Below are 42,413 nucleotides of genomic sequence, written 5' to 3'. Positions count from 1 at the left end.
GGGGGGGGCGGGGGGGGGGGGGGGCCGGCGGGGGGGGGGGCCCGGGGGGGGGGGGGGCGCGGGGGGGCGGGGGGGGGGCGGGCCCCCGGGGGGGGGGGGGGGGCGCCCCCCCCCCCCCCCCCCGCCGCTGTCGCCCACGGCCCCGGCCGGGCCCCACTCAGGGTTCCCCGGCCGGGCCCCCGCTCAGGCGTCCCCGGCCGGAGCGGCCTTCTTCGGCGGTACCGCGGGCACCGGCAGCACCGGCAGCCGCAGTGCGCCGAAGGCCGCTTCCGGCACGACGGGGGACTTCGGCTCGACGGGCGCCAGCCGCACGTACGCCTCGCCCGGCGCCGGACGGGTGTCCTCCTCGCCCTTGTTGGGCCACAGCGACATCGCGCGCTCGGCCTGGGCGGTGATGGTGAGCGACGGGTTCACGCCCAGGTTCGCGGAGACCGCCGCACCGTCCACCACATGGATGCCCGGGTGTCCGTACAGCCGGTGGTACGGGTCGATGACCCCGCGCTCCGCGTCCTCGCCGATCGGGCAGCCGCCCAGGAAGTGGGCGGTGAGCGGGGTGCCCATGAGCTCGCCGATGTTGCTGCCCGCGAAGCCGTTGATCTCGTCGGCGAGCAGCCGGGCCGCCTCCGCGCCCTCGGGAATGTGCGACGGGTTGGGGGCGCCGTGGCCCTGCCGGGCCGTCAGCAGTCCCTTGCCCAGGCCCTTCTCCTTGCGGTACGTGGTCAGCGAGTTGTCCAGGGACTGCATGACCAGCCCGATGATGGTCCGCTCCGACCAGCGGCGGTTGGACAGCGAGCGCACGGTGAGCAGCGGGTGGCGCACGCACTTCCCGGCGTACGCCAGGGCGCGCGGCACCCGGCCCCCGTGCGGGACCTGGAGCACCGTGAGCGCGCCCATCGAGTTGGAGCCCTTGCCGTACCGGACGGGCTCGATGTGGGTGTTCTCGTCGGGGTGGATCGACGAGGTGATCGCGACGCCCCGGGTGAAGTCGGTCCTGGGCTCGCCGGTCTTCCGGCGGTACCGGCGGTCGTCGGTCATCGCGCCGACCACGGCCTCGGAGTTGGTCCGCGTGAGATGGCCGAGCCGCTTCGAGATCCGCGGCAGCAGGCCCTTGTCCTGCATGGTGTGCAGCAGGGTCTGGGTGCCGTAGGTGCCGGCGGCGATCACGACCTGGCCGGCCCGCAGGGTGCGGACCCGGGTGCCGCGCTTCCGCTTGCGGTCGGTGGGCACGGTGGACACCAGGTAGCCGCCGTCGCCGTCCTCACGGACCGCGAGCACGGTGGTCATCGGGTGGACGACCGCCCCGGCCTTCTCCGCGAGGTACAGGTAGTTCTCGTTGAGGGTGTTCTTCGCCCCGTGCCGGCAGCCGGTCATGCACTCGCCGCACTCGGTACAGGCCCGGCGGGACGGCCCGGCGCCGCCGAAGTACGGGTCCGGGACCTCGGCGCCGGGCTTCCCCGTCGCGGTGCCGGGCTCCTCGCCGCTGACGGCGTCCTTCCCGTCCCCGAAGAAGACCCCGACGGGCGCCATGTGGAAGGTGTCCCCCACGCCCATCCGGTGGGCGGCGGCCTGCAGATGGACGTCGGAGGGGGTGACCGTGGGGTTGAGCCGCACGCCCAGCATGCGCTGCGCCTGGTCGTAGTACGGCTTCAACTCCTCCTGCCAGTCGGTGATGTGGCCCCACTGCGGGTCGTCGAAGAAGGGCTTCGGCGGGACGTAGAGGGTGTTGGCGTAGTTCAGCGACCCGCCGCCGACCCCGGCGCCTGCCAGGATCATGACATTGTTGAGCAGGTGGATCCGCTGGATGCCGTAGAGGCCCAGCGCCGGGGCCCAGAGGAAGTTCCGGAGGTCCCAGGAGTTCTTGGGAAGTGCCTCGCGGGTGTAGCGGCGGCCGGCCTCCAGGACGCCGACGCGGTATCCCTTCTCGGTGAGCCGGAGGGCCGTGACCGACCCGCCGAAGCCGGAGCCCACGACGATCACGTCGTAGTCGTGGGCGGAGTTCTCCTGTGACACTGGTACCTCCGTTGGAACGTGCAGGTCGGCGCGGGCCCCTCGGAGGGCCTTGCACTGTGCCCGCCGGGGAAGCGCGCCACAGTGCAAGGACCCTCAGCGGAGACGGAGAGCCTTCATCACGCGCAGGCTCCGGCTCATGAACGCCGCGTACTGGGCGTCGTCCAGGCCGAAGGACGGCCCCAGCGGAATGAGCCGCTGCTGGGCGACGGTCTGGGCCTCGGTGTACTTGAGAATGCCCTCGGAGCCGTGCCGGCGTCCGAGGCCGGAGTCGCCCATGCCGCCCATCGGGGCCTGGACGCTGCCGTAGGCGGCGGCGTACAGCTCGTTGACGTTGACCGTGCCGGTGCGCAGCCGCGCGGCAATGGCCCGCCCGCGCCGGCCGTCCCGGGTCCAGACGCTGGCGTTGAGGCCGTACGGCGTGGCGTTGGCGCGCTCGACGGCGTCGTCCTCGTCGCTGAACCGGTAGACCGACACGACCGGGCCGAACGTCTCCTCGGCGCAGACCGCCATGGGCGCCTCCACCCCGTCGAGGATGGTCGGCTCGTGGAAGAGCGGGCCGACGTCGGGGCGCGGCCGGCCGCCGGCGACGACGGTGGCGCCCTTGGCCACGGCCTCCTCGACGTGCCGGACGACGTTCTCCAGCTGGCGTTCGGAGACCATCGAGCCCATGTCGGCGCCGTAGGCGAGGGCCGTGCCGAGCCGCATCGCCTTCGTCCGGGCGGCGAACCGCTCCAGGAAGGCGTCGGCGACCGACTCGTGGACGTACAGCCGCTCGATGGAGATGCACAGCTGACCCGCGGAGGAGAAGCAGCCGCGCACCGCGCCGGCGGCGGCCTTGTCGAGGTCGGCGTCGTGCAGCACCAGCATGGCGTTCTTGCCGCCGAGTTCGAGGGAGCAGCCGACGAGCCGGGCCGCCGCGGCCTGGGCGACCTCGCGCCCGGTGCGGGTGGAGCCGGTGAAGGAGACGTAGTCGGCGTGCCGGACGACGGCGGGGCCGACCACCGGGCCCTCCCCGAGGACGACCTGCCAGACGCCGGCCGGCAGGCCCGCCTCGATCAGCAGCTCCCGGGCCCAGAGGGCGGTGAGCGCGGTCTCGGTGTCGGGCTTCATGACGACGGCGTTGCCCGCGACGAAGGCGGGGAGCGCGTCACCGACGGACAGCTCCAGCGGGTAGTTCCAGGGGGCGATCTGGCCGACGACACCGCGCGGCTGGCGGAGTTCGGTGACCTTGGTGAGGGTGGGCACCACGCCGGTGTGCCCCTTGGGACGCAGGTAGGCGGGGGCCCTGCGGCCGTAGTGGCGGGCGGCGAGGGCGACTGCCTGCACCTCCTCGTGGGCGTGCAGCCGGGCCTTGCCGGTCTCCAGCTGGATCAGGTCCAGGACCTCGGCCTGGCGCCGGAGCACCAGGTCGTGGAAGCGGAGCAGGACCGCGGCGCGCTGCCGCACCGGCGTCGCCGCCCACGCCTGCTGGGCGGCGCGGGCCGCCTCGTACGCCTCGGCGACCTCCTCGGGCGTGGACTCGGGCAGATCGGCCAGCTTCTCCCCGGTGAACGGGGTGTGGTTGGCCGTCCGGCCGGAGCCGGTGACACCGCGGGTGAGGCGGGCGACCAGGTCCGGGGTGACCACGTCGGCCGCGGTCCGGGTGCCCGCCGGAGTGGCGAAGACCGGGTTGCCGGGAGGGGTGGGTGCGGTGTCCTGCGTGCTGCCCTGCGAGTCCGTCATGCGGGTGAGCGTATTCCGGGGGGAGGGCTTTGGGTACCCGTCAGTAACTCGTTTTTCGGAGCCGCGGAGCGGCCGGTGGACGGCCCGGGACCGCATGGAACCGTACGCGCCAGCGAATACTGGCACGATGCTGCTGGTCAGGGCGTTCCAGGCCGGCGCACCCCGGCACGCGGAGGCGGACTCGTTCCTGCCGGGCGCGGGCACGCGTGGTGACCGTCACGGGACGGGCGCGGGCACGCGTGGTGACCGTCACGGGCCGGGCGCCGCCGGACGGGCCGTCCGCCGCCGCGGAACGGCCGCCCCATGGCGGACCGGCGGCGCCGGGCACCGCCGGAATGCCCACCGCGCCGGACCAGCAAGATCAAGTATCTTGACCGGAACGGGGCGAGGGGGAAAACGTGGGACGCACACGTGAACTGGGCCGTACGCAGGAGCGGGGCGGCCCCAAGGGCGAGTTGGCGATAGCCAAGGCCGTGGCCGTCATCGTGGCCGCGTTCGTGACCTGGCACCTGGCCGTGTGGGCCACGGCGGACGGTCTGGAACTGCCGGATGTGGCGGCCACGCTCACCGCCCTGGTGATCCACGAGCCCCTGGCCGGGCTGGGGTCCGGCGTCCGCCCCGCCTCCACCCCGGTGACCGTCACCGTCTGGGCCGTCCTCCTGCTGGGGCCCGCGCTGCTGCTGTCCCTGGCCGTGCGGAGCCGCAGGACCCGTTCCGGCGCCCGGGCCGGTGAGGGACTCGCCTCGGCCGCGGAGGCCCGGAACGCCCTGGGCGAGCGGCGGGCGCGGGCCGCCGCAGCGCAGACCCGGGCGACGACCTTCGCCCGGTCCGACGGGCGGTACGACGCGCGCGCCGCGGCCCGCGCCGAACTGCGCGAGGTCGGCTGGCAGCTGGGCCGTCAGCTCGGCACGGGCCAGGCGCTGATCGCCACGCCCGAGGACTCGGTCGCCGTCATCGCGCCCTCCGGCGCGGGCAAGTCGCGCACCGTCGTCATCCCCGCCTGCCTGGACACACCCGGCCCCCTGGTCGTCACCTCGACCCGCGCCGATGTCCTCGACGTCATCGCGGAACCCCGGTCCCGGCACGGGAAGGTCTGGGTCTTCGACCCGCTCGACACCGTCGGCTGGCCGGAACGCATGGTGTGGGACCCGGTCGCCGGCTGCGAGGACGGCGAGACCGCCACCTCCCGCGCCCTGTCGTTCTCCGTCGGCATGGGTGCGGACGACGGCTCGTCCACCAACGCCGGCTTCTTCCGGCAGACCGCGTCGTCCGCGCTGACCCGGCTGCTGCACGCCGCCGCCCTCGAGGGCCGGACCATCGAGCACGTGCTGCGGTGGGCCACCAACCTGGAGAACGCGAACGAGCCGCGCGCCGTCCTGACCGACCACCCGGACGCGGAGCCCGGCTGGGACGTCCTGCTGCGCTCCGTCTCCACGGGCGCCGACGAGACGGTCGCCTCCACCCGGCAGACGCTGGCCGCGCAGATCGAACCCCTCGCGCTGCGCAAGGTGCTCCGCTGCGTCACCCCGCAGGAGGGCGTCCCGGCCTTCCGGCCGGACGACTTCGTGGCCTCCTGCGACACCCTCGTCCTGATCAGCGACTCCAACGCCTCCACCAACGTCTCGCCGCTGACCACCATGCTGCTCGGCGAGGTCGTCGACGCGGCGAAGCGGCGGGCGCCCCGGCTGCCGTCCGGCCGGCTCGACCCCTTCCTCCGGCTGGTCCTGGACGAGGTCGCCAACGTCGCGCCGCTGCCCAAGCTCCCCTCACTCGCCTCCGACGCCCGCGGCTACGGCATCCACCTCGTCTACGCGCTCCAGTCGCTCGCCCAGGCGGTGCTCCGGTGGGGACAGCAGGAGGCGGACACCCTGCTGGACAACGCGGCCGCGACGCTGGTGATGGGCGGGCTCAAGGACGTCGAGGCGCTGCGCCGCTTCTCCGAACTGGTCGGCGAGACCGACATCACCGAGATCTCGACCTCGCGCGAGTCCAACCGGCTCTTCTCCTACAGCACCTCGGAATCCGAACGGGAGCGCCGTATCCTCCGCCCCGAGGAGATCCGCCAGTTGCCCAACGGCCAGGCCCTGCTGCTTTTCCGCGGCGCGCCCGGGGTCATCGCGGAACTCGAACCCTGGGACCGCCGCCGGGACGGTCAGCAGCTGCGGGCCGCCGAACAGGCCACCCGGGCCCGCCGGATCGGCCCGGCCGGTCCCGTCGAGAAGGTGTGAGATGACGGACTTCCCCTCACCCGTGGCGGGCCCGTCCCGCGTGGATGCGGAGCACCCGTCCTCCCGTGTCGACCGGCTGGAGCGGGACGCCGCGGCCCAGCGGGCCCACCGGGAGCAACTGGAGCAGCTGGTCCGGAAGTTCGCCCTCCGGGTGAAGAGCGACCAGGGCGAACTGGAACAGATCCTCGCCGGGGTGCTGCGTCGGCTCGACGCCCTGGAGACGGGCGGGGGTTCCGCAGCCGGTGGAGGCCCTGTGGCGGGCGGATCCTCTGCGGCCGGCGGTGTCCGGCAGGGCTCCGGCCCGGACCCCGCCGCCGCGCTCCCGTGGTCCGCCCGCGCGGCCGAGCAGGACTGGCGGGACCTCGCGGCCTGGGTCGACTGGCTCAGCGCCCACTACGCGCCGCAGCTCAACCTGCGGATCTGGCCGTGCTGGCCGCTCCACGGCGGCGTCGCCGAGGAACTGGCCGCACTGCGGTCCGCCTGGTGCGCGGCGGCACAGGCGGACGCGCAGTCGGGGGGCACCGGGCCCGACCTGGCGTACTGGCACCAGATGTGGCTGTGGCCGACGCTCGAACGGATCCGGCAGCACTACATGTTCAAGAGCTGCGAGAGCGACCACACCCCGGACCGGCCGGGCAGACTCACCGACCCGGCCGCGCTCGGCACGAGAATCGACGCCGCGGGCAGGACGAACGCCGCGAGCAGGAGGAGCAGCGAGACATGACCGTTCCGTACGAGTACTTCGTGACCATGACGGTGGGCTACCAGCAGGAACGGCCCGCCAACCTCTGGCGCAAGCAGGGAGAGGAATGGGAATTCCTCTCCCTCATCGACTGGCAGTGGCGCAACGTCAAGGACACCAACGCCAAGTACCCGCCCATGCCGGAAAAGCTCCGTGCGGTGAGCGCCGAGCGGGCCCGGGAGATGGAAGCCGACCGTAAGAGCTGGGTCATCCACTGGGCCCACTACGCGGATGAGGCCGACTGGCGCGACGGGGAGAAGCCCACCACGGTGGTACGCCGGCGTCACAGCCCGGAGAACCGCTACGACGAGGTGTTCCGGCGGGCCAACACGTGGGGTCCGACCACCGCCGTCTACGAGTTCACGCATTCCCGCGCGTCCAACCCTCCGCATCTCGTGGAGATCAGCGCCAATGAGGCGGAGCGCATTCTCCAGGAGCTCCGCGGCATCTCGGGAGCCACCGACCTGTGACCGAGACACCAACGGGGGGCTGGCAGGGCGAAGGGCCGGAGGCACACCTCCAGCTCACTCCGGAAGAGAACAGGACCGCCATCGCGCGCTGGCAGCGGGCACAGGCGGCACGCGGACGGCTCGACTCCATGATGAAGACCATCCAGCAGGGCACCGCCGAGACACATGGCAGCCGGCTGGAAGGTCTCGAGCATTCATTGAAGGGTCTGGATTCGTTCCGCCGCAAGGCAGCCACCGCTGCCGACCGGGGTGTCAGCGTCGAAGCGACGGGCCGGAAGGTCGAGGACCTCAACCGGTACACGATGAGCTTTCCGCCCGAAACGTACACCGAGGGCACGAAGCGCGCCTACGAACAGCTCCGGGAACACGGCTACGAGCCCATCCCGGGGAAAGAGCAGAACCTCTGGGAAGACCCGGTCTACAAGGGGGTCAACACCTCCTGGCAGAACGCGGAGACCCAGGAGAAGTTCGAGCTCCAGTTCCACACCCCCGACAGTTTCCGCATCAAGTCGGAAACCCATGAGCTCTACGAACTGGCCCGGTCCGGGGTCTTCGAGGAGATCACCGAGGGGAACCAGGAACAGGCCGATGAGTACAAGGCCGCCTCCGACATCCTGCAGAACGAGTACTACCAGGACATCGACATCCCGCCGGGCGTGGAGCAGCTCGCCGAGCGCAAGGTGCGCGCGACCCTCGACCCCGGTGTCCGTCCGCACATCATCGAAGAAGTCCGCACCATGGAGGCGGAACTCAAGGCGGAGAACGCCGCCAAGGCCGAATCCGCCCGCCAGGAGCCCGGCGCGGAGATCAGCCCCGAGGTCAGCGAGGATCTGTCCGAGCTACTACGGGACGACGGGCCCAGTCCCCTCGACCGCCTGAAGCCGTCCGCACAGCAGGAGCCCGCACCGTCCGCCCTGCCCGCCGTGGAACTGCCCCAGCAGAACCTGGGACAGGCACCCAAGGGGCCCCGACTCTGAGAATTCCGGATAGGTGCAGCTCCCTCACCTTCCGTCACCCCACCGTCGGACGGCGCGGCGAGCCACGGACGGCACGGGAAGCAGAGCCCGGCAGAACTCCGGCCCGGACCCGGCTTCCCGCTGCTGTGGGCCGCCCGCGGCACCGAGCAGAATGCCGGGGTCCGTGGGCCACTGACTCAGCGCCCTCCAGGGAGAGACTCACCGACCCGTACCGCTCTGGCACGAGAATCAACGCAGCGGCAGCAGGACGAACGCCATGAGCAGGAGGAGCAGCGAGACATGACCGTTCCGTACGAGTACTTCGTGACCATGACGGTGGGCTATGAGCGGGAGCGGCCCGCCGACCTGTGGCGCAGCCGGGGAGACGAGTGGGAGTACCTCTCGCTGCTCGACTGGCAGTGGCACAACATCAGGGACACCAACGTCAAGTACCCGCCCCTGCCCGAAAAGCTCCATCCGGTGAGCCCCGAGCGCGCCCAGGAGTTGGAGGCCGACCGGCAGGGCTGGGTCATCTACTGGGCCCACTACGCGGATGAGGCCGACTGGCGGGACGGGGAAAAGCCCACCACGGTCGTACGCCGACGTGAGAGCCCGGAGCGCCGCTACGACGAATCGTTCCAGATCGACGATACCTGGGGGCCGACAACAGTGGTCTTCGAGTACTTCCACTCACGTGCCTCCGACCTCCCGCATCTGGTGGAGATCACCCCCTCCGAAGCCGAACGGCTGGTCCAGGAGATGAGCGGAGTCGCGAGGACCACTGAGCTGTGAGCGACCATTCAGCGGGGGGCTGGCGGGGCGAGGGCGCGGAATCGCATCTCACGCTCACCCCAGAACAGAATCAGGTCGTCGTCGACCGTTGGGAGCAAGCACGGTCGGCTCGCAACCGTCTCGACGGCCTGATGAAGAACATCCAACAGAGTGCGGCCGAGTCCCACGGCAGCCGACTGGAGGGTCTTGAGCACTCACTCAAGACGCTCGGTTCCTTCCAGCGGAAGGCAGCTGCCGGGGTCCGGAATCGCAAGAGTGTCGAATCGACCGCCCGGAAGGTCGAGGACCTCAACCGCTACACGCTGAGCTTCCCGCCCGAGACGTACACGGAGGGAACGAAGCAGACCTACGAGCAACTCCGGGAACAGGGCTACGAACCCATCCCGGGCAAGGAGCAGAACCTCTGGGAAGACCCGGTCTACAAGGGCATCAACACCTCGTGGCAGAACGCGGAGACCCAGGAGAAGTTCGAGCTCCAGTTCCACACCCCCGACAGCTTCCGCATCAAGTCGGAAACGCACGAGCTCTACGAACTGGCCCGTTCGGGTCACTTCGAGGAGATCAGTGATGGCAACCGGGACCTTGCCAAGGAGTACGAGGCCGCCTCCGACATCCTGCAGAACGAGTACTACCAGGACATCGACATTCCGCCGGGTGTGGAGCAGCTCGCCGAGCGCAAGGTCCGCGCGACCCTCGATCCCGGGGTCCGCCCGCACATCGTCGAAGAAGTCCGCACGATGGAGGCGGAGCTCAAGACGGAGAACGCGGCCAAGGCCGACCCCACCCGCCAGGAGCCCGGCCCGGAGCTCAGCCCCGAGGTCAGCGAGGATCTGTCCGAGCTCCTGAGGGACGACGGGCCCAGTCCCCTCGACCGACTCAAGCCGGGCGCCCCGGAGCCCGCGCCGTCCCCGTCACCGGTGGAACTGCCCCAGCAGAGCCTGGGACAGGCGCCCAAGGGCCCGCGCCTCTGAGGCGCTTCGCACGGGTGAGGCTTCCTCGCGGAGCCTCACCCACCGCTACCCCACCGGCGGCCGCCCGGTGAGGTCCGCCAGGCGCTGTTCGGTGCGCCGGACCATGCGCTGGTCCTTCTCGGTGCGCGCGACCGCCTTCCACATGGCCAGCACCTCGCGCCCGATGTGCACCGCGGTCGCGGGGTCGGCCACTTCCTTCCACGCCGCATACGCGTTCCGGGCCACCTGAATCGTCGCGTCGTGCGGCGCTGCCGCGGCGACGCGGCGGACGGCGACCTGGACGTGCAGCCAGCTCGCCTGCGGGTGGTCCCGCGCGACGAGCGCCAGGTAGGCCTGCGTGTGCAGGGCGTTGACGGTCTGCGGGTGCTCGGGGCCGTACCGCCGGCCGAGTTCCGCCACCAGTTCGGCGGCCTCCCCGACGGCACCGGGCAGGTCGCCGCGGCTCTCGGCCGCGCGGATCCGGTCCCAGTACCGCGCGTACTCCGGTGACGGGGCAGCGGTCCACTCCTGGGCAGGGCGGGGCACCGGGTGCGGGCCCTCCACCGCTGCCACCGCGCCGTCGGGACCGACGACCAACGGCCAGAGCGAGCCGTCCGGTTCCTTGGCGTTGACCCGGACCGGACGCCCCAGGAACGCGGCCTTCACCGTCGCCTCGCGCAGCCCGGCAGCGCGCGGATCGCCGCCCGGCGGCACCGGTTCGCCGTCCACGGTGACGGACCCGTCGGTCATCAGCACGATGGTGAGCACGGGGGACGGGGGAACCGTCGAGAGGTCGACAGCAGCAGGCATCCGATTCTCAACTCCTTGCCGGCCCGGGCCGGATCGCACCCACCCGGCCTCACCCGGCGTGCGGATAGTAGGGCGGCGACCAACCGAGATACGTGGCCCCCCACACCGACTCGATGTCCGTGGCATCGACGATGTCGATGTGTCCCGGTCGTTTGATGTCGTTGCTGGCGATCCTGCCGTCACCAATATAGATCGCGACGTGGCCGGCCCGGCTTCCGGTGTCCCAGAACATCAGCGCCCCGGGCGGCGGTTTGCGGTCGCGGTCGTGCCGCATGTCCTTGGGCATTTCCTTGCGGTACAGGTCCACCGCGTACCCGGTGCCCGAGAAGTTCCATCCGTAGGCGCGGGCGGTGAAGGCCAGGCACAGCCGCTGCCACTCGGCGTGACCGCCGACCTCCTTCTTGGCCCAGGCGATGGCGTCCTTGGTGGACCGCCGGTTGCGCACCTTGTCGGGCCAGGACGCGTCGCCGTCGTGGAACGGCTCCCCCGGCTTTCCGGGCTTCTCGCCGCCGCCGTCCTCGCAGCCGGAGGAGGTGCCCTCGTCCTCGGCGGCGTCCCCGCCGCCGGCGTCCCCGCCACCGGTGCTGCCGGCCCGCGCCAGATCGATGCCCGCCTTCTCCGCGATGCGGCGGGCCTCCTTCTCGTGCGGCGCGTAGAGATCGGGGTAGGCCGAGACCTGGACCTTCTGGGCCGCGACACCGAGCGGCAGACGCTGCCAGTTCTTGATGTCCACCAGGCCGCGCGGGCGTCCCTGGCCACGCCCGCCGTAGAAGGCGTTCGCCGCGTACTCGGGCTTGACGAGGTCCTCCCGCTTGCCCCAGTTCGCCGACGGGCGCTGCTGGAAGAGGCCCACCGAGTCACGGTCGCCATAGTTGATGTTCCGCATCCCGGACTCCTGGAGCGTCGTCATCAGCGCGATGAGCGTCGCCCTGCCCGGGAGTTTGCGCCGTGCGGCGACCTTGTCGATGATCTTCGCGTTCTCCACCTGCTCCTTCGAGCCGGCGGGGCCGGTCGGCACCTCTACGTCGTCGGTCTGCCCGGCGCAGTCGCCGTCGGACGCCTCGGCGTCCCCCGGTCCGGCGAAGCTTCCGAGCATCAGCAGCATCGCCAGAAAGATCACGGCGCCCACGACACCGAACTTCAGCCCCGCCGCACGCCCCGCGAGACCGCCGGCGAGCTGGACCGCGTTACGTCCCTTCACCGGGCCGCACCAGGTCGAGGATGCGGGAGACGACCCAGCCGTGATCCCGGTAGAGCATCTCCAGGTGCAGTTCGCGGGTCTGGATCGTGGTCTTCTCGGCCTTCACCGCGATCCGGCTGGTGGCCGCCCGGTAGACCCGGGCCTTGGGGATATCGCCCGGCAGGTCGGTACCGGCCTTCTCCACCGTCACATGCTTGACGGTGGCCACGCCCCCGAGGATGACCAGCTTCGTGTAGTCGGGGTCCGGGTGCTCGATCAGGTTGTCCTTGAGCGCGGTCGTCATCCAGGGGGCGGCACGGCGCACGGAGGCCTCGTGCCCCTGGTCCTCGACGGGATCCCGGGTGAGGAACGCCTTGATGTACGCCTCGGCGACGAGGTCGGGGTCCTGCCGGTCCACCTCCCCGGCCGGGGAGTCCGAGGCGCTCGGAGAGGGCGCGTTCGACGGGTCCCCGGGGCCGCTGTCCTCGGTGACCGACGGCGCAGGCCCGGAGCCCGTGCTCACCGTCGTCCGGTCGTCGGAGCCGACTCCGGGGAAGACCTGCGAGGCGAGTCCGCCGACCACCAGCAGTGCGACGACGATGACGATGATGCCGCCGGGCGTCGCGGGCTCCCGCTCGCGGAGTTCGCGGACGTACTGCCGCCGCGCCTCGCGGTCGGCGGCGCGCCACCCCTTGCGGGCGGCCTTGCGCGCCTTGCGGCCGCTGTCGGCCTCGACCAGGTCCTCGGGGTAGTCGTACTGCGCCTTCAGCAGCTCACGCCAGTCCTCCGGAGTGGAGGGCCTCTCCGGAGTGGACGGTTTCGGTTTCGAGTGGTCGGGTTCCCGGCGATCCGCGGACATGGCTTCTCAATCGTCGAACCGTCAATGACGGGCATGGGGTGGGAGGGGACGGCGCCGGCGGCAGCGGGTGCGCGCTGCCGCCGGCGGTGGGCCGTGCGGCTCGGTCAGCCGTCGTCCCGCTGCGGACCTCCGGAGCGCGGGCCGCGCCGGCCACCGGAGTCCGGGCGGGGTCGCTGGACCGGCCGGCTCGGCGGGGGCGCCTGCCGGCTCTGCGGCGGCCGGTGCGGCACGACGGGCCGGAACGCGGCGTCGTACGGCCTGCGCCGGGCCGTGGTGCTCCGCGCGGTGTCCCCGGCCTTCCCGGCGGCCTTCGCGGGGCTGCCGGGGCCGGCGGCTCCCGGCTTGTTCTTCGTCCGCTCCGCGGACCGGTGCAGCCGGGCGTTCGGCTGGATGACGCTGACCGGCACCGACTTGCGGCTCGGCGGACGCACCGGGGAGGCTCCCCGCTCGCCCTGCCGGTACGACCGGCCGCGGCCGTCCCCCTTCGCGGGGCCGCCCGGGCGCTCCGCGGCCACCTGGCCGCGGTTCCGCCCGAGCTGTGCCTGCCGCTGGTTCCCGGCGGCGAGCGGCGGCGGGGCGCTGCCCGGAGGCGGCAGGGGTTTGTTCGGGCCGCCGGGCAGTCCGCCGCCCCTCCCCGGGCCGGACGACCCGCCGGACGCCCCTCCGGCCGTCGTCCCGCCGCGTTCCCGGGCCAGCGTGTCCCACCGGTCGTTGGCCATCCGGCCCACGTTGCGCTTGACGTTGCCGCCGATGGTCCGGGCGCGCTGGGCCACTCCGCCGACGGCCTTGGCGGCCAGCAGCCCGCCGATCGCCGCCTCCGGCCCGGCGGCGCTCATCGAGCCGACGATGGTCTCGACCATCCGGCGGAACTTGAACGCGACCAGACCGGCGGTGATCGAGAGCCCGGAGGCGACGAACCAGCCGAGGTCACCGGCCGCCTGGGTGCACACCGTGGTGATGATCAGGAGGCAGGCGAGGACCAGGGTGACGACGAAGGACTGGAGCACCATGCCGAGCAGGGCGTCGAACCACTTGACGCCCCACTGCCGGGGCTTGCCGGGGATCACCCAGAGACAGGCGAAGATCACCCCGGCGATGAGCAGCATGAGTGCCCCGAGGAGCGAGGCGATGGAGGCGAAGGCGAGGGTGAGGACGAGGACCGCGTAGATGAGGATCGAGATCATCGACAGCAGCAGGACGCCGAAACGCCCCTCGGGGATGTGGCCCTGCCGCCAGTCGACGGACTTGCTGCCGGCGAACTCATCGGTGTCGTCATCGTCATTCATGTGTTTCGAAAGATATTTCCCCCGCTCTTCGCCGGACTTCTTGAGTGTTTCCTCCCCCACGTACTGGCACCATTCGACGCTGCCGAAGTCGGCGAGACACCAGGGGTAGACCACATAGGTCCGCCAGACGGCGTCCCCGGCCTTGCGCATCATGGCGACCCGTTTGGGCTGCTGCTCGCTGAGCTTGTCGCAGCGCGCCTGGGTGGCCTCGCGCGCGGCCTTGTCCTTGGCGTGCTTCACCTCCTTCTGACACTTCACGAGCGCGGTGCAGAAGTCGCTCTTGTCGTCGTCCTTGCACCGGGGCACGGTGTCGAAGTTCGGCGGGCGGTCCATCTTGATGGGGGTGTTCCCGGGATCGCCTATACCCGCGCTGGCGACGCTGAAGGTGACGTCATTGCCTATGTTGCGGGCCGAGTTGATGCCGTCCACCCAGGCGCCCGGGCTGGTCAGCAGCGAAATCGCCAGAACGCCCGAGGCGAAGAGCCAGCCGATCTGCGACAGGGCGGAGCCGTTGGCCCGTTTGTTGTTGCCGTAGGCGACCAGGGCGCCGACGACCAGTGCCGCGGGCAGCAGCGTGGGCACCAGAGCCCCGGCCGCCCCGCCCACGGCCTTGGTGATCGGCGCGTTGAGCTCCGGAACGGACGCGCCCAGCAGGGCCCACTGGGTGATGACCACACAGGCCCGGCCGATGAGCACGATCGCCGCCATCAGCAGCGAGTTGATCCCGCCGAGGAACTTGTCGATCAGGTCCCAGTCGCCGAACTCGTTGTCCAGCTTCCATGCGCTGGCGTCGGGATACGCCTCGTAGAGGGTCTTGCCGGAGCCCGGGGGCGGAACGGCCTCGGGAATCAGCCCGCCCAGACCGGTCGGATCCATCTCCCCCGGAGGACCGGCGGCATAGGCGGCGTTGCTCAGCACCACGAGCGTCACGAGCGCGCCGACGACCGGAATGGCCAGCGTGCGCTTCCTCATCAATTGCCGCCCTGGAGGAGACGGGTGACCGAGGCATCATCGGTGGAGGTCCTGTCGTAGAGACGCTCCTGCTGGTCGACCTTGTACGACTCGTCCTTCTGCTTCACCAGCCGCAGAACCAGGCCAGTGGTACGTGTTTCCCCGGAGGACTCGTCATACCGCTGCCTCGAGATCCATATGCCCACGCCTGCGTCGTGCTCCGGGGACTCCGGTACATCCACCGGCTTGCCGGTCCGGTACTCGTGATCGGGCGCCTTGCGCTTGCCGCCCCCGATCGAACCACGAGCCTTCACGCAATTACGGGCAGAGGTTCGCGGAAGGGTGTCGTCGGAGTCCGTGTAGGACTGGATCTCGCTCCGCTGCGCGGTCGCCGTCATCAGCCCGCAGTACGTCTTCCAGTCCCGGGCTGCGTACGCCTTGTAGAACGTTCGCGCGATCTCCCCCGGCTCGGCCTTCGCCTTCCCCTCCTCGGAGGAGGAGCATCCGGTGAGGGTCGCGGCCGCCGCTGCCACGACGAGCGAGCCCGCCAGCATGGTCCGTACACGCATCACGCCATCGCCTCCTGTGCGAGTCCTTCGCGAGGGTTGTCCGGCTCGGCTGCGAACCGGCCGATCGTCGGGGTGGTGCTGAGCAGTTCCAGCAGTTCGATGCTGGGAATGTCGAACTGCGTGGTGGCGCAGGCGAAGCGGCGGTCCCGGGTGATGCAGTGACCGTGCCGGATCTCCCCGTCGGCCTGCACACCGATCGCCTGGATGAGCCGGCGCGTGTGCTCGCCGTCCGGCAGACCGAGCAGGGCGGCCAGCGCGTCCTGCTGCTGCGGCGTGGTGAGCTGGAAGCCGAAGACCGTGGTCAGCTGCTCCACGAGACCGGTCAGTCCGGCCAGGCTCTCCGGGTCCTGGGTGTCGACGACCAGCGCCGTCGACAGGGCACGGCCCACCCGCGCGATGTACTGGAGGAACGCGCTGCCCTCGCGGGTGGCCGTGAGGACGTGCACCTCCGGCACCGCCACGACCTTGCGCATCCCTCGGAGGTCCTTCCGGCCCGCCGTCGTGACCGCGTAGGCGATCATCGAGTGCATCAGGGCGACCGAGAGCCGCTGGGTGACGTTCCAGTCCTCGCGGTCGCTGTCGGAGTCCGGCAGCGAGAGCCCCGGCATCTGGACGACCCACAGTCCGGGCTTCGGCGAGAGCATGGCCTCGCCGGACGGCCGGCCCATGAACGGGGCGCCGACACCGGTCAGGGACAGCTCGTAGAGCGCCTCGCCGGCCTCCCGGGCCAGCGGGTCGTCGCTGTTCCGCAGCCGCTCGACGACCTTCCAGGTGGCCGGCCGCCCGTCCGCGATGACCTGGTTGACCGCCTTCTGGATCGGCGTCTCCGCGCCCCGCACCCGCAGATGCGACGGCAGCGCGATACCGAGCTGCGCCGGGACCTCGATCTGGGCCCGCTCGTCCTCCTCCAGCATCCGGAAGAGGTCGGCGACACCCGCGTAGTGGGTGCCCGTCTGCACCAGCTGCGCGTCGAGGCCGTACGCCTGCGCCGCGTTGACCAGCCCGCCCAGGTCGCCCTTGAAGTCCAGGGCCAGGACGAACGCCTCGCGGAACCCGGCGTCCAGCAGGCTCAGCATCATGCCCGTGGTCTTGCCGCGCCCGGACCGGCCGATGAACGCCGAGGTCGTCGCGTCGCCGCGTTCACTGCCCGCGGTCACGTCGTTGCGCATGACACCGGGCGTGGAGCCGGTGAGGTAGCCGACGATCGGGCCGGTGTCGTCGCCGACCTGGGCGCCGCCCCAGAACCACGAACCCGCGAAGGCGTCGACGGTCCGGGTGTGCCCCAGGTCCGCGACGCGCAGCTGGTCGCCCGGCTGGGTCTCCAGCCACAGTTCGCGCTGCTCGTCGGAGCCCACCACGACCTCGATGCCGATGCCGCCGTAGTGGCTGATGACGGCATCGACCTTGGCACGCAGGTCGTCGAGGCCGGCCTCGCTGGTGACCACGATCCGCGGGTGGTCCTCGATCAGCGTCACGTCGTCCCGCTTCATGTCGCGGGACAGGTCGGCCATGACCTGCTCGGTCTCCTCGATCTCCCGCCCCGCCTCACCGGCGGAGTGCTTGGCGGCGGACTGCCGCTGCTCCTTCGCCAGCCGGCGGGCCTCGTCGATCGCCTTCAGCGCGTCCCGCTTGTGCATCACCTCGAAGCGGACGGACACCTCCGGGTTCACCGGCACGACGGGGATCTGCCCACCGTCGTCCAGGTCGTCCTGCTCGGGGATGTAGGTGATCTCCGAGACCGCGCGCAGCCACTCGCCGCTGCCGGGCGTCTCCATCTCCTCCGGGAAGCCCGTCATGGCGAGCACCGACACCCAGGCGGTGACCCGCCCGCGCGGGTCCACGATCCGGAGGTGGTCCGGGTACGGCAGCACTCGTCCCTGGGTGAGCTGCGCGAGCTTGGCGCCGGTGACGGCGCCGTCGGAGTTGGCCACCGGCAGCACGGCGCTGCGGTGCTGCTCCCGGGCGATCATCCAGGCCAGCATCTCCACGGTGGCGGGCTGGGCACGCCACGGCGTGCTCTCCAGCTGACGCCCCAGCCGCCGGGTGAGCGCGTCGAACCGGGCGAGTTCCTTGTACGACACCTGGCGGGTGCCGAGCCCCAGGGCCTCCTGGAAGCCGGCCCGGCTCTTGGCCTTGGTCTGGTTGTTGCGCTCCGCCATGCGCACACCCAGCAGCAGGTGCCGGCTGGGCAGATCCAGCATGTCGAGCCGGTCGACCCGCAGCTGGGCCCAGGAGCGGTACTGCCCGGCGGAGAACAGCTGCTCGGTCTCCTGGAGGTACTCCTCGGCGTTGAGCGGGGACCACAGCACCTTCAGATGGCAGTCGAAGCCCGCCAGGGTGCGTGCGAGCACCGAGGCGATGACGTCCTGTTCGGCGTCGCGCGCGCCCTCCGCCATGAGGTCCGTGTTCGAGCCGGAGAGGACGAACCACGCCTCGGCGGCCGTGTCGGTGATGATCAGGCCGTCCGCCACGGCCTCGTACCGCGGGGGCGGAAGGGCCCGTTCGGTGCCGAGGCCCAGAAACCGTCCGATGCTCTTGCCGATCTTCACCGACGTCCCTTCCTCGTTGACGCAGCAGCCGACGACTGCTTCTTGTCCAGACCGGCGCGGCGCCGGGCCCGCCACACCCGCTCGGGCCCGTGGAGGCGGGCGCGGGCGGCCAGACGGACGGGCGAACCGGCGGACACGGCCCGGTCCGTGCCGCTCGTCAGAAAGCGTTCCAGCCCGCCGAATCCGGGCAGGTCGAGGAGTTGGTCCACCCGCTCCCCCCAGCGGTCCCGCACCGGGATCCACTCGTCGCGGCCCGCGGCCCGGCGGCCGCCGTTGATGACCGGCCGGTGGCCCACGGCGACATAGCGGATGGCGAGCGCCCAGCCCGTCAGATTGCGGCGCCGGTCGACCCGCCGGCTGCGCTGTGCGCCGAGCACGGCGGTCACCAGCGGCGGCAGCATGTAGAGCGAGAACGTGTACTGGGAGGGCGCTCCGAAGAGCATCAGGAGTCCGCCGCACCAGCCCACGAGCAGGAGCACGCCCAGGACGAGGGTGCGCCGCGGCACTCCCTCGCCGAGGTCGAGGCCCATCAGTTCGTGCTGACGGGTCTCCAGATCGAAGTGCCGCGTAAAGGTGTACCCCTTACGCATCAGGTGCCTGCGACCTTGCTCCAGATTCCCTTGAACAGGTCGACGGCCACATTGGGCGCGTAGACGATTCCCGCGATGACCACGGCGGCCATCAGGTGACCTATGAGTTCGCCCCATTCGCGCTTGGCGTAGTAGCCGATTCCACGGACCGCGAGAATGACGATGAAGACGTTTCCGGCGATCAGCAGGATCCACTTCTTGAGATCCGAACCGTCGGTGAGCTCTGCCGCAAGGTGCAGCGTATGCATGTTGTCCTGCCTTTTTCGAGAATGTTCCGGAGAATCAGTTGCCGCCGCCGTGCAGGCCGGAGACCTGCCAGCGTTCGGCCTGCGCCGAGGCAACACGGGTGATGACGACCCGGTACGTCTGTTCCATCGCGCCGCCGGAGGTGTTCCAGCGGACGACGGCGGTGCCGGTGCGGTCGCTGCCCTTTCCGGCGTCGACGCTCCAGTCGTCCAGCCCGCCCAGGTCGATGCCGGCCGGGAGGGCCGGGATCTTCGCCCCGGGAGCGGCGACCGTGGAGGTGTCGCCCGCCGCGTACTCCTTGAAGAACTGAGTGAGGACGCCCTTGGTCCGCTGCGACATGGCCGCGTCGACCGGGGGCGGATCGCTCTCCGGGACGTTCGCCGGCGGGGCCGTCGGACCGACCAGGCCGGGCTCGCCGCTGACGACGACGCGTTCACCGACCCGGACGACGGGGACGTCCAGCCCCAGCCAGCCGCCCTTCCCGCCCTTCTTCCCCGTGCCGGGCAGGACGCGGGCCTCGACGTGGACCCGGGCACGGCCCTTTCCGGTCACGGCCACCCGGCCCGAGTAGACCTCGCCGACCTCCTGCTTTCCCTTGCCGTCCCATCCCATCGCCGGGTCGCCCGCCGAGGCGACGTCGAGGGCGAGGGCCTTCTCCCGGTCGCCCGGGTTCTCCTCGTCCCAGGTCAGATAGGCGCGGGTGAAGCGCGCGGCCACCGCCTGGGCGGTATCGACGGGATAGGCGGGCCCGGCCTTCACGATGGGCGGCGGGCCCTGGACCGGCTTCGACGGGAAGAACCAGGAGCGCACGCCCGTCACCGCGGCGAGGGCGACGACCGTCCAGAGAAGCCCTCGGCCGAAGCGGCGGGCGAAGAGCGTCCCGCTCTTCTCGTCCTGCACATTCCACGGCGTGCCGGTCGCCCCCGGGCCTTTCCTCTGCCGGCCCCCGGCACCGGAGGAATCCGGCGCGGACGGCTGGGCAACGGGCGCCGGGTTGTTGGCGGAAGCGAGCCGCTCCGCAGCGGCCACCCAGGGATTCTCGACCTGTGGTGCATTCGGTGCGGGCGTCGGCGTGACGCCGGGCACCGCTTCTTTTGATTCCGTCCCGTTTGCTGCCGATTTATCACCTTGCGGATCCGGCAGATTCAGAACAAGGCGCAACGCCTTGGGCACGCTCATCGATCCTGTCCCCCGATGTCCCCGTCATCGCATGAGTGCGGAGGCGATCATTCACGATCAAGGGACGGCTCGCAAGTTTGTATGACTCACTCCGTGGCACCCTTCGCACTCGCCGTCACAGGCCGGTCGCGCCGGCACCGGACTACGAGCCGGTCCGGTGGAAGGTGTCCAGTGCGGTGTCGAAGTGGCGTCGCGCCCGGGCCCGTTCGGCGACCGGAGCCGTCATCGACACCTCGTACCTCCGGCCGCCCTCGTCCCAGGTGAGGTCGTAGGTGCACCGGGGTCCGCTCCCGGCCGCCCCGTCCCAGGTGAACTCCCGGCGCGCGGCCGGCCGTCCGCGGAACGAGGCCCCGTCGACCCGGGCTTCGCGGTATCCCCGGTAGTGCTCCGGCCCCTTGCCGTTCGCCCTGCGCAGCGCGGCCAGCGGGCTGCCCGCCCCGGTCTTCCCGATGCGGACCCCGAGCCGGAGGACCGCGCCGGGCGAGGAGTAGAGGACCCGTGGGGGATCGAGGGAGCGGATGAAGCCCGTGGGCACCGCCATCCGGAACCCCTCGGGGTCGAAGACGGTGCGGTAGCCCTTCGGCGCCGCCGTCGAGGAGCCGGACGGGCCGGGCGTCCCGGGGGCGCCGGTCCCCGTGGGGCCGGTCGTCTCTGTGGCGGTCGAGGTCACGGTCACCGCGGGTGACGGGCTCCGCCCGGACGCGGACGGCCGCCCGCCCGGTCCGCCCTTTCCGCCGTCCCGGCTCCAGGTGGCCGAAGGCCCCACGCCGGTGCCCCCTCCGGGCGCCTCGTCCACGAGCATCGCCACAGCGGCCACCCCGGCCCCGAGCGCCGCCGCGACGAGCAGCGCAGCCGCCACGGCCGTACGGGCGCGCGTCGCGCCCGAGCCCGGCGGCCCGCCGACGGGACCGGACACCGTCGCCGCGGTGTCCCCCGGCGGCTCCACCGCACCCCGCCACGCCCGGGAAACGGAAGGGGACTGCTCCGGCATCCGCCCCGTGCGCAGGTACTCCGCGAGCAGCGACTCGGCGGTGGCCGCGTCCAGCCGGCGGTCCGGGTCGCGCTCCAGCAGGCCCCGGACGACCGGCATCAGCGGGGCCGCGGCGTCCGGCGGGCGGATCACATCGGAGACGACGGCGTGCAGCACGCCGCCCAGCGAGTCCCGGTGGAACAGGGACCGGCCGCTCAGCGCGGCGCAGAGCAGCACCCCGAGCGACCAGAGGTCCGACTCCGGGCCGGTCCGGCTGCCGGACATCCGCTCCGGGGCGGTGTACTCGGGCGAGCCGACGAACGAGCCCCTCTCGGTGATCGTCGTGCCCCCGCTCACCTGGGCGATCCCGAAGTCGGTGAGCACCACGCGCCCGCTGCCCCGCTCCATCAGGACGTTGGCCGGCTTGACGTCCCGGTGCAGGACGCCGTGGGCGTGGGCCGCGCGCAGGGCGCCCAGCAGGGCGAGCGCGATCCGCGCCGCTTCGCGCGGCGGCACCGGCCCGTCGGCGGAGAGCTGGTCGCTCAGCGAGCGGCCGTCGACCAACTCCATGACGATCCAAGGCCGTTCGTCCTGCTCCACCACGTCGTGGACGACGATGACATGGGGGTGCTGGAGCTGCGCCACCGTCCGCGCCTCGCGCAGCGTCCGCTCCCGCCGCAGCCGGGCCTCCGATTCCGGAAGCCCGTCGTCCCGGTATAACTCCTTCACGGCGACCTGGCGGCCCAGGAGTTGGTCGGTGGCGCGCCACACGACGCCCATTCCGCCACGCCCCAGCCGTGCGCCCAGCCGGTACCGACCGGCGAGCAGCCGTCCGCCCTCGCCACCGCCGTAGCTCCCCATGAGGCCCATCCTGCCCCACCGGTGTCCCCGCCGGGACAGGGCCATAGGGGTGGACTTCCCTGGATCTGCGGCGTGTTGCCCGGCTCGCCGGCTTGACACGGGGTTCGTCCGGGCGAGGCGGAGCGCGGCGGGCGCGCGTGCTGCGGAGCGCGGGCTACGGAGTGCGCGGGCGCGGGCCGACGGGCGCGAGCCCGGAGTGCGCGGCCTGCGGCGACGGCTCCCGCCGAGGCCGATCCGTCCGCCGAGGGGCCGGTGAGCCCGTCAGCCCGTCACCCGGTACGTCACGCTCGCGTGCCGGAAGAAGCGGTCGACGTCCTCGCGCCGGTCGTCCGGGCCGAGGACCAGGACGAGGTGGTAGCGGCCCTGAAGGATCATCGCCAGGTTGCGGCCGTAGATCTGGCGGCCGCTGCTGTCCTTCCACCGGAAGGTGCCCTCGGCCATCGCCGTGGTCCCGACGTCGATCCGGCGGAGCCCGGAGGCCGAGGCCCACTGGGACGCCCGGAACGACGCCAGTTCCTGCTCCCGGTCCTGCTGGTAGGCCATGGGGTCGCTGCCGAAGCGGGCCACCCGGTCCCGGCCGGGCACCACGATCAGCTCGCAGTCGCCGCCGAGATAGCGCACCTGGCCGCGGGAGTTCTCGCCGCGGCGCTCCCAGTCCCGGTGGACGGCCAGCCGGAACCCCCGGGGGTCCTTGCGGACCGCGAAGCCCTCGGGAAGGCCGGCGGACTCGGTGGACAGCGTCTCCCGGGGCGACGAGCCCTCCGTCGTGCCCCCGCTCCCCCGGTCGTCCCCGTCCGCCGGGCCGCCCTCGCCCGCCGGGTCGGGCGCCGGGCTCACCGAACCGGCCGTCTCCGTACGGGCGGCACCCCGGTCCTCGGTGGCCCCCGGCAGGAACAGCACCGCGTACGCGACGGCCGCGGCCAGGGCGAGCAGGATCAGCGCCAGCAGCGTCAGCCCGAGGGTGCGCGGACCTCTCCGGGCCTTCTCCCGGCCCCGCTTGTGCCGCCCGTGCGCCACGGCCGGGTCGGTGGCGCGCCGTCTGCGCACCACTTCGCCCCGGCGGCGCAGCACCGGCAGCCGGCGGGGGTCGGCCGGCTCGCCGGTGCCGAGCGAGGGGACGGTCACCGTGCGGCTGCCGAGCTCGGGCTCCGGCGCCGACCGGATCAGCGAGCGGAGCCAGCCGCGCAGTTCCTCGAAGTCCGGGCGCTCCAGGGGGTCCTGGCGCAGCAGCGACTCGACGACGGGGCGCAGCGCACCGCACTCCTCCGCGTAGGCGGGCGGCTCGGCGCACACCATCTGCACCAGCTCGGCCGCGCTCTCCTCGGGGAAGGGGGCATGGCCCTGGACGGCGCGGAAGAGGAGGGCGCCGAGCGCCCAGAGGTCGGTGGCGGGGCCGACGGGCGGCGCGAGCTGCCAGTTGCCGTGGACCGGACCGGCCTGCTCGGGGGCCCAGCGCTCGGTGACGGCGCCGACCACGAGGATGCGCGCCTGCCGGGCCCGTTCGGCGGCCAACGGTGTCTCCGGGCCGCGGTGGACGGCGGCGCCGGGGGCGCCGGCCCGGCCGGTGCCGCCGCCGCGGAGCGGCTCTCCGCCGGGAGGCCCGGCGTGCCCGTACCCGTGCTCGTGCTCGTGCGCGGAGTGCGCGGAGTGCCCGGAGTGCCCGGAGAGGCCGGAGAGGCCGGAGAGGCCGGAGAGGCCGTCCGCGGCCTTGGCGAGCCCGGCCCGGCGGGCGGCGGGCACGCCCCCGGTCCGGTCGTCGTCCCGGGGGCGTCCGAGCGGGCTCGCGGGCAGCTCACCGCGGGTGGCGGGCCGCGCCGGCGGGGCGCCGCCGGGCGCGGGCGCGGCCCAGGGGGTGACCTCGGCGCGCGGGCCGGCGTCGGTGCTGCGGCGCGGGGCGGGCAGCCCGGGGGCGGCCTCCGTCCCCGGCCGGAGGTCCGAACGGGCCGCGGCCCGGGTACCCGCCCGGTAGGCGGCGATCGCCTCCGCACGGGCGGCCCGGTCATCACGGGCGGCCGGGTCGTCCGGTCCGTCACCGGACGCGGCAGGGCCGGGCCAGGGCGCGCGCTCCGCGGTGTCCGGGCCGGTGCCGGGCTCCTCGTCCGGACCCGCCGGGCCCTCGCTCCCCTCCGCCGGGTGCTCCCGCCCCTCCGGCTCCGCCGGCGCTCCGGGGCCACCGGACACCGGGCTGTCGTCCGGTGCCCGCGGCACCGGGTCGTAGCCGCACAGCGCCTCCTCCGCGGCGCCGGCCGCCAGGCCGGTGAGCACGGCCCGCCCGTCGTCGCAGACCAGAACGGTGCGCGCGGTGATGTTGCGGTGGATCCAGCCGTGGGCGTGGAGCGCGCGGAGGGCCGTCAGCACATCGGCGGCGACCTCGGCCGCGCGGTGCGGGGACATCGGCTTCTCGGCGAGGAGGGCGGCCAGCGGACGCGCGGCCACCAGTTCGCTGACGACCCACAGACTGCCGTCGTCGGCGAAGACGTCGAAGACCTGGTCGAGCCGGGGGTGGTCGGGTATCGCGGCGGCCGCCGCGGCGGCGTCGATGGCGCGCCGCACCGCCGGGTCGTCGGGCCGCCGGGCCGTACGCCCGGGCGCGGGGGCGCCGTAGTGGCCGTCCGCGCCGACGACCTCGGCCTCCACCACCTCCGGCAGGGGTATCTGCCGGACCAGCACCTCCTGGCCGCTGAAGGTGTCGAAGGCCCGGGTCTCCACCAGGTCGTAGACGTCGGAGGGCGGCCGGGGCAGCCGGTAGCGGCCGGCGAGCACCCGACCCGCGTAGTCCTCCACGACGCCTCCCCGGAGCGCGCGATCCACACCTCACCCAGCCGGACCCGCCGGCCGTACGAACCGTCACATCCACTCGGCTTCGGGCGCGTTACGGCTGCGTACGGTCCGCGGGAACTCACGATACGTGCCGGAGCCGGACCCTGCCGAGCGGACGGCACAACCGACGGCGTCCGGGCGGCCGTTCACCGCGGGCCGCCCGGCTCCCGGACGGCCCGGCGCGGGGACGTCCACGACGGGGAGGCGGCCCGTCGCGGGGACGGTCCGCCCGTCCGCGACGGACTCCGGCCGCCCGTCGGCTTCCCGGACCGGACGGGCCCGGCGCCTCGGTCCCGGCCTCAGTACCGGTCCCGTCCCCGAGGCCTCAGTCCTTGGGCTGGAAGGTCTTGAAGGCCATATCCCGGATCGTGGAGCACTCCTTGCCCTTCCAGGCGTCCTTGCCGCAGGAAATCATGATCGAGTAGCCGTGGTCGCCGTCCACCTTGAAGCCCCGGTTCAGCACCCGCACCTGACGGCCGTTCTGGGTGCGCTCGAAGGACCAGTCGGCGACGGTCGGGTAGTTCCGGTAGTCGACGCTCCGGATGCCCAGCGAGCGGTAGCCGGACGAGTTGCTGCGCACCGCGGGCTCCAGGCTCCGCCACGCGGCCGCCGCGTCCGTCCCCGGCGAGGAGCCGAAGTCGACCTGCACCCGGGGGAAGCCGCCGGACGCGCTGAAGATGCCGCCCGAGTTCTGGCCCGCGACCCGGGTGAGCTTCCACTTCTCCGGCATCTTCATGGAGAAGTGGAAGCGGCTGTTGGACACCGTGGCGAAGCCCGCCGGCTCGCCCTTCCCGCCGTCGCCGTCCTTCTTGCCGTCCTTCGGCGGGCGCTTCCCGTCCTCGGGGGACTCGTCCTTCCCGGCGCCGCCCTGCGGCTTCTCGGTGGGCCGGCCCGCGTCCTCGTCCCGCTCGCCGTCCTGGCCGGCTCCCCCGCCGGTCTCCTCCGCGCGGGTCTGCGCGCCGGTGGCGGTGGCCCCGCCGTTCCGCGGCCCCTCGGCGACGTTGCCGTCCCCGCTGTTCAGCGTGAGGGCCAGCACCAGACCGATCACCGCGAGAGCGATGACCACGGCGACGATCACCAGCGTGCGGCGGGGCACCACATCGGTGAGGGAGACCCCGGTGGTCCGCCGGCCGCCGTTGCCCGCCGGGCCCTCCGCGGACGAACCGCGCGCCCCGGCGGACGACTTCGCGCCGGCCGCCCGGGCAGCCGCGGCGGACCTGGCGGCAGCCGCCGACTTCGCCACGGACGACGACTTCTCCTTGGCCGCGGCGGCGGCGCCCCGCACCGCCTGCAGCGCGCCGCGCATCCGCTCCTCCGCCTCGGCGCGGGCCGGCGGCTTGGCCCTCGGCTGCGGCTCCGGCCGCGGCTCCGCCTTGGTCTCGGCCTTCTTCTGCGGCTTGGGAGCGGCCTTCTCCTCCGGCACCGGAGGCGTCGGCAGCATCATCGTGCGGGTCGGCTCGGGCGCCTGCGGACCCTGGTCCTCCGGGGCGCTCAGCGCGTCCTCCAGCAGGGCCCGCGCCCCCGCGTCGTCCAGCCGCTGCGCCGGGTCCTTGGCCAGCAGGCCGTAGATGACCTCCTCCAGCGGCCCCGCGTTCTTCGGCGGGTCCAGCGGCTCGGTCATCACCGCGGTCAGCGTCGCCAGCGCCGAGCCCTTGTCGTACGGGGGAACGCCCTCCACGCAGGCGTACAGCAGGCCGCCCAGCGACCAGAGGTCCGCCGGCGGGCCGGGCTTGTGGCCGCGGGCGCGCTCCGGCGCGATGTACGAGGGGGCGCCGACGAGCATGCCGGTGGAGGTCACCGAGGGGTCGCCCTCGACCTGCGCGATGCCGAAGTCGGTGAGCACGACCCGGCCGTCGTCCGCGATGAGGACGTTCGAGGGCTTGACGTCGCGGTGCAGGATGCCCTCGCGGTGCGCCGCGCGCAGCACGTCGAGGACGGCGAGCCCGACCTCGGCGCTGCGCTGCGGGGTGAGGCCGCCGGTGTCCCGGACGACGTCCGCGAGGGAGCAGCCCTCGATGAGCTCCATGACGATCCAGGGCCGGTCGTCCTCGTTGACCACGTCGTAGACGGTGACGGCGCCGGTGCTGCGGATCCGGGCAATGGCCTTTGCCTCACGCAGCGTCCGGGTGATGAGCCGCTTCTTCTCGTCCTCGTCCACGTTGGTCGAGAACCGCAGTTCCTTGACGGCGACCGTCCGGCCGAGGGTCTCGTCGTGGGCGCGCCAGACCGTACCCATGCCGCCGCGGCCGAGGACCTCTCCGAGCCGGTAGCGCCCGGCGAGGAGCCGTCCTGTGGTTCCCTGCGTCTGCTCCGCCTTCGACATGAATCCCCTCAGCCCTGCAATCAATCCACGATGGCGCCGAGTTGGCTGTCGTCCTTGGCGACCTGTCGGCGCTTTCGGTTCCAACTCGGGCGGCCCGCCCCCGGCAGAGCCCTCATTCTCCCTCATGCACGGGTGTGGGGAAGGCCCGGGTCCGCCTCGGCGGGCACCCTGCCGCCGTCCCACCGGGAGGAGCGGGTCATGATGGGGCCACCCGACGAAAGGCCCGGCATGGCCCAGCGCACCGCCCGCACCCCCGTGGTGGCGGCCGTGCTGGCCGCGCTGCTGGCGGGCGGCTGCGCCCCGCAGGAGCGCCCCGCCTCCGCCCCCGCGCGGCCGGGCGTGTCCGCCGCCGTCCGGGGGCTGGTGACCGAGGGTGACGCCCCGGGCGCGGCGGCCCTGGCGCGGGACGGGCGCCGTACCTGGTTCGGCACGGCCGGGGTGGCCGATGTGCGCAGCAAGCGGCGGATCCGGCCCGACGACCGGTTCCGGGCCGGGAGCGTCACCAAGACCTTCGTGGCCACGGTGACGCTGCAGCTCGCCGCGGAGCAACGGCTGCGCCTCGACGACACCGTGGAGCGGCACCTGCCGGGCCTGGTGCGGGGCAACGGCAACGACGGCCGCCGGATCACGGTCCGCCAGCTCCTGGACCACACCAGCGGGCTCTTCGACTACACCGGGGACCGCGAGCTGCGGGACCAGTCCTTCGGCAGGGGACTCCCCGTGCACCGGGCGGGCTCCCGCACGCCCCGGCAGCTGGTCCGGGTGGCGCTGCGCCATCCGCCCCGGTTCCGGCCGGGCACCGGCTACCGCTACTCGAACACCGACTACATCCTGCTGGGCCTGATCGTCCGGCAGGTCACCGGCCACCCCTACCCGGCGGAGATCCGGCGCCGGATCCTCCGTCCGCTGCGGCTGTCCGGCACCTCCTTCCCGGGTACCCGGGAGGGCCTGCCGGCACCGCACGGCCGGGCGTACTCCACCCGGCCGCCCGGCCCCGGAGGCCACCGCCGGAAGCGCGTGGACGTCACCGCGCTGGACCCGTCCAGCGCCGGCGCCGCCGGGGAGATGGTCTCCACCCTCGACGACCTCGGCCGCTTCCTCCAGGCGCTGCTGAGCGGCCGGCTGCTGCCCGCGGCTCAGCTGGAGCGGATGCGGGACACCGCGGGGACCCACGGGAAGTACGGGCTGGGCCTGTTCCCGGTGCGGCTGCCCTGCGGGCGGACGCTCTGGGGGCACAACGGCGTCATCAACGGCTCCTACGTCCTGGTCGTCGGCACCGCGGACGGCCGCCGGGTGTTCGGCTACCGCGTCAACAGCGATGTGATGCGCGACCGGCAGGCGGAACCCCGCCTCCTCGCGGCGGAGTTCTGCCGCAGGAGCCCGGCGCCGCGCTCCTGAGCCGCCCCGCACCGGAGCGCCGGCCGGCACGGCGCACGGCCCCGCGGCCCGCCCCGCGCCGGCCCGTCGCACCTCGCTGCCAGGATGGCGTCATGATCAGCGAGACGGACGCATGGGCGGACGCCCCGGAGCGGCTCCTGGCCGCCGAACGGGCAGCGGTACGGGAGCACATCGAGCGCCGGCCGGCCGGGGACCACCCGGGGGTCGAGGTGTTCCGGCAGGCCGAGGCGGTATTCGGCACCGCGGAGGTACCGCGCGCCGAATTCGCGGCCTGGCTCCACTTCGCCGCAACGATGCTCGGTCACCAGGCGTACGCCGAGCGGATCGCGGCAGCCGAACCGGGGATGCCCTGGCGGGCGGTGTGGGCGTGGTGGCGTCCGGTGCGGACCTACTCCGCGCATCCGAACCTGACCTGCCCGGAGGCCCTCGGACTGCAGCACCACAACGGCCGTGCGCTGCTGCGCGTGAAAGCGGCCTGGGAGGACACCTGGCTCGACCTGGAGACCGGTTCGCCGGTACCGGCCCCGCCGGAGGAGACCACCGCGCCCCTGCCCTCCCGCCACGGCGCGGTGCCCCCGTTGCACGGCTCGGCCCTGTACGCGCCCGAGAGCTGGGCGCACGCCACGCCGCTCGTCGCCCCGGACGGCCGCACCCGGTATCTGGTCGCGGACACCTGCGGCCTCGCGCTCCTGGACACCGACCCGGAGGTGCTGCACGACTGGCCGCGGGGCGGTCTCGACCACACCTCGGCGCTGGAGGGCGCGCCGGGGCGGGTGCCCTCCCGCCCCGGCCCCGCCGGCCCGCTCACCGCCGACCGTGTCGACGCGGCGTTCGCCCCCGTCGACGTCGTCCGCACACCCGGCCCCGAGCTGCCGGTGGCCCTGGAACACCCCGGCAGCCGGGCGCACCTGCGCGACATCGGACTGCCGTCGTGGTGGGCGTGCGCCTGGACGACCTTCGAGCCCTGCCCGGCGGCGAAGATGACGCCGCCGAGTGAGGCGGACCTGACCGGGGTGGCGCTGCCGGCCGGCGTCGAGGCCGCCGATCTGCTGCTCCTCGGCTCCAGCGAGCACGGCGAGCTGTATCTGCACCGCCGCGAGGGCGGCGTCCACATCGTCACCGAGGGCGAGTGCGTCCGGCTCTCCCCCGGCCTGGACCACTTCACCCGCGTGCTGGAAGGTGTACGCCGCTACATGGAGGCCTGCTGGCACCCGCGCCCCGGTGAGGACGCGGCGGAGGACTTCTTCGCGGAGCTGGACGCGCTGGCACCGGACACACTCGACCCGGGCAGCCGCAGCGGGGAAGTCTGGGAGTACTTCACCGCCGGCATCACCGTCCTGAACGAGGACGGCTTCTGAACGAGGACGGGTTCTGAACGAGGACGGCTTCTGAACGGCCCGGACAGTACCGGAACCCGCCCGTCGTGAGGACCGGCGGTGCCGGGGAGAGCAGCCGGCGCGGGGAACGGTCCCGGCCGGTGCCGCCGCGCCGTGCCGCACCGGCTCCCCCGTCCTCGCTCCCCCGTCCGGCTCGCCCGGGGCCGCCGCTCCGCCCGGCCCGGGGCCGCCGCTCCGCCCGGTCCGGGGCCGCCGCTCCGCCCGGTCCGGGGCCCGTGGCGCGCCGGCCCGAGGCGCCACGGGCCCCGGACCGGCCCCGCCGCCGGACGGTTCAGAGCGGAACGATGTCCCGCGCCCCGAGGCGGGCGGCGTCGGCCGTCTGGTCGTCCGGCTGGCGCTGCGACTCCCGCTCCGCCTCCACCCGCTTCTCGTAGTGCTCGACCTCCTTCTCGATCTGGTTCGCGTCCCAGCCGAGCACCGGCGCCATCAGCTCCGCCGCCTCCCGGGCGCTGCGGGCGCCCCGGTCGAAGGTCTCGATGGAGATCCGGGTCCTGCGGGTCAGCACGTCGTCCAGGTGCCGGGCGCCCTCGTGCGAGGCGGCGTAGACGATCTCGGCGCGCAGATAGTCGTCGGCCGTGGCGAGCGGCTCGCCCAGGGCCGGGTCCTGCCGGACCAGCTCCAGCACCTCCTCGGCCAGCGAGCCGTAACGATTCAGCAGGTGCTCGATCCGCGCCACGTGCAGCCCGGAGCCCGCCGCGATCCGCGCCCGGGCGTTCCACAGCGCCCGGTAGCCCTCCGCGCCGACCAGCGGGACGTCCTCGGTGACACAGTCCGCGACCCGCTGGTCCAGGCCGTGCACCGCCTCGTCCACGGCGTCCTTGGCCATCACCCGGTACGTCGTGTACTTGCCGCCCGCGACGACGACGAGGCCCGGCGCCGGGTGGGCGACCGTGTGCTCCCGGGACAGCTTGCTGGTGGCCTCCGACTCGCCGGCCAGCAGCGGGCGCAGCCCGGCGTAGACGCCCTCGACGTCGTCCCGGGTCAGCGGCACGGCCAGCACCGAGTTGACGTGCTCCAGCAGATAGTCGATGTCGGCGCTGGAGGCGGCCGGGTGGGCCTTGTCCAGGTCCCAGTCGGTGTCCGTGGTGCCGATGATCCAGTGCCGGCCCCACGGGATCACGAAGAGCACGCTCTTCTCGGTGCGCAGGATCAGCCCGGACGTGGAGTGGATCCGGTCCTTCGGCACGACCAGATGGATGCCCTTGCTCGCCCGGACGTGGAACATCCCCCGTTCGCCGATCAGCCGCTGGGTCTCGTCCGTCCACACCCCGGTGGCGTTCACCACCTGCTTGGCCCGGACCTCGTACTCGCCGCCGCCCTCGACGTCCTGCACCCGCGCCCCGACCACCCGCTCGCCCTCGCGCAGGAAGCCGATGACCCGGGCCCGGTTGGCCACCTCGGCGCCGTAGGCCGAGGCCGTGCGCACCAGCGTCGCCACATAGCGCGCGTCGTCCATCTGGGCGTCGTAGTACTGGAGGGCGCCGACGAGGGCGTCCTTCTTCAGGCAGGGCGCCACCCGCAGCGCGTGCGTGCGGGTCAGGTGCCGGTGCGCGGGCAGGCCGCGGCCGTGGCCGGAGGAGAGCGACATGGCGTCGTAGAGGGCGACGCCCGATCCGGCGTAGACGCGCTCCCACGCCCGGTGGGCCAGCGGATACAGGAACGGCACCGGCTTCACCAGGTGCGGTGCCAGCCGCTCCAGCAGGAGCCCGCGCTCCTTCAGCGCCTCCCGCACCAGGGCGAAGTCGAGCATCTCCAGGTAGCGCAGTCCGCCGTGGATGAGCTTGCTCGACCGGCTGGAGGTGCCGGCCGCCCAGTCCCGCGCCTCGACCAGCCCGGTCGCCAGCCCGCGGGTGGCCGCGTCCAGCGCGGTGCCCGCGCCGACCACGCCCGCGCCGACGACGAGAATGTCCAGCTCCCGCTCCGCCATCCGGGCGAGTGCCTCACTGCGCTCGGCCGGTCCCAGTGTCGCTGTCCTCACCGCTGCCTCCCGTCCTGATCCGGGTCGCCGCTGCCGTCGCCGACCGGTTCCCGGTGCCTGCGCACCCCGGGCCATCCTGCGCCCGCGGCGGCAACACCGGGGTCTCCACCATCAGCCAATCCTCAATATCAGTCATATGTGTGCTTAGCCTTACATACAGCACAGCCAGCACATACGGCACAACCAGCCACGAAGCCTCGTCTCGGGAAGGACGGCCCGCAGCCATGCCCGCAGACCTCGCCGTCATCGGACTCGGTCACCTCGGTCTCCCCCTCGCCCAGGCCGCCACTGCCGCGGGTATTCCCACCATCGGCTACGACACCGACGTCCGCGCCGTCGCCGAGCTGCGGGCCGGCCGCCCCCCGGTGGACGGATCGCTCACCGCCGCCGAGCTGCGCCGGATGCTCTCCGGCGGCTTCCGGGCCACCACCGACCCGGCGGAGCTGGGCCGCGTCCGCACGGCCGCGATCTGCGTGCCGACCCCGCTCGGCGAGGACCGGGCACTGGATCTGTCCGCGGTGGCCGAGGCCGCCCGCATGCTGGCCGCGCGGCTGCGTCCGCACGCGACCGTGGTGCTGGAGTCCACCGCCTACCCGGGCACCACCGAGGAATTCCTCCGGCCGATCCTGGAGGAGGGCTCCGGTCTTCGCGCCGGACGGGACTTCCACCTCGCGTACTCCCCCAGCCGTCTCGACCCGGGCAACCGCGTCCACGGCCACGCCGGAGTCCCCAAGGTCATCGGCGGTCTCACGCCCGCGTGCACCGAGGCCGCGGCGGCGAGCTACGGCCGGTTCACCGACCGCGTCGTCCGGGCGCGCGGCCCCCGCGAGGCCGAGACGGTCAAGCTCCTGGAGACCAACTACCGGCACGTCAACATCGCCCTGGCGAACGAGATGGCGGTCTTCTGCCACGACATCGGGGTGGACCTGTGGGACGTGGTCCGCTGCGCCGAGACCAAGCCGTTCGGCTTCCAGGCCTTCCGCCCCGGGCCGGGGGTCGGCGGCCACGGCGTCCCGATCGACCCCAACTACCTCTCGTACCGGGGCCGCAGCTTCGGCTACCCGCTGCGCATGGTGGAGCTGGCGCAGGAGGTCAACGGCCGGATGCCGCGCTATGTGATCCAGCGCTGCGCGACCCTGCTCAACGAGCACGGCAAGTCGGCGCGCGGCGCCCGGGTGCTGCTGCTCGGCGTGACCTACAAGCCCGACGTCGGCGACCAGGAGGGCTCGCCCGCCCGGGAGATCGGCTCCCGGCTGATGGAGATGGGCGCCCAGCTCAGCTATCACGACCCGTACGTCCCGCAGTGGCAGGTGACGGGCCGTCCGGTGCCGCGGGCCGACGCGCTGTACGAGGCCGCGGCCGAGGCCGATCTGACGCTGCTGCTCCAGCACCACCGCACGTACGACCTCCAGGGGCTGGCGGTCAAGGCCCAACTGCTGCTGGACACCCGGGGCGCGACACCCGCGGGCGCGGCCCACCGGCTGTGATTCCCGCGGCCCGCGGCCGGAATCACCTGCCGGGGCGTGTTTCGACAGTAGCGTTGTCCGCCCGAAGGGCGGACACCTCCGGCCGGACGGGACTGTCGAAACACGCCCTGGCGTCGCACCGAGCCGGGTCGGGAGAGTTGACGATGGGCGAAATCCACGACACCACCGGGGGACACCTCACCGGCGGCCGCCCTTTCGGGTGCCGCGCAGCCGCTCCGTGAGCGATGCCGCGCGACGCGAGGAGAGGGCGCACGTCGGGGTGACGGTCCGGCAGCAGTCCGGAAGTCCGGGGAGCGCCCGGGTGCCCGGCGGCACCGGAGCGCGCGCGGCCGCGCACGGCAGCCGGAGCGCCCACAGGGCCCCGGACGGCGGGCCGTCCGACGGACGCACCGGCCCCGGGGTGGCCGTGGGCGCCGCGACCGCGGCGGTCTCCGCCCTGGTCCTGGGCTTCGCCCAGGGCTCCTTCGGCCGGACCGGGCACGAACTCGGCTACTGGGCCCTGGCGATCGGCCTGCTCGTGGGCGTGGCGCTGGGCACCGCGGGCGGACGCTCCCTGCCGGCCTCGCTCTGCGGCATCCCGCTGGCCGCGGCCGGTGTCGCGGTCGCCCAACTGCTGGCGGCGGCCCTGCAGGTGGGCACGGTCGAGCCGGAGTACTCCGCCGTCGATCCGCTGACCGGGCACGCCGGACCGGCTCTCGCCTACTGGCGGCACGAGATCCTGAGCCGGAACGACATCGCCTTCTACACCGTCGCCGCCCTGGAGGGCTTTCTGGTGGCCCGGCGTGTGGCGGAGGTCCGGTCGCCCTCCCCCGGCCGGCCGTGATCCGGCTTCGGTCCAGCCCTGCTCCGGCCCGGAACCGGCGCTGCCGCCGCCCCTGCGGTACCAGCCCGGTCACGGACCGTGGAATCCCCTTGTCGGACCGTCAGCACCTGTTAATGTTCTGGCCGAAATCCGCGCAACCGCACTCCAGTCCGAATTCTGCCCGGATTCCGGAACGCGGTGCCACAGGGACATCCACGGGGGAACGATGAACCAGCCTCAGCAGCAGCCCGGACAGCAGTACGGCCCGGCGCAGCCCGGCGGCTCCCCGCCCCCGCAGCAGCCCTTCGGCATGCCCGGCGGCTTCCCGCCCCCGGCACCGGCCGCCCGCCGGGGCACCACCGGCCTGGCGATCGTCGCGGGTGCGGCCGCCATGCTGATCGGCGCGGCCGCCTACGGCGGGATCTTCAAGGCCTTCGACGGCACCCAGATCGGCTACCTCGCGGTCGGTGTCGGTGCCCTCGTCGGCGCCGTCCTCGGCAAGGCCGGCGGACGGCATCCGGTGCTGCCCGTCGTCGGCGCCGTGCTCGGCCTGCTCGGCGTCTACTGCGGGCAGCTGTTCGGCTTCGCCCTGGTGATCTCCGACATCGGCCGGGGCTCGCTCGTCGACGTGCTCACCCAGCACCTCGACCTGCTCTCCCAGGCCTGGAAGAAGAGCCTGGAGCCCGTCGACGCGCTCTTCTTCGCGCTCGCGGGCTTCGCCGGCTTCAGCACCGCGAAGAAGCTCGGGGCCTGACCGGGACGGACGACAAGCCCCCCGGGACGGACGAAAGCCCCCGGCCGCATCGCGGCCGGGGGCTTTCCTGCTCACCCGACGGGCACCTCGTCCCGTACGGAGCGCCGGGGCGGCCGGGGCTCCGGCGCCTCGGTGCCCGCCGTACGCCTCAGCGGTTGTCGTGCTGGGACGGTGCGACCGTCACCTCGACCCGCTGGAACTCCTTGAGCTCCGAGTAGCCGGTCGTGGCCATCGCCCGGCGCAGCGCGCCGAAGAAGTTCATCGAACCGTCCGGGGTGTGCGAGGGACCGAGCAGGACCTCCTCGGTGGTGCCCACCGCGCCGAGGTTCATCCGCTTGCCCCGCGGCACGTCCTCGTGCACCGCCTCCATGCCCCAGTGGTGGCCGCGGCCGGGGGCGTCGGTCGCCCGGGCGAGCGGGGACCCCATCATCACGGCGTCCGCGCCGCACGCGATGGCCTTCGGCAGGTCACCGCTCCAGCCCACGCCGCCGTCGGCGATCACGTGCACGTAGCGGCCGCCGGACTCGTCCATGTAGTCCCGCCGCGCCGCGGCCACGTCGGCCACCGCGGTCGCCATCGGCACCTGGATGCCAAGCGTGTTGCGCGTGGTGTGCGCGGCGCCGCCGCCGAAGCCGACCAGCACACCGGCCGCGCCGGTCCGCATCAGGTGCAGCGCCGCGGTGTACGTGGCGCAGCCGCCGACGATCACCGGCACGTCCAGCTCGTAGATGAACTGCTTCAGGTTCAGCGGCTCGGCGGCACCGGAGACGTGCTCCGCGGAGACCGTGGTGCCGCGGATCACGAAGATGTCGACCCCGGCGTCCACCACGGCCTTGGAGAACTGCGCGGTGCGCTGCGGGGAGAGCGCGGCGGCGGTGACGACACCGGAGTCGCGCACCTCCTTGATGCGCTGCCCGATCAGCTCCTCCTTGATCGGCTCCGCGTAGATCTCCTGGAGCCGGCGGGTGGCGGTCCGCTCGTCCAGCTCGGCGATCTCGGCGAGCAGCGGCTCCGGGTCCTCGTACCGGGTCCACAGCCCCTCGAGGTTGAGCACACCCAGTCCGCCCAGCTCACCGATGCGGATCGCGGTCTGCGGCGAGACGACCGAGTCCATCGGAGCGGCCAGGAACGGCAGCTCGAACCGGTAGGCGTCGATCTGCCAGGCGATCGAGACCTCCTTCGGGTCCCGGGTGCGCCGGCTGGGGACGACGGCGATGTCGTCGAACGCGTACGCCCGGCGGCCGCGCTTGCCGCGCCCGATCTCGATCTCAGTCACGTGTGTGGCCCTTCCCTCAAGGTTCTGCCGTTCCAGTATCCCCGACGCGCATGCCGGAGCCCGCGGGCCTGTGCCCGCGGGCTCCGCAGTGCGCTCCGGTCAGCGCCGGCTGTAGTTCGGCGCCTCGGTCGTCATCTGGATGTCGTGCGGGTGGCTCTCCTTGAGACCCGCCGCGGTGATCCGGACGAAGCGGCCCTTCTCCTTGAGCTCCGCGACGTCCGCCGAGCCGACGTAGCCCATCGACGCCCGCAGGCCACCGATGAGCTGGTGCGCCACCGAGCCCAGCGGGCCGCGGTAGGGCACCTGGCCCTCGATGCCCTCGGGGACCAGCTTGTCCTCGGAGAGCACGTTGTCCTGGAAGTAACGGTCCTTGGAGTACGAGGCGGCCTGCCCGCGGGACTGCATCGCGCCCAGCGAGCCCATGCCGCGGTAGGACTTGAACTGCTTGCCGTTGATGAAGACCATCTCGCCCGGCGACTCCTCGCACCCGGCCAGCAGGCTGCCCAGCATCACGGTGTCCGCGCCGGCCGCGATGGCCTTGGCGATGTCACCGGAGAACTGCAGGCCGCCGTCGCCGATCAGCGGGACACCGGCCGCGTTGCACGCCCGCGCGGCCTCGTGGATCGCCGTGACCTGCGGCACGCCGATGCCGGCGACGACCCGCGTGGTGCAGATCGAGCCCGGACCGACGCCGACCTTCACGCCGTCCACGCCCGCGTCGATCAGCGCCTGGGCGCCGTCCCGGGTCGCGACGTTGCCGCCGATGACGTCCACCGGGACGTTGGACTTGACCTTGGCGATCATGTCGAGGATGCCGCGGCTGTGGCCGTGCGCGCTGTCCACGACCAGGAAGTCGGCACCCGCCTCGACCAGCGCCTGCGCCCGGTCCAGCGCCTCGTCGCCGACGCCCACCGCGGCGCCGACGATCAGCCGGCCCTCGGCGTCCTTGGCGGCGTTCGGGTACTTCTCGGCCTTCACGAAGTCCTTGACCGTGATGAGGCCCTTGAGCACACCGGCCTCGTCGACCAGCGGAAGCTTCTCGATCTTGTGGCGGCGGAGCAGCTCCACCGCGTCCTCGGCGGAGATCCCGACCTTGCCGGTGACCAGCGGCATGGGCGTCATGACCTCGCGGACCTGACGGCTGCGGTCCATCTCGAACGCCATGTCGCGGTTGGTGACGATGCCGCGGAGCTTGCCCGAGGCGTCGGTCACCGGCACACCGCTGATCCGGAACTTGGCGCAGAGGGCGTCCGCCTCGCGCAGGGTGGCGTCCGGCCGGACGGTGATCGGGTCGGTCACCATCCCGGACTCGGACCGCTTCACCAGGTCGACCTGGTTGGCCTGGTCCTCGATGGAGAGGTTGCGGTGCAGCACACCGACACCGCCCTGGCGGGCCATGGCGATGGCCATCCGGGCCTCGGTGACCTTGTCCATCGCCGCCGAGACCAGCGGGATGTTGACCCGGACGTTGCGGGACACCCGGGACGAGGTGTCGACCGCGTTCGGGAGCACCTCGGACGCGCCCGGCAGCAGCAGCACATCGTCGTATGTCAGCCCGAGCATCGCGAACTTCTCGGGCGTTCCCTCGACGTTGTCAGTCATGACACCTTCCCCAGTGCTCTTGCCCAGCGCGGACTCCCATGCTAACGGCCGCCGGGGGGTGGTCGGAGGCTACTGCTCGGCCAGCGCCCGGAGCCTGCTCAGGGCCCGGTGCTGGGCCACCCGGACCGCGCCCGGCGACATCCCGAGCATCTGGCCCGTCTCCTCGGCCGTCAGCCCGACGGCGACCCGCAGCAGGACCAGCTCGCGCTGGTTCTCCGGCAGATTCGCCAGCAGCTTCTTGGCCCACTCCGCGTCGCTGCTCAGCAGCGCCCGCTCCTCCGGCCCGAGCGAGTCGTCGGGCTGCTCGGGCATCTCGTCGGACGGCACGGCCGTACTGCCCGGACCGCGCATCGCCGCCCGCTGCAGATCCGCGACCTTGTGCGCGGCGATCGCGAAGACGAAGGCCTCGAACGGCCGGCCGGTGTCCCGGTAGCGGGGCAGCGCGCAGAGAACCGCCAGGCAGACCTCCTGGGCCAGGTCGTCCACGAAGTGCCGGGCGTCGCCCGGCAGCCGCGACAGCCTGGTCCGGCAGTAGCGGAGCGCGAGCGGGTGCACATGGGCCAGCAGGTCGTGGGTGGCGCGCTCGTCACCCTCGACCGCGCGATGGACGAGCGCGGCGATGCCCCCAGGGCCTGAGGCCATGGGGGAGCCCCGGTTCTCGTCTTCGCGCATCGGTCCATGGTGCCTTGGCGCGGGATGCTCCTCGGCACCGCGTCCGTAGTTGTGCACCGAAGCGTTATGAGCAGGTGCGCCGGTTGTCACGTCCTGCGCCCTCCCCCCGGCCGAGCCGTCCCCGAGACACTCCATGCTTCAAGGATGCGGCAGAGCGCGCGAAACGTACTCACCCCGCCCGCCGCGGTACCGACCGGGGCCGCCCTTTTCCTGCGGCGGACCCTCCGGACCGGCTGTGGAACTGTTCGCCATCTCACGCCCGGGCCGCCGCACTCCGGTGACATCCGCCACCCCGGCGACGGCCCGCGACGCGGCACGGAGCCGCCGGCCGCCCGGCTCCGGGGCCGGGCGCGCTCCGCCTCCCGGCCCCCGGAGCTCCGCACGGCACGGACGGCCGTCCGCCCGGTGGGTGCGGAGCCGTGGGGCGGGGCAGGGGCAGCCACAGGACTCCCCCGGCCCGCGGCACGAGGCGTCCCGGAGCCGGCCCGACAGGACACCGGGACCGGCCTAGCGGACCAGGCCCCAGCGGAAACCGAGCGCGACGGCGTGCGCGCGGTCCGAGGCACCGAGCTTCTTGAAGAGCCGCCGGGCGTGCGTCTTGACCGTGTCCTCGGAGAGGAAGAGCTCACGGCCGATCTCGGCGTTGGAACGGCCGTGGCTCATCCCCTCCAGCACCTGGATCTCCCGCGCGGTCAGCGTGGGCGCGGCGCCCATCTCGGCGGACCGCAGCCGGCGCGGCGCGAGCCGCCAGGTCGGGTCCGCGAGCGCCTGGGTCACCGTCGCGCGCAGCTCGGCCCGCGAGGCGTCCTTGTGCAGATACCCGCGGGCACCGGCCGCCACCGCCAGCGCCACACCGTCGAGGTCCTCGGCGACGGTGAGCATGATGATCCGGGCGCCGGGGTCGGCGGAGAGCAGCCGCCGCACGGTCTCGACACCGCCGAGTCCGGGCATCCGTACGTCCATCAGAATCAGGTCCGAGCGGTCGGCACCCCAGCGGCGGAGGACTTCCTCGCCGTTGGCGGCCGTCGTCACGCGCTCGACGCCGGGCACGGTGGCAACCGCGCGGCGGAGCGCCTCTCGGGCAAGCGGGGAGTCGTCGCAGACGAGGACGGATGTCATGGCCGCCCTCCGCAGCTGATGCGCGTCACCTTGAGCCTCCAGGCTGGTACGAATCGTCACCTGTGCGATTGACCGCCTCGGACGTGCGCCCGAGTACTTGTTTCGTCAACCGCCTCCGCACTCTCAACGACGGTCACCCGAAAGAGTTACGGGCTACGTCGGCTGCTCTCAACACTCTACGTGAGGGCTCGGACACGCATCGAGCGCACCGCGCGGCCGGGCCCTCCGGATGGACTATGCCCTATTTGGCGGCTTTTCTTCACATCTGCCGGTGTCTGTCGCTAGATTCGCAATGAGTCATATTTACATCTACTTACACAGTGGATGTACGGTCGGGCTGTATCCGCACCGGAACACCTCCGAGGGGATAAGCAATGGCAGATTTCTCCCGCCTTCCCGGTCCCAACGCCGATCTGTGGGACTGGCAGCTCCTGGCCGCCTGTCGCGGAGTCGACAGCTCGCTGTTCTTCCACCCCGAGGGCGAGCGCGGCGCGGCACGGAGTGCGCGTGAGGCCTCGGCCAAAGAGGTCTGCATGCGGTGCCCGGTACGTGCCGAGTGCGCGGCGCACGCGCTGGCGGTCCGTGAGCCCTACGGAGTCTGGGGCGGGCTGACGGAGGACGAGCGCGAAGAGCTGATGGGGCGGGCCCGGCACCGGGTCATCGCCACCACGAGCAACTGACAGGACAGCGGGAACCGGAACTGAAGAAACGATTCATCACGGCTCGCACGCCGCCGACCGGGGATTCTGCCGACCGGATCAGCGCAGCGCGGCGCGGGCCAGTCGGTCGAGCATGGCCCCGACCGCCGGAACCCGGGCCAGATCGGGAAGCGTGAGCGCCACGACTTCGCGCTGCACGGCCGGTTCCACACGCACCGTCGCGACGCCCTTGGCCGGCGCCGCCCCCCAGCCGCCGCCGACGGACGGGCCCGCCAGCGCCAGCTCGGGCAGCAGCGCCACCCCGAGCCCCGCCCCGACCAGCCCGATCACCGCCGGGTAGTCGTCCGTGGCGTAGTCGATCCGCGGCGAGAAACCGGCGTCCTCGCACACCTCGACCAGGTGCCGGCGGCAGCGCGGGCACCCCGCGATCCAGGGCTCCTCGGCCAGTTCCGCGACACCGGCCCGCTCCGCGGCGGCGAGCCGGTGCCCCTCGGGCACCACCCCCACCAGGCGGTCCGTGAGCAGCGGCCGGACGACCAGGTCGTCCCACTCCGCGGCGGCGGCCGGGTCGGCGCCCCGCACCTCCGGATAGCGGAAGGCCAGCGCGATCTCGCAGTCGCCGGCCCGCAGCAGCTCCACCGAGCGCGGCGGCTCGGCCTCGACCAGGGAGATCCGGGTGGCGGGGTGGTCCGCGCGCATTTCGGCGAGCGCCGTCGGCACGAGGGTGGAACTGCCGCTGGGGAACGAGACGAGCCGGACCCGTCCGGCGCGCAGCCCCGCGATCGCGGCGACCTCCTCCTCCGCGGCGGCGAGCCCGGCGAGGATGCCGGCGGCGTGCCGCACCAGGGCCTCCCCGGCCTCGGTGAGGCGCATCTCGCGGCCGGCGCGGACCAGCAGCGGGGTGCCGACGGACTGTTCGAGCGCCTTCATCTGCTGGCTGACGGCGGGCTGGGTGCAGCCGAGCTCGCGGGCGGCGGCCGAGAACGAGCCGGTGGCCGCTACGGCGCGGAGCACTCTCAGATGACGGGCCTCGATCATGCCCTCAACCATAAGGGAGGCTTTGGGGGGCGGGGACGGAGTGCGGGCGTGGGGGTGGGGGCGGGGTACGGGCGACGCGCGGGCGGAGGGGTGCGCGCGGGGTACGGGCGGAGGGGCCGCGTCCGCTGCGGGCCACCGGGCATGGCCGGGCGGGAGGCCGGCCGCTAGCGTTTCGCGCATGACGACTGCACTGATCACAGGAGCCACGGCGGGTATCGGGGCGGCCTTCGCCCGGCGGCTCGCCGCCGACGGGCACAACCTGGTGCTGGTCGCCCGGGACGCCGGGCGGCTCGCGGAACAGGCCACCGAACTCCACGACCGGCACGGAATCGAGGCCGACGTCCTGGTCGCGGACCTCGCGACGGAGGCCGGGATCGCGGCGGTCGAGGCGCGGCTGGCCGAACGCCGGCATCCGGTGGACCTGCTGGTCAACAACGCCGGCTTCGGCAACAAGGGGACGTTCCTCGAGGTCTCCATGGCGGACGAGCTGACGATGCTCAAGGTGCACTGCGAGGCGGTGCTCCGGCTGACGTCCGCGGCGGTCTCCGGGATGCGGGAGCGGGGGCGCGGCGGGGTGGTGAACGTGGCGTCGATGGCGGCGTTCGTCCCGCGCGGGACGTACGGCGCGAGCAAGGCGTGGGTCGTGCAGTTCACCCAGGGCGCGGCGCGGGACCTGGCCGGTTCGGGGGTGCGGCTGATGGCGCTCTGCCCGGGGTTCGTGCGGACCGAGTTCCACGAGCGGGCCGGGATGGACACCGGCAGTGTGCCGGGCTGGCTGTGGCTGGACGCGGACCGGCTGGTGGCGGCGGCGATGAAGGATCTGGCGCGGGGGCGGACGCTGTCGGTGCCGGATCCCCGGTACAAGGCGCTCGCGGGGCTGGCGAAGCTGGCGCCTCGGGGGGCGTTGAGCGGGATCACTTCTCGGACGGGGCGGCGGTACGGGCCGCGCTGACGGGGGGCGCTGAACGGGGGCGCTGCCGGTGGGGGCGGGGTGCGGGGTGCGGGGTGCCTTGCCAGGCCGGGGTGCGGGGCGCGGATGGCCGGTGCGGGGGCGGGGGGCGGGGGGGGGGGGGGGGGGGGGGGGGGGGGGGGGGGGGTTTTGGGGGGGGGGGGGGGGGGGGAAGAGGCGGCCCGCCCGCGCCCCCCCCCCCCCCCCCCCCCCCCCCCC

33 protein-coding genes are annotated in these 42,413 nt (G+C 73.1%); 13 read left to right on the top strand and 20 right to left on the bottom strand.

What is annotated here, in order from left to right; genetic code table 11:
- Positions 1–183: 183 nt before the first annotated feature.
- Together ACFYYR_RS11275 and ACFYYR_RS11270 are read right to left on the bottom strand one after the other, a co-directional pair.
- Positions 184–2,010, bottom strand: a complete 1,827-nt coding sequence (locus ACFYYR_RS11275) for a GMC oxidoreductase (RefSeq protein WP_388849971.1) — start codon at positions 2,008–2,010, stop codon at positions 184–186.
- A 93-nt stretch (positions 2,011–2,103) separates the two neighbouring features.
- On the bottom strand, positions 2,104–3,732 hold the full coding sequence (locus tag ACFYYR_RS11270) for a succinic semialdehyde dehydrogenase (RefSeq protein WP_388849968.1): 1,629 nt from the start codon (positions 3,730–3,732) through the stop codon (positions 2,104–2,106).
- Positions 3,733–4,130: 398 nt separating this feature from the next.
- Between ACFYYR_RS11270 and ACFYYR_RS11265 the strand changes: the two genes are divergently transcribed.
- The 6 genes from ACFYYR_RS11265 to ACFYYR_RS11240 all read left to right on the top strand — a co-directional run bounded on the left by ACFYYR_RS11265 (position 4,131) and on the right by ACFYYR_RS11240 (position 9,891).
- Positions 4,131–5,960, top strand: coding sequence for a type IV secretory system conjugative DNA transfer family protein (locus tag ACFYYR_RS11265; protein ID WP_388849965.1), 1,830 nt, complete (start codon positions 4,131–4,133; stop codon positions 5,958–5,960).
- Between the two features lies 1 nt (position 5,961).
- The gene (locus ACFYYR_RS11260) at positions 5,962–6,684 is read left to right on the top strand and encodes a hypothetical protein (RefSeq protein ID WP_388849962.1); all 723 of its coding nucleotides are present in this window, start codon (positions 5,962–5,964) and stop codon (positions 6,682–6,684) included.
- A complete protein-coding gene (locus ACFYYR_RS11255) occupies positions 6,681–7,172 on the top strand; it encodes a hypothetical protein (protein WP_388849960.1) in 492 nt (163 codons plus the stop codon). The genes ACFYYR_RS11260 and ACFYYR_RS11255 overlap by 4 nt, the downstream gene beginning before the upstream one ends.
- Positions 7,169–8,149, top strand: a complete 981-nt coding sequence (locus ACFYYR_RS11250) for a hypothetical protein (protein ID WP_388849957.1) — start codon at positions 7,169–7,171, stop codon at positions 8,147–8,149. The genes ACFYYR_RS11255 and ACFYYR_RS11250 overlap by 4 nt, the downstream gene beginning before the upstream one ends.
- A gap of 279 nt (positions 8,150–8,428) precedes the next feature.
- Positions 8,429–8,920 carry a hypothetical protein gene (locus ACFYYR_RS11245; RefSeq protein WP_388849954.1) on the top strand — a complete coding sequence of 164 codons (492 nt, stop codon included), beginning with the start codon at positions 8,429–8,431 and terminating at the stop codon, positions 8,918–8,920.
- 131 nt (positions 8,921–9,051) lie between these two features.
- Positions 9,052–9,891, top strand: coding sequence for a hypothetical protein (locus ACFYYR_RS11240; RefSeq protein WP_388849951.1), 840 nt, complete (start codon positions 9,052–9,054; stop codon positions 9,889–9,891).
- Positions 9,892–9,936: 45 nt separating this feature from the next.
- Here the strand turns inward: ACFYYR_RS11240 and ACFYYR_RS11235 are convergent, their stop codons facing one another.
- The 12 genes from ACFYYR_RS11235 to ACFYYR_RS11180 form a co-directional block, all read right to left on the bottom strand.
- The gene (locus ACFYYR_RS11235) at positions 9,937–10,680 is read right to left on the bottom strand and encodes a hypothetical protein (protein WP_388849949.1); all 744 of its coding nucleotides are present in this window, start codon (positions 10,678–10,680) and stop codon (positions 9,937–9,939) included.
- A 49-nt stretch (positions 10,681–10,729) separates the two neighbouring features.
- Positions 10,730–11,881, bottom strand: coding sequence for a peptidase M23 (locus ACFYYR_RS11230; protein WP_388849946.1), 1,152 nt, complete (start codon positions 11,879–11,881; stop codon positions 10,730–10,732).
- A complete protein-coding gene (locus ACFYYR_RS11225; protein ID WP_388849943.1) occupies positions 11,868–12,719 on the bottom strand; it encodes a hypothetical protein in 852 nt (283 codons plus the stop codon). Before ACFYYR_RS11225 ends, ACFYYR_RS11230 begins: the two co-directional genes overlap by 14 nt.
- A 104-nt stretch (positions 12,720–12,823) precedes the next feature.
- Positions 12,824–14,977: a hypothetical protein gene (locus ACFYYR_RS11220; RefSeq protein WP_388849940.1), complete on the bottom strand. Its 2,154-nt coding sequence runs from the start codon at positions 14,975–14,977 to the stop codon at positions 12,824–12,826.
- A complete protein-coding gene (locus ACFYYR_RS11215) occupies positions 14,977–15,528 on the bottom strand; it encodes a hypothetical protein (RefSeq protein ID WP_388849937.1) in 552 nt (183 codons plus the stop codon). The genes ACFYYR_RS11220 and ACFYYR_RS11215 overlap by 1 nt, the downstream gene beginning before the upstream one ends.
- A complete protein-coding gene (locus tag ACFYYR_RS11210) occupies positions 15,525–18,074 on the bottom strand; it encodes an ATP-binding protein (RefSeq protein WP_388849934.1) in 2,550 nt (849 codons plus the stop codon). Before ACFYYR_RS11210 ends, ACFYYR_RS11215 begins: the two co-directional genes overlap by 4 nt.
- Entirely contained in the window at positions 18,071–18,664 is a 594-nt protein-coding gene (locus tag ACFYYR_RS11205; RefSeq protein ID WP_388849931.1) for a hypothetical protein, read from the bottom strand. The genes ACFYYR_RS11210 and ACFYYR_RS11205 overlap by 4 nt, the downstream gene beginning before the upstream one ends.
- Positions 18,664–18,912: a hypothetical protein gene (locus tag ACFYYR_RS11200; RefSeq protein WP_388849929.1), complete on the bottom strand. Its 249-nt coding sequence runs from the start codon at positions 18,910–18,912 to the stop codon at positions 18,664–18,666. The genes ACFYYR_RS11205 and ACFYYR_RS11200 overlap by 1 nt, the downstream gene beginning before the upstream one ends.
- 34 nt (positions 18,913–18,946) lie before the next feature.
- Complete coding sequence (locus ACFYYR_RS11195) at positions 18,947–19,810, bottom strand: conjugal transfer protein (protein ID WP_388849926.1); 864 nt, start codon at positions 19,808–19,810, stop codon at positions 18,947–18,949.
- Positions 19,811–20,231: 421 nt separating this feature from the next.
- Positions 20,232–21,920 (bottom strand): serine/threonine-protein kinase, encoded by a 1,689-nt coding sequence (locus ACFYYR_RS11190; RefSeq protein ID WP_388849923.1) that lies wholly within the window; start codon positions 21,918–21,920, stop codon positions 20,232–20,234.
- A gap of 261 nt (positions 21,921–22,181) precedes the next feature.
- Positions 22,182–24,704, bottom strand: a complete 2,523-nt coding sequence (locus ACFYYR_RS11185; RefSeq protein ID WP_388849920.1) for a protein kinase — start codon at positions 24,702–24,704, stop codon at positions 22,182–22,184.
- 361 nt (positions 24,705–25,065) lie between these two features.
- Entirely contained in the window at positions 25,066–27,063 is a 1,998-nt protein-coding gene (locus ACFYYR_RS11180) for a protein kinase (RefSeq protein WP_388849917.1), read from the bottom strand.
- A 198-nt stretch (positions 27,064–27,261) separates the two neighbouring features.
- Between ACFYYR_RS11180 and ACFYYR_RS11175 the strand changes: the two genes are divergently transcribed.
- Positions 27,262–28,461: a serine hydrolase domain-containing protein gene (locus tag ACFYYR_RS11175; protein WP_388849914.1), complete on the top strand. Its 1,200-nt coding sequence runs from the start codon at positions 27,262–27,264 to the stop codon at positions 28,459–28,461.
- 92 nt (positions 28,462–28,553) lie between these two features.
- On the top strand, positions 28,554–29,819 hold the full coding sequence (locus ACFYYR_RS11170; RefSeq protein WP_388849911.1) for an SUKH-4 family immunity protein: 1,266 nt from the start codon (positions 28,554–28,556) through the stop codon (positions 29,817–29,819).
- Between the two features lie 310 nt (positions 29,820–30,129).
- Here the strand turns inward: ACFYYR_RS11170 and ACFYYR_RS11165 are convergent, their stop codons facing one another.
- Positions 30,130–31,836, bottom strand: coding sequence for a glycerol-3-phosphate dehydrogenase/oxidase (locus tag ACFYYR_RS11165; RefSeq protein WP_388849908.1), 1,707 nt, complete (start codon positions 31,834–31,836; stop codon positions 30,130–30,132).
- A gap of 224 nt (positions 31,837–32,060) precedes the next feature.
- Here ACFYYR_RS11165 and ACFYYR_RS11160 point away from each other — a divergent pair, with 224 nt between their 5' ends.
- From ACFYYR_RS11160 to ACFYYR_RS11150, 3 genes are all read left to right on the top strand, one after another.
- On the top strand, positions 32,061–33,323 hold the full coding sequence (locus ACFYYR_RS11160) for a nucleotide sugar dehydrogenase (protein ID WP_388849906.1): 1,263 nt from the start codon (positions 32,061–32,063) through the stop codon (positions 33,321–33,323).
- A gap of 217 nt (positions 33,324–33,540) precedes the next feature.
- Positions 33,541–34,146 carry a hypothetical protein gene (locus ACFYYR_RS11155; protein WP_388849903.1) on the top strand — a complete coding sequence of 202 codons (606 nt, stop codon included), beginning with the start codon at positions 33,541–33,543 and terminating at the stop codon, positions 34,144–34,146.
- A 205-nt stretch (positions 34,147–34,351) separates the two neighbouring features.
- A complete protein-coding gene (locus tag ACFYYR_RS11150) occupies positions 34,352–34,879 on the top strand; it encodes a hypothetical protein (RefSeq protein WP_388849900.1) in 528 nt (175 codons plus the stop codon).
- 148 nt (positions 34,880–35,027) lie between these two features.
- On the opposite strand, the gene ACFYYR_RS11145 is transcribed toward ACFYYR_RS11150, so the two are convergent.
- The 4 genes from ACFYYR_RS11145 to ACFYYR_RS11130 form a co-directional block, all read right to left on the bottom strand.
- Positions 35,028–36,155 carry a GuaB3 family IMP dehydrogenase-related protein gene (locus tag ACFYYR_RS11145; protein ID WP_351510743.1) on the bottom strand — a complete coding sequence of 376 codons (1,128 nt, stop codon included), beginning with the start codon at positions 36,153–36,155 and terminating at the stop codon, positions 35,028–35,030.
- A gap of 99 nt (positions 36,156–36,254) precedes the next feature.
- Positions 36,255–37,757 carry an IMP dehydrogenase gene (gene guaB, locus ACFYYR_RS11140; RefSeq protein WP_388849897.1) on the bottom strand — a complete coding sequence of 501 codons (1,503 nt, stop codon included), beginning with the start codon at positions 37,755–37,757 and terminating at the stop codon, positions 36,255–36,257.
- 69 nt (positions 37,758–37,826) lie between these two features.
- Entirely contained in the window at positions 37,827–38,429 is a 603-nt protein-coding gene (locus ACFYYR_RS11135; protein WP_351510747.1) for a sigma-70 family RNA polymerase sigma factor, read from the bottom strand.
- 507 nt (positions 38,430–38,936) lie between these two features.
- On the bottom strand, positions 38,937–39,548 hold the full coding sequence (locus ACFYYR_RS11130) for a response regulator transcription factor (protein ID WP_003948568.1): 612 nt from the start codon (positions 39,546–39,548) through the stop codon (positions 38,937–38,939).
- 374 nt (positions 39,549–39,922) lie between these two features.
- On the opposite strand from ACFYYR_RS11130, the gene ACFYYR_RS11125 reads away from it, so the two are divergent.
- On the top strand, positions 39,923–40,228 hold the full coding sequence (locus ACFYYR_RS11125; protein WP_351510749.1) for a WhiB family transcriptional regulator: 306 nt from the start codon (positions 39,923–39,925) through the stop codon (positions 40,226–40,228).
- Between the two features lie 78 nt (positions 40,229–40,306).
- Here the strand turns inward: ACFYYR_RS11125 and ACFYYR_RS11120 are convergent, their stop codons facing one another.
- Positions 40,307–41,245, bottom strand: coding sequence for a LysR family transcriptional regulator (locus ACFYYR_RS11120; protein ID WP_388849893.1), 939 nt, complete (start codon positions 41,243–41,245; stop codon positions 40,307–40,309).
- Between the two features lie 178 nt (positions 41,246–41,423).
- Between ACFYYR_RS11120 and ACFYYR_RS11115 the strand changes: the two genes are divergently transcribed.
- Positions 41,424–42,197 carry an SDR family NAD(P)-dependent oxidoreductase gene (locus ACFYYR_RS11115; protein ID WP_388849890.1) on the top strand — a complete coding sequence of 258 codons (774 nt, stop codon included), beginning with the start codon at positions 41,424–41,426 and terminating at the stop codon, positions 42,195–42,197.
- The last annotated feature ends 216 nt before the right edge of the window (positions 42,198–42,413 follow it).

The sequence above is a fragment of the Streptomyces sp. NPDC001922 genome (assembly GCF_042891165.1).
GTDB lineage: Bacteria > Actinomycetota > Actinomycetes > Streptomycetales > Streptomycetaceae > Streptomyces.
Note: the sequence above shows the minus strand (reverse complement) of the source record. Positions and strands in the feature narration are given on the sequence as shown.

Coding starts and splice junctions, on each gene's coding strand:
- ACFYYR_RS11245 (WP_388849954.1), top strand. CDS start 8,429: ATGACCGTTCCGTACGAGTACTTCGTGACCATGACGGTGGGCTATGAG.
- ACFYYR_RS11200 (WP_388849929.1), bottom strand. CDS start 18,912: ATGCATACGCTGCACCTTGCGGCAGAGCTCACCGACGGTTCGGATCTC.
- ACFYYR_RS11125 (WP_351510749.1), top strand. CDS start 39,923: ATGGCAGATTTCTCCCGCCTTCCCGGTCCCAACGCCGATCTGTGGGAC.
- ACFYYR_RS11130 (WP_003948568.1), bottom strand. CDS start 39,548: ATGACATCCGTCCTCGTCTGCGACGACTCCCCGCTTGCCCGAGAGGCG.
- ACFYYR_RS11225 (WP_388849943.1), bottom strand. CDS start 12,719: ATGTCCGCGGATCGCCGGGAACCCGACCACTCGAAACCGAAACCGTCC.
- ACFYYR_RS11160 (WP_388849906.1), top strand. CDS start 32,061: ATGCCCGCAGACCTCGCCGTCATCGGACTCGGTCACCTCGGTCTCCCC.
- ACFYYR_RS11115 (WP_388849890.1), top strand. CDS start 41,424: ATGACGACTGCACTGATCACAGGAGCCACGGCGGGTATCGGGGCGGCC.
- ACFYYR_RS11190 (WP_388849923.1), bottom strand. CDS start 21,920: ATGGGGAGCTACGGCGGTGGCGAGGGCGGACGGCTGCTCGCCGGTCGG.
- ACFYYR_RS11170 (WP_388849911.1), top strand. CDS start 28,554: ATGATCAGCGAGACGGACGCATGGGCGGACGCCCCGGAGCGGCTCCTG.
- ACFYYR_RS11255 (WP_388849960.1), top strand. CDS start 6,681: ATGACCGTTCCGTACGAGTACTTCGTGACCATGACGGTGGGCTACCAG.
- ACFYYR_RS11180 (WP_388849917.1), bottom strand. CDS start 27,063: ATGTCGAAGGCGGAGCAGACGCAGGGAACCACAGGACGGCTCCTCGCC.
- ACFYYR_RS11135 (WP_351510747.1), bottom strand. CDS start 38,429: ATGCGCGAAGACGAGAACCGGGGCTCCCCCATGGCCTCAGGCCCTGGG.
- ACFYYR_RS11205 (WP_388849931.1), bottom strand. CDS start 18,664: ATGCGTAAGGGGTACACCTTTACGCGGCACTTCGATCTGGAGACCCGT.
- ACFYYR_RS11150 (WP_388849900.1), top strand. CDS start 34,352: ATGAACCAGCCTCAGCAGCAGCCCGGACAGCAGTACGGCCCGGCGCAG.
- ACFYYR_RS11240 (WP_388849951.1), top strand. CDS start 9,052: ATGAAGAACATCCAACAGAGTGCGGCCGAGTCCCACGGCAGCCGACTG.
- ACFYYR_RS11175 (WP_388849914.1), top strand. CDS start 27,262: ATGATGGGGCCACCCGACGAAAGGCCCGGCATGGCCCAGCGCACCGCC.
- ACFYYR_RS11260 (WP_388849962.1), top strand. CDS start 5,962: ATGACGGACTTCCCCTCACCCGTGGCGGGCCCGTCCCGCGTGGATGCG.
- ACFYYR_RS11235 (WP_388849949.1), bottom strand. CDS start 10,680: ATGCCTGCTGCTGTCGACCTCTCGACGGTTCCCCCGTCCCCCGTGCTC.
- ACFYYR_RS11120 (WP_388849893.1), bottom strand. CDS start 41,245: ATGATCGAGGCCCGTCATCTGAGAGTGCTCCGCGCCGTAGCGGCCACC.
- guaB (WP_388849897.1), bottom strand. CDS start 37,757: ATGACTGACAACGTCGAGGGAACGCCCGAGAAGTTCGCGATGCTCGGG.
- ACFYYR_RS11270 (WP_388849968.1), bottom strand. CDS start 3,732: ATGACGGACTCGCAGGGCAGCACGCAGGACACCGCACCCACCCCTCCC.
- ACFYYR_RS11220 (WP_388849940.1), bottom strand. CDS start 14,977: ATGAGGAAGCGCACGCTGGCCATTCCGGTCGTCGGCGCGCTCGTGACG.